The organism is Rhodococcus sp. ACS1 (assembly GCF_002300155.1).
Lineage (GTDB): Bacteria > Actinomycetota > Actinomycetes > Mycobacteriales > Mycobacteriaceae > Rhodococcus_F > Rhodococcus_F koreensis.
In genome coordinates, this window is sequence record NZ_NSDZ01000005.1 from 574,362 (window position 1) to 630,931 (window position 56,570).

A 56,570-nucleotide genomic window follows, 5' to 3' on the forward strand; every position below is an offset into this window, starting at 1 on the left:
GAGTCGGGGTGACGATCGAGAACTTCCGCGACGTCGCGCACTTCCCCTTCGTCCACAAGGTGTCGATGGGCCCGACACCGGAGATCGTCGAACCGCTGAACGTCAACCGGGACGGACTCGACGTGTGGATGGACCGGCCACTCGACGCCGGCTCCGGCGACTGGGCCAACGACGGCGACTGCATGATGCGGTACCGCTGCTCCGCACCGGGTCTCGCGTCCATCACGTACCACTACGAGAAGCTGGGCCGCCGCGTCGTCGCCGGGTTCCCGTCGCCGATCGATTACGAGCACGTCAAGATCTTCTGGGGCGTCGCCAACGAGGTCGGCTACCGCGGCGCGGACCTCGAGGAGTGCCTGCGCGTCGAGGAGATGGTGTACCTCGAAGACATCCCGATCGTCGAATTCATCGAACCCCGTGAAATCCCGTGGGATTCCGAGTTCCAGGAATTCTCCGTTCCCGCCGACCTGTTCACCCTCAACTACCGGCGCTCGTTCACCGAGCTGATGAACCGCGTCAAGGACGGCAGCCATGTCAACGAGTTCGTCTGATCCGCAGACCCTCCCGCTGCGTGTCGTCGCTGCCCGCTGGGAGGCGGAGTCGATCACGTCGTACGAGTTCACCCGTTCCGACGGCGGCGAGCTGCCGGCCTGGGAACCGGGCGCACACGTCGACGTGCACCTGCCGTCGGGGACGGTCCGGCAGTACTCGCTGTGCGGCGACCCCGCCGACTCGAGCCGCTACCGCATCGCCGTCCTCGAACTGCCCGCGGGCAGGGGTGGCTCGGTGGAGGTCCACCGCGAGCTGCGTCCGGGTCGCGTGGTCGAGATCGGCTGTCCCCGCTCAAATTTCGCGTTGACCGAGGCGGACCGGTACGTGTTCGTCGCCGGCGGCATCGGCATCACCCCGATGCTGCCGATGATCCGGGAAGTGCAACGCCGCGGCGGAACCTGGGAACTGGTGTACGGAGCGCGCACCGCCGAGCACTTCGCGTTCGTGAGCGAGCTGGACGCGTCCGCGGTGCGGTTGGTGCCGCAGGACACGGACGGTCACCTCGATCTGGCGTCCGTCGTGGCGTCCTCGTCGGGGGCGGCGGTCTACTGCTGCGGGCCCACACCGCTCATGGACGCGCTGGTGGAACGGATGTCGCAGGCGGGTCGCGCCGCCGATCTCCACCTCGAACGGTTCGCCGCGGCGGCCCCGGCGGTCGGGTCGAGTGGTGAGTTCGAGGTCGAACTCGCCCGCAGCGAGAAGGTGGTTCCGGTGCGTCCCGACCAGACCGTGCTCGAAGCGGTCCGCGACGCCGGCATCGACCATCCGTCGTCGTGCGAGATGGGCATCTGCGGGTCCTGCGAGGTGAAGGTCCTGAGCGGCGACGTCGACCACCGCGACGACCTCCTCACCGAAAGCGAACGCGCGCAATGCAACAGCATGATGATCTGCGTGTCCCGGGCGAGGGGTGATCGTCTGGTCCTGGACCTGTGATGCGGCTCCGCCACCCGTGAGTACTTATTAACCGCGGGCGGTTAATAAGTACTCACGGGCGCGAAGCGCACGACGACGCCGGGACGGAGCAGGGCAGGGGGAGTGCGCCCGGCATCCCAGATCGGTTCGTCCGTGGTTCCGATGAGCTGCCATCCGCCGGGCGAGGAGCGGGGGTAGATTCCCGTGAACTCCCCTCCGAGCGCCACCGTCCCGGCGGGGACGGAGGTCCGCGGCGTCGCGCGGCGCGGCACGTGCAAGTCGGGTGCACCGCCGGTGAGATAACCGAAACCGGGGGCGAAGCCGCAGAACGCCACCGTCCAAGGCGTTCCGGTGTGCGCCGCGACGACGCCGTCGACACCGAGCCCGGTCAGTTCGGCCACGTCCTCGAGGTCGGGGCCGTCGTAGCGCACGGCGATCCGGACCTCCTCCGGGGCGCCCTCGGCGACCGCCGCCGCCGGTTCCGTCGTCCGCACCCACTTGGCGACGCGGTCGCGGCTCGTCGCGCCGTGGTCGAACCGCACCAGGATGGTGCGCGCCGCCGGTATCACCTCCCGGACCCCGGGTGGCCGGGAGTCGTCCAGAGCACGGAAGTGCGCGAGCACGGTGACCTGGTCCTCGAACTCGGCGAGGATCGCGCTTTCTCCGACGTCGAGGATGCGCATCACACGAACGGCTCCACCGTGACGCCCTCGGCGTCGAGCAACGACCGGATGGCGGTGGCCATCTCGACGGCGGCGGGCGTATCGCCGTGTACGCAGACGGATTCGGCGGTGACCGCGAGGACGGTGCCGTCGACGGCTTCGAGGGTGTGATCGACGACGAGTCTGCGGACCCGCTCCGCCACGACCGCCGGATCGCGCAGGACCGCGCCGTCCGTCGTGCGGGGCACCAGCGTTCCGTCGGGCGTGTACGCGCGGTCCGCGAACGCCTCGATGACCGTCCGCAGCCCGGCCTTCTCGGCCTCCTCCAGGAACACCGAACCGGGCAGACCGAGAACCGGAAGCGTGTCGTCGTACGCGGTCACCGCCGCGACCACCGCGCGGGCCTGCTCACGGTGATGCACGATCGCGTTGTACAGCGCGCCGTGCGGTTTCACGTACGCCACCGCGGACCCGGAGACCTGGGCTAGACCGTCGAGTGCGCCGATCTGATAGACGACGTCGGCCGTCAGATCACGCGGGGCGACGTCGATGAACCGGCGCCCGAACCCGGCGAGGTCGTGATAGCCCACCTGCGCGCCTATCCGGACCGTCAACTCGGACGCCGCGGAACAACAGGCCCACAGCGTCGCGGGGTCGCCCGCATGAAAACCGCAGGCCACGTTGGCGCTGGTCACGAGCTTCAGCATCGCCACGTCGTCGCCGAGGGTCCAGGCACCGTAGCTCTCGCCGAGGTCGCTGTTCAGATCGATTGCCGGCACATATTCGATACTAGGGTTCCGAATGCCGTCTTGTAGATTCTCTCGCGGGGGCGGGCGGAACCGGTGAGGGTCCTGCTGCGTCAGAACAATTGACCGTGTGTGGCGGACCGCGCCATCGGAGGGGGAAACGTGACCGACCCGGCATACATCAAGGATCCCGAGAACTTCCACTCGGACCAGTGGGACCACGCGAGGATCGCGAGTGCCGTCGCCGGCATGGACGTCGAGCACGTGAGCGGCATCGCGCGAGCCTGGACCGAACTGGGGACGACGGCCCACGACGCGATCGTCGAGTTCAGCGACGCGATCAAGAAGGCGATCAGCGAGAGCTGGCAGGGGGCTGCCGCGTCGGCGGCCTATGGCGAGACCGAGCGGTACTCGACGTCCGCGCCGGAGGCACAGGATCAACTTCACGGAGTGGCGGCGGCGCTGACCCCGCTGGCGGAGACGGTCGCGTCGCTGCGGTCGCAGGTCCCCGAAACCATCGGCACCGGACTGTGGGACAAGCTGACCCCCTGGGACACGGACACCGAGGACGAGTACTACCGGCGCGAGGGCGAAGCGCGCGAGAAGATGGCCACGATCTACAACCCGGGGCTCGCGACTTCGGACGGCAACGTCCCGGCGTTCACGAGACCGGAGAGCCGGGTCGATGTTCCTTCGGGTCCGTCCGCGCCCGGCGTCGATTACTCGAGCGGCGCCCCCAGCTCGAGCGAGCGGTTCGGGGGACCGAGCGCCGGCCGGCCGAGTTCCGGCGACGCTCCGGATATCGACAGTCCCGCCAGCGACGCGTCCGCTGCGCCCGGCACCCCCGCAGCGGACGGCGCGCAGCAGAATGCGGAAACCGCGCCGTCGTCGGCCACCGCGCCCGCGGCGACGGCCCCGGCCTCGGTGTCGGGTGATCAGGCGCAGAGCCGATCGGTCCTGCCGCCGGGTGCCGACTCGTCCTCGGGCGCCGGTTCACGATCTGCGGGTGTGGGTGCGGGTGGGGGTGCCGGTGCGGGCGGATTCGGCGTCGGCGGGCTCGGCGGCGCCAGCGGCGTCGGTGCCGGAAGTCGGGCGGGTGCCGGTGCCCGGTCGGGCTCCACACCCGGGGTCGCGGGGGCCGCAGCCGGTGGTCGCACGGGCGCCGGGATTCGAGGTACCGGCCCGATGGGCGGCGGAATGATGGGCGGCGCCCCCGGGGCTGCCAAGGGCGGCGGCGAGGACAAGGAACACAAGACGCCCGACTACCTGATCACCCTCGACAACGGCAACGAGCTGATCGGCAAACTGCCCCTCGTCTCGCCGCCGGTGATCGGCGCATGAGCATGCGCAATTGGCGGCTGCGTCCCGAACTGTTCGAAGCCCTGTGGGCAGGCACCGGGCAGGACCGCATCCCGTACCCGTTCCGGATCGTGAGTGCACACCCCGGGCTCAACGCCTATGTGGCAGAGCAGAACCGGATTCGAGAAGCCTTCGCGGGAGCCGAGCACGACGACGTGAAGTCGGCGTTGGGCGTGCTCGCCGAGCCCGACGTGTATGTAGAGATCTCCGGTTCCACCGCCGACGAGACACAGATCCGCATCATCGGTGCCCAGCACCGGCAGTGGGTCGTGATCGCGTCACAACTCCCCGGCCGGGCACCGCGGATCGGCGGCGACGTGGTGATCGGCGCCGGGCAGGCCGGAAAATTGGGCGCGCAACTGATCGGCCTCATCCCGCAGAACGCCGCCGGCAGGCGCCGGTTCCAGCGACGGGACGACGAAGATGCCCACTTCTCCCAGGGAATCCTGCAGGAGGTCAACCGGGCGGCTCCCGTCCCCAGACTCGAATCCGCCGTGCAGAAGGGATACGCGGGCCGCGGCAAGATCCGAGTCTTCCGCGGCCCCCGCTACGGCGCCGGCCGCGACGTCGGCGTCATGCAGTGGATCGACATCGCCGGCGACGGCCGCTACGTGATCGGCCCGCACGATCCCGCCGCCGCGCACCCGGCAGGTCCCGACCAGCTCGTATCCTCGCTCGACACCCTGATCAGGGTCGGTACGACTCCTCGGGCAGGCTCGGTCGGTGCCCGCGGTTGGTAGATTGCCACGCGCCGGCGATTTGCACAGGTGGGGACACCGCAGGACACACGGAGGGGGCACGAACATGGCGGGGCCAGAAGCACCGGAAGCCGGTTGGAAGGCTTTCACCGAGAACATCGTCGGGGGAGGCAGGCTCGAACTCGACCCGGCTGGCTTGGAACAGTGCATCAAGCTGTGCCAGGACCATGCGGATCGCATGGGTGATCTCGCCCGCCGGGCAAATGAGGAACTACGCGCCACCACTCTCGGGATCGGAGAGAAGGACATTGCTTCTGCAGCCGAGCTTGCGCGCAAGTTCGATGAGAAGGCGATCAGCGGCAAGGACATCGAATTCGCCAACACTGCGCGCGGGCTCTTCACCGCTCATCAAACGTATGCGCGAGATATGAAATCGATGTTCGAGGCTGTGCTTGCCCGATATCAGGAGCAGGATGCGCAGATCGCAGGAAACCTGGGCGCCGCGGGAACCGAACTGTGAACGGCAAGCGAGCCGCAGCGACTGCAATGTCGGCACTGGCCTTGTTGGGATTCGCTACTTCCTGCGAGCAATCCTCAGACGGCGAAGCAACAGCCGACCCCGCTCCGACTATCGGTTTCCACCCGTGCGACGACCTGCCCATAGAGGCGATCAAGGAGGCGCGGATTGACGCTCGCCCCTCTAGTCGCGCGGATCATGAGTCGACATCGAATTTTGCGTGCATGTTCACGTCGCACGATCCTTATTACGGGATCACGATCGCTGCTCGCGGCGACACGATCGAGGACATTCGGCAAGATGACCGCTTCGAGGTCGTCAACGAAACCGAGATCGGCGGCCGTCACGCGATAGTGGGGCTTTTCCTCGGTGGATCGTGCAGTGTCGCGGTCGACATTGCGCCGGGAGTCCTCGACTTCGAAATTCTCTACAGCGAGGGAAGCCCGGAATTCACCACGGCGAATGCGGCGTGCGATCAGGCGACGAAGGTGGCGACGGCGCTGGCGCCGTATTTCCCCGACCACCTCTAGGCCCGCTTGCACTGAGCCGCCACCCTTCGGCGTGTGAGGGCCGATTCGGCCGCTGAGCGGCGAATAGTGGCGGCTCAGTGCGTGTGTGCGTGGGTGTGGGCGATGCGTCCGGCGTTCTTGCGTCGTGAGGAGCCGCTGAGTCGGCATGCGAGGTAGATGACGAACGAGATCGTGGTGACGAAGCTGGACACGGGCACGCCGGGTGCGAGGGACAGCAGGATGCCGCCGACGGCGGCGAGTTCGGCGAACACGATCGACAGGACGGTCGCCTTGAGGGGGCTGGCGGTGACGTAGGCGGCGGCTGCGGCGGGGGTGATGAGCAGTGCCATGACGAGTAGTGCGCCGACGATCTGGACGCCGAGGGCGGCGGTGATGCCGACGAGGACGGCGAACACGATCGACAGGGCGCGCACGGGGACTCCGCGGGCTTCGGCGACGTCGGGGTCGGTGCTCGAGAAGAGGAGGGGACGGTAGATCAGGCCGAGGACTCCGATGACGAGCACGGCGCAGAGCAGCAGCAACTGCAGGCCGCTGTCGCCGGGTGCGACGATCTGGCCGATCAGCAGCGAGAAACTGGTGCCGGTGCGCCCTTGGTACGACCAGATGAACAGCACCGACAGGCCGAGGCCGAACGCCATGATGACGCCGATGACCGAGTCGCGGTCGCGGGCCTTCGCGCCGAGCAGCCCGAAGAGGACGGCCGCGACCACCGAACCGGCGATGGCGCCTGCCCCGACGCTGACGCCGATGAGCAGGGCTGCCGACGCACCGGTCAGCGACAGCTCGCTCGTGCCGTGCACGGCGAACGACATCTGCCTGCTCACGATCAGCGGTCCGATGGCTCCCGCGAGGAGGCCGAGGATGGCGCCCGCGATCAATGCCTGCTGCACGAAGTCGTACTGCAGGAGGTCGACGGTGGCAGAGACGTCGAACATGCGTGACATGGCGTCGGTGAACTTGTTGCTCATGCGTGTCCCTCGTCGGTGTGGTGCACACCCTCGCCGGGGCGGAGGCCGCCCGCGCTGCCGAGGGCGTCGATGGCGTCGCCGGTGCCGATCACGACGAGGCGGCCGCGCACGTGCAGCACCTCGACGTCGGTGCGGTACAGCTCGGACAGCACCTCCGACGTCATGACCTCTTCCGGTTTGCCTATCCGGAACTGGCCGTCGACGAGGTAGAGCACGCGGTCGACGAGGGGGAGGATCGGGTTGATCTCGTGGGTGACGAACAGGACCGCGGTGTCGTGGGTGCGGCGCCGCCGGTCGATGAGTCCGGACACGAGGTTCTGGTTGGCCAGGTCGAGGCTGAGCAGCGGCTCGTCGCACAGCAGGATCTGCGGGTTGCCGACGAGGGCCTGCGCGATCCGCAGCCGCTGCTGCTCGCCGCCGGACATGGAACCGATCGGCGCGTCCGCGTAGTGCTGGGCGCCGACTTCGGCGATCGCCGCGTCGACGATGGCCCGGCGCCGGCCTCGCCGGAGGAGACCGGTTCCCCACTGGTGGCCGTCGACGCCGAGCCCGACGAGGTCGCGGCCGCGGAGCGGCAACCCGTCGTCGAGCGACTTCTGCTGGGGGATGTACCCGACGTGCGAATTGCCCTTTCGCGCCGGGGTTCCGGCGATGCGCGCGGTGCCGGAGCTGAGGGCGAGCTGACCGAGCAGCACCTTGAGCAGCGACGTCTTGCCCGACCCGTTGGGTCCGAGGACGGCGACGAATTCGCCGGGTTCCACGGTGAGGTCGAGGTCCTGCCAGAGTGTGCGTTCGCCGAAGGACAGTCGCGCCCCCGTCAGTTCCAGTGCGGGGACGCGACCGTTGCCGGCGTTCTTCGAAGTGGGTTCTGTCACAAGCCGATCAGTTCTATTGCAGAGCCGCGGCGAGCGACTCGGCGGTGTTGGTCTGCCACTGAATGTAGTCCAGGCCTTCGGGGAGGGTTTCGGTCACCTCGACGACGGGGATTCCCGCCGACTCGGCCGTGGCCCGCACGTCCTGGGTGACCCGGTCCTGCGTCTGCACGTTGTAGACGAGGGCCTGCACCTGCTTGCCGGTGAGCAGCTGTCGCGTGGCGGCGATGGCGGCGGGCGCGGGGTCGTTGCCGTTCTCGATGGCGCTCGTGAAGTCGGGCGGGGTGACGTCCTTCAGGCCCGCGGACTGCAGCAGGTAGTAGGCGATCGGTTCGGTCTGGGCGACGGGCGCGTCCTTGTGGGCGGCCGCGATGCCGTCGGTGATCGCGGAGATCTGCTCGAGCTGACCGTGGAAGGTGGCGGCGTTGGCCTTGTAGGCGTCGGCGTTGTCGGGGTCGAGTTGGCCGAGCTTGTCCGCGATGGACTGCGCGGCGGCGTCGACGGTGTCGACGTCGAACCAGACGTGTTCGTTCACGTCGCCGTGGTCGTGGCCCTCGTGCGAGTCACCGCCGCCCTCGCCCGCGTGCGCGCCGCCCTCGAGGAGGTCGAACGCGTTGACCGTGAGCTGGTCGCTGTTGCCGGTGCCGATGATGTCGTCGACGAAGTGGTCGTATCCGCCGCCGTTGTAGACGATCAGGGACGCGTCGGTGAGCTTGGCGGCGTCGGTCGGGCTCGCCTCGAACGAGTGCGGGTCGGACGACGGTTCGGTGATGATCGAGGTGACGTCCACCTTGTCGCCGGCGACGGCCTGCGCGACGCTGCCCCACACGTTCGTCGACGCGACGACGGTCAGTGTGCCGTCACCGGTCGTGTCGGAGCCGCACGCGGTGAGGGTGAGGGCCGCGGCGAACGACAGCCCGACGGCCGCCGTGACGGCACGAAAACCTGAGGAAGCGCGCACAGAAAACTCCTGACCGAATACGAACGCTAAACGCTATTGGAAACCGTTACCGTTGCACTTTAGCGGATAGGTCCTGGTAGTGCACTTTCGGTGCAGCCCCGACGCGCCCGAACGCGGGCCAGGTACTAACGTCCCCCTATGCCCAGGTCTCGACAGCCTCGTCGCCAAGCCACGCTGGCGTCGCTCGCGGCCGAGCTCAATATTTCGCGAACGACGGTGTCCAACGCCTACAACCGGCCCGATCAACTTTCCGCGGAACTCCGCGACCGGGTGCTGCAGGCGGCCAAGCGCCGCGGCTATCCCGGCCCCGACCCGGTGGCCCGATCCCTGCGCACCCGCAAGGCCGGGGCCGTGGGACTGCTGCTCACCGAGGCCCTCAGCTACTCCTTCCGCGACCCGGCCGCGATGAGCTTTCTGTCCGGACTGGCCGAGTCGTGCGAGGCCGCCGGGCAGGGGCTGCTCCTGATTCCGGCGGGTCCGGGTCGCGAGGAGGCGGACGCCGCCGCGGTCGTGCAGCAGGCGGGCGTCGACGGGTTCGTCGTGTACTCGGTGGCGGACGACGACCCGTACCTCGCGGCGGTGTGCGAGCGGCACCTGCCGATGGTCGTGTGCGATCAGCCGCGGGAAATCCCGGGTGCGTCGCTCATCGGCATCGACGACCGCGGCGCGATGCGCGGACTCGCCGACTACCTGATCGGCCTCGGCCACCGCGACATCGGCGTGCTGAGCATGAGGCTGGGGCGCGACCGCGCGGACGGGGTCGCCGACGCGGAGCGCCTGCGGTCGCCGAACTTCCACGTCCAGCGCGAACGCATCGAGGGCGTGCGCGACGCCATGTCCGACGCCGGCCTGGACCCCGCCACCCTCACCGTCATCGAGCGGTTCGAGCACACCGGGAAGTCGGGGCACGCCGGTGCCGCACAGGCGCTCGCCGTGAATCCCCGGATCACCGCGCTCGTGTGCACCACCGACGTCCTCGCTCTCGGCGCACTGGACTGGGCGCGCTGGCAGGGCATCGACGTGCCCGGACAGCTGTCGGTCACCGGATTCGACGGCGTCGACGACGCACTGCGCGAGGGCCTGACCACCGTGCGGCAACCTCAGGAGGAGAAGGGCCGCCGCGCGGGGGCCCTGCTCATGTCGCCGTCGCACTCCGGGGTCGCGACCGTCGAAATGCTCGAGACCGAACTGCTGCGCGGTTCGACGGCCGGGCCCGCCAGACGCTGACCCGGCCGCCGGCTCAGGCCAGGAGCTGAGCGCAGCGCAGCAGTCCCAGGTGGCTGTACGCCTGGGGGTGGTTGCCCAGCGACCGCTCGGCGACGGGGTCGTACTCCTCGCTGAGCAGTCCGGTCGGTCCGGCGGCGTCGACCAGTTGCGCGAACAACGCTTCCGCCTGCGACCGCTGACCGATCAGCAGGTACGCCTCCACCAGCCAGGCCGCGCAGAGGTGGAACCCGCCCTCGGTGCCGGGCAGTCCGTCGTCGTGGTGGTACCGGTACACGGTGGAACCGCTGCGCAGTTCCGCCTCGGTGGCCGTGACGGTGGCCGCGAACTTCTCGTCCGACGGGTCGATCAGCCCGGACAGTCCGATGTACAGGGTGGCGGCGTCGAGGTCGGTGCCGTCGTAGGCGGCGGTGTACGAGCGGACCTCGTCCTTCCAGCCTTTCTCGCGCACCTCGTCCGCGATCTTGTCGCGCAACGGCGTCCACCCGGGCTCGATGTCGCGGCCGAAGTGCTCGGCCAACGCCACCGCACGGTCGATGGTGACCCACCCCATCACCTTGGAATACACGTGGTGCCGGGGGTTGTCGCGGATCTCCCAGATGCCGTGGTCGGGTTCGAACCAGCGACGTTCGACGGCCTCGACCATGGCGCAGACCAGTTCCCAGTCGCGGTCGTTGAGCGCCACCTCGGCGCCCTGCTTCTCGCGGGCGTGGGACAGGTCGTGGATGAGCTCGACGATGGGTCCGAACACGTCGAGTTGGACCTGCTGGTTGGCCGCGTTGCCGATGCGGACCGGCCGCGAGCCGGCGTAGCCGGGCAGCGAGTCGATGACGGCCTCGGGCGGCAGACCGCCACCGTGCAGCGTGTAGAGAGGGTGCAGGCGTTCGGGGCCGGGCAGCGTCTCGAGGACGTCGTGCACCCAGTCGAGGTAGCCCTCGGCCTCGCTGAGCGAACCGAGGCTGACGAGCGCGGACGCGGTGAGCGCCGCGTCGCGGAGCCAGCAGTAGCGGTAGTCCCAGTTGCGGACGCCGCCGATCTCCTCGGGCAGCGACGTGGTGGCGGCCGCCATGATCGCGCCGGAGTCGACGTGGACCAGGCCGCGGAGGGTGAGCGCGGAGCGCTTCATCAGGTCGGGTTTGAGCGTGGGCAGGGTGAGGCTCTTCGCCCAGTCCGACCAGTACGATTCGGCCAGCGCGCGACGTTCCGCCTCCGGGGTTTCGGATGGTCCGAGTTCTTCGGTGCCGCAACGCAATTCCAGGACGACGTCGCCACCGGACGGATCGACGACGGCATGCGCGGTCTGCTGGTTGCCGTCGGAGGTGACGTTCCACTGCACGCCGGGGGAGCGCAGCACGATCGGCTCGTTGGTGCCGTGCACCCGCAGTCCCTCGCTGACCGCCTCGAGGATGACCTGGCCCTGACCGAATTCGGGCCGCGGTGCGAACGTCACGACGGCGGCGGCCTGCCCGCTGATCACCCGGGTCAGGTCGGTGCGGCCCAGACGGACGTCGTGCGGCAGGTAGTCGGTGACGGAGAGGCTGGCCCACCGGGTCTGCACGGTCATCGTGCTGTCGATGTACCGCTGGCTCAGCGGCAGGGCGCTGCGGTGCGGGCCGACGCTGAAGTGGCCGGCTTCCGGTCCACCGAGCAGGTGCGCGAACACGGACGCCGAGTCGGGTTCGGGATGACACAACCAGGTGAGGGTCGCGTCCGGCGTGACGAGGGCGACGGTCCGCGGGCTGGCGAGCATGGTGAGGCGCTCGATCGGCGGCGCGTGGGCCCCGGACAGCCAGGTGCGGCGCTCCTCGAGCAGGAACGCAAGGGCCGCGGCGACATCTTCGGTGCTCGACACCCGGAATTCGGCGAGGCTGTCGCCGGGGCCGACCTTCACGCCGAGGTCGGGGCCCTGGAGGCGTGCGAACGCCTTCTCGTCGGTGACGTCGTCGCCGACGAACACTGCCGCGGTCGCGCCGTCCTGGTGGCGGATCAGGTCGAGGGCATGGCCCTTGTCGGTGGCGACGACGGCCAGTTCGATGACGGACTTGCCCTCGGTGACCTGCACGCCCACCCGCTGCCCGGCGTCGGCGCGCACCGCGGCCAGTGCGCGGGCGCCTTCCTCGGCGTCGGCGTTGCGGACGTGCAGGGCGACGCTCGCCGGCTTCGCCTCCACCGACGTGCCGGCGTGCAGGGCGGAGATCCGCCGGAGTTCCTCGGTGATCTCTCCGAGAAGTTTCTTGGCGTCGGCGTCGATCGCATGGATGAACCCGATGTCGAATTCCGAGCCGTGGCTGCCGACGAGTTGAACCTCGGCGGGCAGCCGCGACAGCGCGGCGAGGTCTTTGAGTGCCCGGCCCGAGATCACGGCCGCCGTGGTTCCGGCGAGGCTGGCCAGGGCGCGGAGAGCACGCACCGATTCGGCGTGGGGAAACGCCTTTTCGGGGTCCGAGACGATGGGGGCCATCGTGCCGTCGTAATCGGACGCGACGAGCAGACGAGGGGTCCGCGCGACCCGGGAGAGGGCACGACGAAGTTCGATGGGCAGATCATGGGCGCTCACACGTTCAAATCTAGGGGATGTGACGGATGTGAGCGCGTTCTCGGCCGGGGCTGTGCCCCGATCGCGTCCTACTCGGGTCTGCGGCTCCCGTCACCGAGCAGCAGTTCGACGGTGAGTTCGAGCCGATTCGCGACATCGGTCGCCGACGAGCGGCGTGTGAGCCAGGCCACCAGGTTCGACAGCCACACGTCGGAGATGACGCGGGCGACGGCCAGTTGGTCCTCGGTGGGTTCGGTGTCCGTCATCGCGCGGGCGAACAGCCGGTCCATCAGCTTGCCCACCTGATCGACCTCGGCGGCGGCGGACGCGTCGGCGAACATGAACGCGCGCGTCATGGCCTCGGTCAGCAGCGGGTCGCGCTGCATGGCCCGGGTGATCTGGCTGAGGATCAGCTGCATCCGCTCGAGGGGGTTCCGGCCCGGCGGGTTCTTTCCGCGGGAGTCGATCCGCTCGAACTCGCGGGCGAGCGCCGACACCAGCAGGTGCACCTTGGACGGGAAGTAGCGGTACAGCGTTCCCACGGCGACGTCGGCGCGTTCGGCGACGGCCCGCATCTGCACGGCTTCGTATCCTCCCTTGGACGCCAGGGCCAGGGTCGCGTCGAGGATCCGCTTGCGCCGTTCCTTCTGCGCGTTGGAACTGAGATCGTCCTCGCCCAGCGTCGCCGCAGCGACCGTCGTGGACCGTGATCGAGAGCTGGTCGTCATTACCTGTTTTCCTTCGCGCCTTGACTCATGGCCAGGTGTCATATTAGAACACGTTCTAGACGAATGTGTCATTCAGGAGAGGCGGATACCCGTTGTGACTATCGCCACCACCGAGGAGCAGAGAGCTGCAGCGGGTGCGATCCAGGCTTGGGCGCGCTCGACGGACCCGCTGGTCACAGTACGGCAAGGACCAGCAGATTCGTGGCACACGTCGTGGCCGTCCTTCTCTTCGCTCGGAATTTTCTCGGTCGCCGTGCCCGAAGAGGTCGGTGGGTCGGGGGCGGAGATCGTCGATCTCGCCGCGATGCTCGAACAGGCCGCGACCGAACTCGCCCCGGGTCCTGTTCTCTCCACCGCTCTGGCCGCTCTCGTCGTCGGGCGCAGCTCCGGCGCCGCCGCGAAACGATGGTCCGAGGATCTCGCCGACGGCGCGATGCCGTGCGCGGTGGCTCTCGGCAACTCCCCGGTGAACGCGACCCTCGGGGCCGACGGCGGGTTGACGGTCACCGGCGACGCCGGCTTCGCGATCGGCGGCGACGCGGGCGTCGCCGTGCTGTTGCCGGCCGACACGGGCGAGCAGGTCGTGTGGTGCCTGGTCGACGGTGAATCCGACGGCCTGAACATCGCGGTCGCCGACACGATCGACAAGAGCCGTCCGCTCGCGCGGGTGCGGTGCGACGGGGTGGCGGTGGCGGCCGACCGCGTGGTCACGGGGGTGCGGGACGGGCTGGTGTCCGACCTCGCCGCGACCCTGGCCGCCGCGGAGGCGTCCGGCATCGCGGCCTGGTGTCTGCGAACGGCGGTGGAGTACGCCAAGATTCGCGAGCAGTTCGGAAAACCGATCGGATCGTTCCAGGCGATCAAGCACCTGTGCGCGGAGATGCTGTGCCGCGTCGAACAGTCCGGGGCCGCGGCGTGGGACGCGGCCATTGCGGCGGAGGACGCGTGGAATGCGGACGGTGGCGAGCTCCCGGTGGCGGCGGCGGTGGCGGCGACGATCACGCTCGACGCCGCCGTCGAGACCGCCAAGGACTGCATCCAGGTGCTCGGCGGAATCGGCTTCACGTGGGAGCACGACGCCCACTTCTACCTGCGCCGGGCGACGTCGCTGCGGCAGCTGCTGGGCGGCTCCGCCCGCTGGCGGTCGCGGGTCACGGAACTGACCCGGGCGGGCGCTCGCAGGCACCTGTCGATCGACCTGACGGGCCTTGGCGCCGAGCGGGCCCGGATCCGCGCCGACATCGCCGCACTGGTGGCGCGGCCGGAGCCGGAGCGACGCGTGGCCTTCGCCGAGTCGGGCTACCTGGCCCCGCACTGGCCCGCGCCCTACGGGCGAGGTGCGCGCGCCGCGGAGCAGATCCTGATCGAGGAGGAACTGGCGGCCGCCGGGATCGGCAGACCCGACCTCGTGATCGGCTGGTGGGCCGTGCCGACCATCCTCGAGCACGGCAGCGCCGCGCAGATCGAGCGTTTCGCCACCCCGACGCTGCGCGGCGAGATCATCTGGTGCCAGCTGTTCAGCGAACCCGGCGCCGGCTCCGACCTGGCGGCGCTGCGGACGTCGGCGGAGAAGGTGGACGGCGGGTGGCGGCTGAACGGCCAGAAGGTGTGGACGTCGAGGGCGCAGGAGGCGGACTGGGCGATCTGCCTGGCCCGCACCGATCGGGAGGCGCCCAAACACAAGGGCATCAGCTACTTCCTCGTCGACATGACGAGCCCCGGCATCACCGTCTCGCCGCTGCGCGAGATCACCGGCGACGCCCTGTTCAACGAGGTGTATCTCGAGGACGTGTTCGTGCCGGACGACCTGGTGGTCGGGAATCTCGGCGACGGCTGGAAGCTGGCCCGCACCACGCTGGCGAACGAGCGGGTCGCGATGGGCGGGGGCTCCTCGCTGGGCGCGGCGATGGAGGAACTGCTCGCACTCGCGGGTGACGGCGACCCGGTCACCGACGACACGCTCGGCCGGCTCATCGGCAACGCGCTCGTCGGCTCGCAACTGGAACTGCGCACCACCCTCCGGCAGCTGGACGGCCAGGACCCCGGGCCCGAATCGAGCGTCCGCAAGCTGGTGGGCGTCCGGCAGCGGCAGGCGGTCGCGGAATTCGCGATGGAACTCGGCGGCACGGACGGCTGGGTGGAGGGACCGCTCGCGCGCGAGTTCCTGAACACCCGCTGCCTCTCGATCGCGGGCGGAACGACGCAGATCCTGCTGACCGTGGCGGCCGAGCGCATCCTCGGGCTGCCGCGCGGCTGAGCCGGGCCGGGCTCGGCCTTTCGCGGGGTCCGGGATGGTGATACAACTAGAACACGTTCTAAATCGAAAGTGGGATTGTCAGCGTGGACTTCACTCGAGACGAAACCCAGGAGGCCGTGGCCCAGGTCGCGGCCGGACTGCTGGCCCGCGACCTCGACGGCGACGCCCTCTGGGCCGCCTTCGCCGACGCCGACCTGCTGACCCTCGCACTGCCGGAACGTCTCGGAGGCGAAGGGCTCTCGGTCACCGACGTCGGTGCGCTGCTCACCGAGGTCGGGCGGAAGGCGGCGCAGGTCCCGGCGCTGGCGACGCTCGGATTCGGGGTGCTGCCCATCGTCGCGCTGGGCGACGACGCGCAGCAGGACGCCCTGCTCACCGGTCTCGCCGACGGTCGCACGTTTACCGCGGCGCTCGCCGAACCCGGGGCGCAGTTCCCGGCACGGCCGTCGGTGACGGCGGTCGCGGACGGCGACGGCCACTCCGTCACCGGACGCGTGCTCGCGGTCCCGTACGCCGAGCGGGCGCACCGGATCCTGGTGCCGACGGACGCCGGGGTGGTGCTGGTGGATCCGGGCGCGGACGGCGTCGCGCTCACACCGACGCCCTCGGCGTCGGGCAGCCCCGAATTCGCGATCACGTTCGACCGGGCGCGGGGCGATCTGCTCGCGGCCGGCGACAACGCGGTGCAGACGCTGTACCGGATCGCGCTGGCCTCGATCGGGGCGGTGTCCGACGGACTGCTCTCCGGTGCAACGGTTCTGGCGGGCGAGCACCTGGCCACCCGGCACCAGTTCGGCAAGCCGCTCGCGACGTTCCAGGCCGTCTCGCAGCAGATCGCCGACGTCTACGTCACGTCCCGCACCCTGCACGTGTCGGCGCTCGCGGCGTCGTGGCGGGTGTCCGAGGGCCTGGACGCCCAGGACGATCTGGACGTGATGGCCTACTGGATCGCCGCCGAGGTGCCCGCCGCCATGCAGGTGCTGCACCACCTGCACGGCGGGATCGGCGTCGACGTGACGTACCCGCTGCACCGCTACTACTCGACCGCCAAAGACCTGGCCCGCCTCGTCGGCGGCGCCTCGTACCGACTCGACCTCGTGGGGGCCCGGTGTTCATCGATCTGACCGACGAGCAGCGTCAGCTGCAGGCGGAACTCCGGCGCTACTTCTCCGGGCTGATCTCCCCGGCCGAGGCCGAGGTGATGCGCACCGAGCGCCACGGCGCCACCTACCGCGAGGTCATCCGCCGGATGGGCAAGGACGGCTGGCTCGGGGTGGGCTGGCCGGTGGAGTTCGGCGGCCGCGGCTTCGGGGAGATCGAGCAGCAGATCTTCGTGAACGAGGCTGTGCGCGCCGATGTTCCGCTGCCGTCGGTGACGCTGCAGACGGTCGGGCCGACGCTGCAGACCTACGGCACCGAGGAGCAGAAGCGCAAGTTCCTGCCCGCGATCCTGGCGGGCGAGGTGCATTTCGCGATCGGCTACACCGAACCCGAGGCGGGAACTGATCTGGCGGCGCTGCGGACCACGGCCACCCGGGTGGGGGACGAGTACATCGTCAACGGCCAGAAGATCTTCACCACCGGCGGCCACGACGCCGACTACCTGTGGCTCGCCGTCCGCACCGGTTCGGCCGACTCGCGGCACCGTGGCATCTCCATCCTGATCATGGACACCAAGGACCCCGGCTACAGCTGGACACCGATCATCACGTGCGACGGCGCGCACCACGTCAACGCCACGTACTACTCCGACGTCCGGGTGCCCGCGAACATGCTGGTGGGCGAGGAGAATCAGGGTTGGCGCCTGATCACCACCCAGCTCAACCACGAACGGGTCATGCTCGGGCCCGCCGGCCGGGTCGGGGGACTCTACGACCGCATCCGCAACTGGGCGGTCGCGCACGACCTCCTGGGCGAACCGGACGTGCGGCGCGCGCTCGGCGAGATCCACGCGACGTACCGCCTCAACGAACTCCTCAACTGGCAGGTGGCGTCCAGTGAGTCGGACGCCGTCGACATCGCCGACGCGTCCGCGACGAAAGTGTTCGCCACCGAACGCATTCAGCGCATCGGCAGGCTCGCGGAGGAGATCGTCGGACGTTACGGCGACCCGTCCGAGCCGGCGACCGCCGACCTCGTGACGTGGCTCGACATGCAGGTGAAACGCAACCTCGTCATCACGTTCGGCGGCGGCGTCAACGAGGTGATGCGCGAACTGATCGCGACAGCCGGCCTGAAGCTTCCCCGAGTCCCGCGATAGGAGCGCCGCGCGATATGAGTTCCGAACAGATTCTCGCTGCCGCAGAGGAGGTCCGGTCGGCGGGCCCGAGTGCTCCCCGGCCCGGACGGGACCCGATCAACCTGCCGATGATCCGCAATTGGGTGGAGGCGATCGGCGACAAGAATCCGATCTACGTCGACGAGGCGGCCGCGCGGGCAGCGGGACACGACGGCATCGTCGCCCCGCCCGCGATGGCGCAGGTGTGGACGATGCAGGGCCTGAACGCCGTTCGGCAAACCGACGACCCGCTCGGGCGCATGACGACCATCCTCGACGAGGCCGGGTTCACGTCCGTCGTCGCCACCAACTGCGATCAGATCTATCACCGCTACCTGAAGGTCGGGGAGGAGGTCACCATCACCACGACCCTCGAGGACGTGGTGGGCCCGAAGAAGACGGGCCTCGGCGAGGGATGGTTCTTCAACACCCGCAGTGTGTGGCGCGACGCCGCAGGCGAACCGGTGGCCGAGATGCTGTTCCGGATCCTGAAGTTCATGCCGAAGACCGACCGGCCAGGGCCGTCGGGGAACGGGCAGGGTGCGTCCTACGACGACCTGGACCCGTCGAGGATGATGCGGCCCAGTGCCTCGCAGGACACCCAGTTCTTCTGGGACGGCGTGGCCGCGCACGAACTGCGGATCCAGCAGCGCGAGGACGGGACGCTGCAGCACCCGCCGGTGCCCGCGCTGTGGAAGGACAAGTCGGAGGCGACGGACTATGTCGTCGCGTCCGGCCGCGGCACGGTGTTCAGTTACGTCGTCCACCACGCGCCGAAGGTCCCGGGACGTTCGCTGCCGTTCGTGGTGGCGCTGGTCGAACTGGAGGAAGGCGTCCGCATGCTCGGCGAACTGCGCGGGGTCGAGCCCGCCGACGTGACGATCGGGATGCCGGTGGAGGCGATCTACCTCGACTTTCCCGGTGACGACGAGACGGGCGGCGCGCCGTGGACCCTGTACGCGTGGCAGCGCGGAGCGAAGGAGCAGTCATGACGTCCACTCTCGATGTCGTCGTGGGAACGACGCTTCCGGAACTGTCCGTCACCGGCGACCCGACGTTCGTCGTCTCGGCCGCACTCGCGACGCGCGACTTCCAGGACGTCCACCACGACCGCGACCTGGCGCAGCAGCGCGGATCGAAGGACATCTTCGTCAACATCCTCACCGACACCGGTCTGGTGCAGCGGTTCGTCACCGACTGGGCGGGACCGACCGCGGTGATCACGTCGATCGCGCTGCGCCTGGGGGTGCCGTGGTACGCCTATGACACGCTCACGCTGAGCGGCACGGTGGCGTCGGTGGACGACGGCGTCGTCACGCTCGATGTCGTCGGGAAGAACGGTCTCGGCAACCACATCACGTCGAAGGTGACCCTCGTCCTGGACGGACGCACGAACGGAGCGGGTGCATGAGCGGGTTGTCGGGCAAGGCTGTCATCGCCGGGATCGGCGCCACCGACTTCTCGAAGGATTCGGGCCGGAGCGAATTGCGGCTGGCGGCGGAGGCCGTGACGGCGGCGCTCGAAGACGCCGGGCTGACACCGGCGGACGTCGACGGGCTGACGTCCTTCACGATGGACACCAACACCGAAGCCGCCGTGGCCCGTTCGGTCGGTATCCCGGATCTGAAGTTCTTCAGCCGCATCCACTACGGCGGGGGCGCGGCGTGCGCGACCGTGCAGCAGGCCGCGATGGCCGTCGCCACCGGCGTCGCCGACGTGGTGGTGGCGTACCGGGCGTTCAACGAGCGGTCGGGGATGCGGTTTGGGCAGGTGAACTCCGGTCTGGTGCAGCAGGTGAACTCGTCCGGTACCGACAACGCGTTCTCCTACCCGCACGGCCTGTCGACGCCTGCGGCGTTCGTCGCGATGGTCGCGCAGCGGTACATGCACGAATACGGCGCCACGAGTGAGGACTTCGGACGGATCGCGGTCACCGACCGCAAGCACGCGGCCACCAATCCGAACGCCTTCTTCCACGGCAAGCCGATCACCCTCGAGGACCACCAGAATTCCCGCTTCATCGCCGAACCGCTGCACCTGCTCGACTGCTGCCAGGAGTCCGACGGCGGCATCGCGATCGTGGTCACGTCGCCGGAGCGGGCGAAGGATCTGAAACAGAAGCCGGCGGTGATCGCGGCGGCGGCGCAGGGGAGCGGCAGCGACCAGTACATCATGACCAGCTATTACCGGCCCGAGCTCGCGGGACTGCCCGAGATGGAACTGGTCGGCAGGCAACTGTGGGATCAGGCCGGACTCGGCCCGCAGGACATGGATCTGGCGATCCTGTACGACCACTTCACACCATACGTATTGATGCAGCTCGAAGAGCTCGGCTTCTGCGGTCGCGGCGAGGCCAGGGACTTCATCGCCGACGGCGCCATCGATCTCGACGGCAGCCTGCCGCTCAACACCCACGGAGGCCAGCTCGGGGAGGCCTACATCCACGGCATGAACGGCATCGCCGAGGGGGTGCGGCAGATCCGCGGCACGTCCGTCAACCAGGTCTCCGGTGCGCAGAACGTCCTCGTCACCGCAGGCACCGGAGTGCCTACGTCAGGGTTGGTGCTGACGGCCTGACACCGGCCCGGGACTGCCTGCGCGCGATGTGTTTCGCGACGTAGGCGGCGTCGCGGCCCACCCCGCCGGTGAGCATCGACGCGAATGCCTGCAGGAACGGCAGACCGACGAAATACAGTCCGGGATGGTCGGGTGAGACTCCGCGGGACTGCTCGGGCCACCCGTCCGCACCGGTGACGGGGATCTGGATCCAGGTCGTGTCCTTGCGGAACCCGGTGCACCAGATCACGTTGCGGACGTCGAGAGCGGTGCCGTCGTCCAGGATCGGTGTGCCGTCGCGCACGTCGGTGACCTTCGCCTGGAAGTGCTCCACACCAGCCGCGGCCAGGTCGGCGCGCTTGACCCGGAGCAGTGGGCCGCCACCCGAGCGGACGTGGGTGCGCATCTTCCGGCCGATGGGGGTGCGTTCGGTCAGAACGTGATTCGCCATGAACCACATGATCGGGATCGCGACGTGCGCGGCGCGCCCCTCGAGGTCGAACGGCACCTCACCGCGGACGGGACCGCAGATCGTGGTGCGATGCGAACGGGAGGCCTCCAGGGCGATGTCCGCGCCGGAGTGGCTGCACCCGACCACCAGCACCGGCCCGTCCTGCAGTTGGGAGGGATTGTGGTAGTCGCTGGAATGCAGTTGCCGGATCCGGGGGTCGAGGCGGTCGGCGAGGTCGGGGATGACCGGGGTCTGCCAGGTGCCGGACGCGACGACGACGTTGCCGGCCTCGAATCGGTCCGTTCCGGCGGTGACGACGTAGCGGTCGCCGAGACTGGACAGTCCGTCCACGGTGACGCCGGTCCGGACCGGCAGCGCGAACCGCTCCGCGTAGGCCTCGAAGTAGTCGGCGACCTCGTCCTTCCCCGGCCAGGACCAGGCGGGGGCGGGAATTCCCCAGCCGGGCAGCCCGTCGTACCGGGCCGGACTGTAGAGCCGGAGCGAGTCGAACCGTTCCCGCCACACGTCCCCGACGCGGTCGTGGGCGTCGAGGATCACGAAGTGCTGCCCGCGTTCGGCGAGGTGGTAGCCGGTGGCGAGGCCGGCCTGCCCGGCACCGATCACGATCGTGTCGAAACGTTCTGTGGACATCGGGTGCCTTCTTCCCTCGGCGTTCGGTGGTTGTGCTCAACGCTAGGAGCGAGGCCGACCCGGGCGCGTCGGGAGAAAGGCGCAGATACGTACGACCGTATGGGTACTTTCATGTAGCCGGGCCGACGAGGTGATGCTCGTAGGCATAGGCCGTGGCCGCCGACCGCGACGAGATTCCCAGCTTGACGAAGATGTTGCTCAGGTGCCGGGCGACCGTCTTCTCGCTGAGGAACAGTTCCGTCGCCACCGCCCGGTTACTCTTGCCCGCCGCGACGAGGCGGAGCACGCACACTTCACGCGGGGTCAGCGGAGTGGAGTCCGCGGAGCCGGGACGGAACTCCGCCCGCAGTCGCTCGAGGTCGGGGAGCGCGCCCAGTTGCCGGTACGTGGCGGACGCGAGGTCGTGCTCCATCTGCGCGGTGTCGTCGTCGCCGAGGTCGCGGCAGACCAGCGCGACCGACTCCCGGACCCGCACGCACTCGTAGGGCGCGCCGATCTCCTGCCAGCGCCGCCACGCGTCGCGCAGAACGGTCAGCGCGTCACTGCCCCGGCCCTCGGCGTGCAGCACCGATCCCGAAGCCTGCGCCGCCAGGGCACACAGATAGGGAATCGCGAACCCGGTTGCCGTCGAGTCGAGTTCGTCCGCGGCCGATCTCGCCGCCGGGACGTCGCCCGAGGCGAGCAAGATCTCGACGCACGCGGGCAGCAGCCGGGCGCGTTCCACGGCGCCGGTGGCTTCGTCCAGCGCGCAGCGGATCGACGCGGCCGCACTGCCGACCCGCCCCTGCGCCATCCGCAGCAGCGCGAGTCCGGGTTGCGGGCGCCTGCCCAAGCGGTTCGCCTCCAGGAACAACTTCTCGGCCTGGGCGACCTCGCCGCGCAGGCGGTGGAGGTCGGCCATCACGTAGGCGGCGGACCCGGCCGCGGGTTGCGAGGCGAGTCGTTCGTGCGCCCGCCGCGCCGAGTCCATCGCCGTCGGCCAGTCGCCCTGCAGTTGCAGGATCTCGGCACGATGGACGAGGCATTGGCCGCGGTAGGGGACGAGGCCGGGTTGCGAAGAGCACCATTCCTCCAGCGCCACAGTCCATTCCCGGGACCGGCGGAGGTCGCAGATGTTCTGGCACTGCTCGATCACGGCGCAGTACACGATCCCCGCGACCACCGGGGACACGTTGTCGGACGTCACCCCGACCATCGCCTCGTCGAAAGCGGACACCGCCTCCGCGACGTGCCCCAGCAGGACGAGCGAATGGCCGGTGCCCAGCACCCCGAGCGTCGTCAGATCCGGGTCGGCGAACCGGATGCCCACGTCCGTCACCGTGCGGAAGATGTCCTGGGCCGCGGTGCCGTCGCCGTCGTCGATCCGGCGTAGCCCCTGCGGCACCAGCAGGTAGCCACGCTCCGCGCAGTCCACGCCCGCGGTGTCCAGAAGTCGCTGGGCCTTGCCCAGCCAACCGCCGCCGCGGGCGTGCTCGCCCCGCATGAGCAGGCCGAACGAGAGCCAGAACGCGCACCGCGCCGAGCGCACCGGTCGACCCGTGCGGGTCCACTCGTGCACCGCCCGCTCCCACCATTCGGTGCTGGCGTCGTCCTCACCGAGCAGGTAGGCGGCGGTGGCGAGCAGTTCGAGGTCGTCACCCGGCAGCGGGTCCTGCCGATCGGCGCTCGACAGGCGGGTGTAGGTGTCGCGCCAGTCTCGCCGCTCGAAGGCCGCACGGCCCGTCCGGAGTTCCGACGCCGCATCCGACATCATGGTCTCCTGCCGAAGATCTGCACGCTGACCTGCCCGAATTTCAGACTACCGCCGCACAGGGCCTGCCCGGAACGTCGAATATTCCGCTGCACCTGTCGGTGCCTCGAGTCACACTGGGTCGACACGCCAACGGATGGGAACTTCTGATGGTCGATGCGATAACGGCAGAGGGTCTGGTCAAGAAGTACGGCAAGGTCACAGCGCTGGACGGGGTCGACCTCGCGGTCCCCGCGGGAACGGTGATGGCGCTGCTCGGCCCGAACGGCGCAGGCAAGACGACGGCGGTGCGGGTCTTCACCACCCTCCTCGTCCCCGACGCCGGCCGGGCAGAGGTCGCCGGTCTCGACGTCGTCCACGACGCGCGGGTGCTCCGGTCCCGGATCGGCGCGTCGGGTCAGTACGCGGCCGTCGACGAGTACCTCACCGGTTTCGAGAACCTCGAGATGGTCGGTCGGCTCTACCACCTCGGGGCCAAACGCAGTAAGGCGCGAGCCCGCGAACTGCTCGAACAGTTCGACCTGGTCGAGGCGGGAGATCGCCCCGTCAAGGGCTACTCGGGCGGCATGCGCCGGCGTCTCGACCTCGCCGGAGCGCTGGTGGCCGAGCCGGAGGTGCTGTTCCTGGACGAACCGACCACCGGGCTCGACCCCCGCGCCCGGCTGGCTCTGTGGGACGTCATCGACAATCTGGTCGCCCGGGGCACCACGCTGCTCCTGACCACCCAGTACATGGAGGAGGCCGAGCGCCTCGCCGACCAGATCGCGGTGATCGACCACGGTTCGGTCATCGCCCGCGGAACCGCCGACGAATTGAAGGATCGCGTGGGCGGTGAGCGCATCGAGTTGAGCGTCCGGGAGGGCATCGACCTCTCCGTCGTGCGCGACGAACTGGCCCCGCTCGCCGCAGGCGAGATCCTGCTGGAAGAGAACGTCCGCCGGGTGACGGTGCCGGTGACCGGCGGTGCGGACGCCCTCGTCGAAGCGCTGGGCCGACTCTCCAATCGAGGAGTGAAAGTGTTCGACGTCGGACTCCGCAGACCGACCCTGGACGACGTCTTCCTCACCCTGACCGGACACGAAGCCGAAGAGGAGCACGTCTCATGAGCGCACCACAGACGGCGTCCGTGCACACCGCGCTCGCGGACGGGCTCACGATCGCCAAACGCAACATGATCAAGATCAAGCGCGTCCCCGACCTCATCGTGTTCACCACGTTGTCGCCGATCATGTTCGTGCTGCTGTTCGCGTACGTCTTCGGCAGCGCGATCCAGGTTCCCGGAATGTCGTACCGCGAATTCCTGATCGCCGGGATCTTCACGCAGACAGTCATCTTCGGGGCCACATGGACGGGCCTTGGGATGGTCGAGGATCTGCAGAAGGGGATCATCGACCGATTCCGGTCGCTGCCGATGGCCCCGTCCGCCGTCCTCCTCGGCCGCACGTCCACCGACGTCCTGATCAACATCGTCAGCCTCGTCGTGATGTCGCTGACCGGTCTGATCATCGGGTGGCGCATCCACTCGAGTCTCGGCGAAGCAGTTCTCGGCTACCTGCTCCTGCTGTTGTTCGCCTACGCCCTGTCCTGGGTGATGGCGGTGGTCGGACTCTGGATCCGCACCCCGGAAGTGTTCAACAATGCCAGTTTCATCGTCATCTTCCCGCTCTCGTTCATCGCGAACACGTTCGTCGAGACCACCAACTTGCCCGGCCCGCTCAAGGTGATCGCCGAATGGAACCCGGTGTCCGCGGTGACACAGGCCGTGCGGGAACTGTTCGGAAACACCAACCCGGCCATGACCGTTCCCGACGCCTGGCCGTTGCAGCACCCGGTCATCGCCTCACTCCTGTGGTCGGCGGTCCTGCTGGTGATCTTCGTACCGTTCGCGATCCGGCGGTACAAGAAGGCGGTCAGCCGCTGAACGGTGCCGGCCGTGCTGTCGCCGGACGAACGGGACGCTCGTTGCGTCAGATCGAACGAGCGTCCCGTTCGTCCGAGGCGCTAGTGGAGTTCGCGCGGCGAATCGACGTCGCGTCCCGAGCCCAGATCGGAGCAGTCGACCGCCTCGGCGCCGTGTGCCGCGAGGTACTTCCGCGCGCCGGAGTCCCCGGTGAGGCCGTGCCGCAACGGGAGCCAGTGGTCCCGGCCGATCAGAACCGGGTGACCCGGGCGTCCGCTGTAGTGGGCCTGGCGCAGCGCCGACCGGGCGTCGCCGGGCGGCACCGACACGATCCGCCGGACGGCGTCGACACCGAGGTCGGGGAGGTCGACGAGGGTGATGACGACGGCGTCGACGTCGTCGAACGTCGCCGCGACCTCCAGCCCCCGACGCAGGGACGCGGACATTCCCGACTGCCAGTCGTCCGCGATCCCGACGGTGACGGGGACACCGCCGGGCAGGAGGTGCTCGGCCTCGTCGGCGCGGGCACCGAGCACCACGACGGTCGGCTCACATCCGGCCTCGGACAGCACCCGGACCCCGCGCGCGAGCCACGGTTCTCCGTCCGCGCCGACGACGAGCGCCTTCGGCATGCCCATGCGCGAACCGGCCCCGGCCGCGAGCAGCACGCCCCCGATCGTCATCGAACTCTCACCGTCCCACGCTGCATGCGTTCAAACATACGACGGTACGGCCGTAGACTGGCCGGTGGCCTCGGCAGGCCCAACAGACGGCACGCCCAACAGTCGGAACGGACGGACGCATGGTTGATCCGAACAGAGTCGGCGAACCTGCCCAGCAGGAGTTCGCGCAGCGATGGGGTGGCGCGGGCAGCATCGTCGACCTCGACGGTCCCGTTCACTGGGTCGAATACGGCGAGGAGACCGAGTTCCCTCCGGTGGTCATGGTCCACGGGCTCGGCGGCTCGCACCTGAACTGGGTGCGGATCGCACCGGTCCTCGCCGAGCGCACCCGCGTGCTCACCGTCGATCTCCCCGGGTTCGGGCTCAGCCCGTCCGGACGACGCCGCACAGGGGTCGGCGCCAACGCGAAGGTGCTGCACCGTTTCCTGCGCGATGTCGTCGGCCGTCCCGTGATTTTGATGGGCAACTCGATGGGCGGCATGATCTCGCTGTTCGAGGCGGCGGCGCACCCGGAGACGGTCTCGGCGCTGGTCCTGGTCGACCCCGCACTGCCTGTCGCGCAACGGATCCCGGATCCGCGGATCGCCGCACAGTTCGCGATGTACTTCACCCCGTTCGTGGGGGAGCGGTTCCTGCAGTACTCGAGCCGGAAGTTGACGGACCGGCAGTTGGTCGAGCGGATGATCGACCTGTGCTTCGCCGATCCGAGCCGGGCGTCGGAGGATTCCCTCGACGCCGCAGCGGCGCTCGCGGGCTACCGGCGCGGGCTGCCGTCCGAGGACGCGGCGTTCCTCCAGGCCAGCCGCTCACTGATGCGGGTCCTGGCCCGCCCGCGCCGGTACCTCGACACCATGCGGTCGATCGCGCAGCCGGTCCTCCTGCTCCACGGCGACCGCGACCGGCTGGTTCCGGTCGCGGCGGCCCGCAAGGTGGCGACCGCGAATCCGCGGTGGGACAGCGTGATTCTCGCGGATGTGGGGCACACTCCGCAGCTCGAGGTCCCCGACACGATGCTCGACCGTGTGCTGACGTGGGTCGACCGGCACGGTCTGATCGACGTCTAGGTTTCGGCCGCTCCGCCGGTCCCGGCGATCGACTGCGCGAGCGCACGGAACAGGTGCGTCAGTTCGGGCCGCGTCGCAGTTCCGCTGCGGACGACCCCGCACACCGGGATGCGCAGTCGATCGTGCGCCTCGCGCAGGAAGCTCAGCCCCCGCCGGGGCGTCGCGTCGGCGGTGTCGGCGTACAGCACCGTCCACGACCGCGGGGTGGTGAGGACGTCGAGGGTGGCCGTGTGGTCGCTGGGGATCGACGGTCCGAGCATCACCCGCTGCCCGACCTGCCGGAATGCGTCCTCGACGACGTTGTGGATCAGGATCTGACTGCTGCGGGGCGGCAGCAGCAGGGGGTAGGGCGCCAGTTCGCTGAGGTCGACGGTCGAGACCCCGGCGAGTGGGTGTTTGCTCGACGTCACGATCACCAGGTCTTCGAGCCCGAATTCGACGGTTTCGAGGCCCGGCCGGTCGACGCCGCCGCGGATGAGTGCGAGGTCGGCGTCACCCGACGCGACGGCGGTCATCCGGTCGGTGAAATCCTTGATGACGAATTCGATGTCGAGCTGCGGGAAGTCTTCGCGGACAGCCGATATCGCCTCGAGGCTCTGGGTCGCGAAGCTCATGCTCGCGCTGATCCGGAGCCGGTTGCGGGGATCGAGTCCCACCGACAGCGCGCGCGCCTCGAGGCCCATCATCTCGGCGGCGATGGGCATCAGTCGTTCGCCCGCCGCGGTGAGCCGGGTGGCGCGTGTCGAGCGTTCCAGCAGGGTGGTGCCCAACTCGGTTTCGAGTTTGGCGATCTGATGGCTGATCGCCGACTGGGAGATGAAGCAGCGTTGTGCCGCGCGCGAGAAACTGCCCTCCTCGCCGACCGCGAGGAAGTAGCGAAGCTGTCGGAACTCCATGACCTGAGGTTACGTCCTTCGGGGAAGACTTATGAGCAATCGAGATAACACTATTTCGATTTCCCCAGCTTACTGGCAATTAACAACGGTCGATCCCTAATGTGGAGCTCATACGCGGAGCTAAGTAGACGCATGAAGCAGTAGGAGGTTTTCGGTGGATCGCACACAGGTTGTCATCGTGGGATCGGGATTCGGCGCACTCGCGGCGGCGAAGAAGCTCGGCAAGGCCGGCACGCCGTTCGTGCTGATTTCCGAGACCACCGAGCATCTGTTCCAGCCCCTTCTGTACCAGGTCGCGACCGGTGTCATCTCGCCCGGCGAGATCGCCCCGTCCATCCGCGCGATCCTCGCCAAGTACCCCAGCGGCGACGTCCGCCTGGGCCGCGTCGTCGACGTCGACCCGGACAAGAAAGAGGTCGTCTACGAGGCCGGCAGCATCCGCCACACCATCGGTTACGACAGCCTCATCGCCGCGACGGGCGCCCGGCAGGCCTACTTCGGGCGCGACGAGTTCGCCGAGGTCACGTACGCGCTCAAGACCGTCGCCGACGCCGACCGGCTGCGCAGGCAGATCGTCCGCTGCTTCGAGGAGGCGCACACCACCTCCGACCCGGAGCGTCGTCGCGACCTGCTGCACTTCATCGTGATCGGTGCCGGCCCGACCGGTGTTGAACTGGCAGGTCAGATCAAGGAACTGGCGGGCCGCTACTTCGAGAAGTCGCTTCGCGACATCACGTCCGAAGAGGTCACCGTCACGCTCGTCGAGGGTGCGAACGAGACGCTGCCGGTCTTCGGCGGCAAGCTCAGCAAGTACACGCAGGACTCGCTGGAGAAGGCGGGTGTCGAGGTGGTTCTCGGCACGATGGTCACCGACATCGACGACCACGGCGCCACCCTGTCGTCGCCGAGCACCGGTTTCGAGAAGCGCCTCACGGCGGACACCATCATCTGGTCGGCGGGGATCCAGGCCAACGACTTCGCGGCAGTGCTCGCGGACCGGACCGGCTGCGAGACCGGCCGCGGCGGCCGGCTGCTGGTCGACGAGGACCTCACGGTGGGCCGCTACGACGACGTCTACGCGATCGGCGACATGGCGTCGCTGAACAACCTGCCCGCGCAGTCGCCGTTCGCGATGCAGGGTGGACGCCACGTCGCGGCCATCATCACCGGGAAACGCGCCCTCGGCACGCCGTTCACGTACCGCGACAAGGGCAGCATGGCGATCATCAACCGGTTCCGCGCGATCACCCGCGTCGGCAAGGTCGAGCTGACCGGTGTGCTCGCCTGGTTCCTGTGGCTCGCCGTGCACCTCGTCTACCTGGTCGGATTCCGCAACCGGTACGTCGCGGTGATGTCGTGGTGCGGTTCGTTCCTCGGACACCGCCGCCCGCACTTCCACTACGCCCAGGAGATCGAAACGATCGAGTTGAGCGACCAGCGGGAGGACGCCGCAGCCTAACGTGGTCCCATGACCGTCACCAGCGCTGGAGTACTCCTGTATCGCACAGACGATGCGGGGGTGCTCCAGTTGTGGATCGTGCACATGGGTGGCCCGTTCTGGGCGCGCAAGGACGACGCCGCGTGGTCGATCCCCAAGGGCGAATACGTCGAGGGCGAGGATCCGTACGCGGCCGCGCTGCGCGAGTACGAGGAAGAGATCGGCGCGCCGCCGCCCGCGGTCGAGTACGAGTTGCTCGGCGAATTCCGGCAGCCCTCACGCAAGGTGATCACCGTGTACGCGGCAGAGGTGAGCGAAGACGTCGCCTTCGTCGAGAGCAACACGTTCGAACTGGAATGGCCGCCGAGGTCCGGGAAGATTCAGCAGTTTCCCGAGGTCGACGACGCCCGCTGGTTCCCGTCGGATGTCGCCGAAAGGAAGCTGGTCAAGGGGCAGCGTCCCATCGTCGAGGCACTGCTGCGGCTTCGCCGCCCGTGAGTACTTATTAACGTCGGGCGGTTAACAAGTACTCACGGGCGGCGAAGCCGCACGCCACACGGCGGCGGGGGTCATCGGGAGCCGCCGAAGCCGGGCGCCGGTGGCGTCCGCGATCGCGTTGGCCAGGGCCGGGGCGACCGGGTTGTACGGGGACTCACTCATCGACTTGGCGCCGTGCGGGCCCAGCTCGTCGTAGGTGTCCGCGAAGTAGACCTCGGTGTCCGGCACGTCCACGAGCTGCGGGATGTGATAGTTCCGCAGCTGCGGGTTGAGGACGGTCCCGGCGCCGTCGAGCAGGATCTCCTCGTACAGCGCGCTGCCGATGGCCTGCGCCACGCCGCCCTCGACCTGCCCGCGGCACTGCTGCGGGTTGAGGACCGTGCCGGCATCCGCGGCCTGGATGGACTGCAGGATCCGGACCTCCCCGGTGACGGTGTCGACCGCGACCCGGAAGGCGTGCACGTTGAACACCACCGACCGCGGGGTGCCGTCGTGGTGGCCCTCGGCCCGGAGCGGTCCCTCGGGTACCAGCTTGTCCAGTTCGACGGTCCGCCCGGCGACCACGACCGCGTCGGGTGTGAGCGCGCAGTCGCTGTCCTCGGCGGCGCCGGCGACGCGACGGGCGACCTCGAACAACAGCTCCCGCAGCCGGGTTCCGGCGAGATGTACCGCCTTCCCGGCGACGACCGTGCCTGCCGAACCGAATGCTCCGGTGTCGTGCCCGGCGACGTCGGTGTCGGATTGGATCACGGTGATCCGGTCGGCGGTGGTGCCGAGCGCGGATGCGGCGAGCTGCGCGTGCACGGTGGTGGTGCCGTTCCCGAACTCGGCTGTGCCCACCCGCAGTTCGTACCGGCTGCCCTCGACGAGGGTGCAGGACACGTCCGCGAAGTGCCCCCGCGGCGGGATGGTCGCGATCATGGACGCCGCCATGCCCTCACCGACCCGCCACTGCGGCCCGTCCGGCGGAAGCGCGTCGTTGCCGCGGCGCAGGGCGGCCTCCGCCAGGTCGAGGCACTGGTCCAGTCCGTAACTGCCGTACGTGAGGTCGCCGTGTTCGACTTCGAAATCGACGAAGTCGTCGCCCGGGACGACCACGTTGCGACGACGCAACTCGAACGGGTCGATCCCCAGCTCCGCGGCCAGCTGGTCGAGCGCGGACTCCACCGCGAAGATGATCTGCCCCAGCCCGTAGCCGCGGAACGCCCCGGACGGCAGGTTGTTGGTGTAGACGGCCTGGGCGTCCACCCGCTTGTTCGGCGACCGGTACAGCGCAACGGATTCGCTGCAACCGTGGAACATCACGCCCACCGAATGATTGCCGTACGCACCGGCATCCGACAGCACGTCGACGGCGAGTGCCGTCAGCCTTCCGTCGCCGTCGGCACCGACCTTCACCGACACCCGCATGGGATGCCGGCACGGGGCGATCGTGAACTGGTCGGAACGGGTGAACTCGTACTGCACCGGTCGGCCGGTGCGCAACACGGCGAGGGCGACGAGGTCCTCCACCAGCATCTCCTGCTTCGCGCCGAAGCCGCCCCCGACGCGGGCCGTGAACACCCGGACCTGCGCGCGGTCGAGTGAGAACAGGTGAGCGAGTTCGTCGCGGACGAGGAAGGGCACCTGGGTGCTGCTGCGGAGAGTGAGGCGACCGTCGGAGTCGAGCCAGCCGATGGCCGAGTGGGTTTCGAGATGCGTGTGCTGCACGCGCTGGGTCTGCCACGTGCCCTCCACCACCGCACCCGTGTCCCGCGCCGCCGCCAGTCCGGCGGCGAGGTCGCCGGTCTCGCCGTGGACCTCGGCCACCAGATTCCGGGCCGGGTCCGCGATCCGGGACTCGGTGCCCTTGTCGCCGTGCAGCAGGGGTGCACCCGGGCGGCGCGCCAGGTCGGGATCGAAGACCGGTTCGAGGACTTCGTACTCCACCTCGATCAACTGCAGTGCGCGCCGGGCGATGTCGACGGAGTCCGCGACGACCGCGGCGACGCGCTGCCCGCGGAACCGGAGGATCGTGTCGAACACGTAGGTGTCGTCGGGGTCGTCGGTGCGGAACTCGTGACGCGCGGTGGAGAAGGCCACGCCCGGACTGTCGCGGTGGGTGAGCACCCCGTGGACGCCGGGCAGTCGCTCGGCGGCAGACGTGTCGAGACGGGTGATGCGGGCGTGCGGGTGCGGGCTGCCGAGGATCTGGATGTGCGTCAGCCCGTCGACGGCCAGGTCGAGCGTGTACGGTTCGGCGCCGCACACCACCCGGGTGGCCGCGGGTGCGGGAATCGAACGACCGAACGACTCACCGGCACTGTCCGATTCGGTGGTGCACACGCCGCCGACGGCGTCGCGGATGGAGCGATAACCGGTGCAGCGGCAGAGATTTCCCTTCAGCGCGCGCGGCAGGTCGGCGCGTTGCGCGGAGTCGAGCGCGGACGCGGTCACCACCATCCCGGGTGTGCAGAACCCGCACTGGAATCCCGCCGCGTCGACGAATTGCCGTTGCACGGGATGGAGTTGGTCGGGACTGCCGAGACCGGCGGCGGTGGTGACCTCGCGGTTCTCCGCGCGATGCGCCGGCACCACGCAGGAGTGCACCGGGGCGCCGTCGAGCAGCACGGAACAGGCGCCGCAATCCCCGGCGTCGCAGCCCTTCTTGACCGCGAACCGCTGCTGTTCCCGCAGGAAGGTGCGTAGGCACTGACCGGGCCGTGCGTCGGCGTCCACCGACTGACCGTCGACCGTCAACTTCATTCCAGCTCCCTCCGGATCTCCTCGGCGAGGACGCCCGTGACGTGACGACGCCAGTCCGCGGCGCCGTGCGCGTCCGTCAGGTAGTCGTCGGGGGAGATCCGTTCGGCCAGAGCGGCGCTCAACGCATCGGTGCCGGGAACGGCGGGGAAGCGCAGGACGAACGGGCGGACGGTCGACGCGGTGACGGTCAGCGTGAATCCGTCCGCGCCGACGCGTCCGGCGAGCAGGGCACCGGACCGTCCGAGCGGCGAGTACGCGATCTTCCGCAGCGCCGTGCGGCCCCGCAATGCGGCGGCGGGGAGGTGGATGCTGCGGATCAGTTCACCGGCCCCCAGCATCGTGCGGCCGGCCCCGGTGACGAACCGCTCTACCGGAACCCGGCGTTCACTGCCGTCGGCGGACCAGATCAGGAGTTCGGCGTCGAGCGCGCAGCACAGCGTGATCATCGCGCCGGCAGGCAGCGCCAGCGCGAGGTTGCCGCCGACGGTCGCGGTGTGCCAGATCTTCCACGACGCGGCGAGCGACTCGGCGCACGGCCGGAACAGGTTCTTCGCCGACCACTCGGCGGGAAGCGGTGCATTGCAGAGGTTCTCGATGGTGCACGTCGCGGCGAGTTCGAGTCCGTCGTCGTGGACGGTGATCGCAGGCCAGTCGAGGGTGGCCAGGTCGACCAGCCGGGTGACCGTCGGTTGCGGCTCCGAATACAGCCAGGTGCCGCCCGCCAGGTACGCCGTTCCGGGTTCGGGGGCGGGCAGGTCGTCCCGGCTGCGCGGCGCCGAGATCTCCGTCACGAACGACAGATCCATGGTCTCACCCCGCCTTGCGCACCAGGGCCCGGTGGGCCTGCTCGACCTCCGCGGCGACGTCGTCCTCGTTCACGGTGATCACTCTTCCACGCTCGACGACGGCGCGCCCGTTCACCAGAAGCAACTCCAGCGGCGCCGTGGCCCCGAGAACCAAAGCCGCCACCGGGTCGGTGATGCCGGAATGTGCGAGGGTGTCGACCCGCCACAGTGCGAGGTCGGCCAGTTTGCCGGGTTCGAGGGAGCCGAGTTCGTCGTCCCGGCCGAGCACCCGGGCCCCGCCGATGGTGGCGAGTTCGAGCGCGGTGCGCACCGTCATCTCGCGCGGGCCGCCGCGTGCCCGGGCGAACAGCACGGTGTGGCGGGCCTCCTCGAGCATGTTGCACGCCTCGTTGCTGGCGGCGCCGTCGACACCGAGTCCCAGCGGGACCCCGGCCGCGTGGAGGTCCCGGGCCCGGGCGATCCCGGCGCCGAGGCGGGCGTTGGACGTGGGGCAGTGGGCGACGCCCGTGCCGGTGCCGGCAAGGGTGGTGATCGCGACGTCGTCGAGGTGGACGGCGTGGGCGTACTAGACGTCGGGACCCACCCAGCCGAGTCGCTCCATGTACTGAACCGGGGTGCAGCCGAACCGGTCGAGGCAGAAGTCCTGCTCGTCAACGGTTTCCGCGAGGTGGGTGTGCAGTCGCACGCCGGCGGACCGGGCGAGGGCCGCGGCCTCGGTCAGCAGGTCGGCGGTGACGGAGAACGGGGAGCAGGGCGCCACCGCGACCCGCAGCATCGAGTCGGGCGCCGGGTCGTGCCAGCGGTCGATGACGTCCTGGGTGCCGGTGAGGACGTCGTCGAGACGCTCCACCACCGAGTCGGGTGGTAACCCGCCCCGGCTGTGGCCGAGGTCCATCGACCCCCGGCTGGGGTGGAACCGCAGCCCGACGGTCCGGGCGGCCTCGATCTCGGCGCCGAACACGTCGCCGCCGTCGCGGGGCACGACGTAATGGTGGTCGGTCGTGGTCGTGCACCCGTGTTTCGCCAGCCAGGCGAGACCGCCGGTGGCGGCGGTCCGGACGGCGTCGGCGTCGATGCCCGCCCAGATCGGGTAGAGGGTGGTCAGCCAGCCGAACAGGTTGTCGTCGGCGGCGAGCCCGCGGGTGATCCACTGGTACAGGTGGTGGTGGGTGTTCACCAGTCCGGGTGTCAGCAGGCACCCGCGTCCGTCGACGACCCGTGCGCCCTCGATCTCCGGCGCGGGACCGGCACCGACGTCGACGATGCGGTTGCCCCGGACGACGACGTAGCCGTCCGGATGCTCGGTACCCGACGTGTCGACCGTGGCGACGTACGCACCGGCGACGACGACCGTGCCGGGGCCCTCGGACATCAGCTGAGCCACCCCGCGTACGCGGACCACGCGGGCCCGGGGTTCGGGGCGTCGGAACGCTGCACCGTGGCCTGGATCAGGCCGTACGGGCGGTCGGCGGCGTGGAAGACCTCGTTGTCGTTCTCCACGCCGAAACGCGCGAGGTCGTGTGCGAAGTGGTGCTTGTTCGGGGCGGACAGCCGCACCTCCGCGAGCACGGGGTAGCGCTCCAGGATCGCCTTGCCGATCTCGTACAGCGTCTGCTGCAGGGCGAGCGAATGGACGGTCGCGAACGTCGCGACGATCTGCTCCTTGATGCCGGCGTAGACGCTGTTCCAGTCCACGTCGGTGGTGACGAACCGCCACTGCACGACCAGCGACGTCGCCATCACCCGGTCGTGGGTCTCCTCGAGGATCGTGTACTCGTCCTTCAGGAATCCGAAGAATTCGCTGCCCGTGGACTTGAGGATCACCAGATCCTTCAGCCCGCCGACCACCCACGTGCCGTCGGCGTCGACGGTGATCGCCGCGGTGCGCACCTCCTCGCCCTTGCGCACCCAGGTGTGGTCGTGTTCCGCCCCGTCGACCACCGCCCGCTGCCAGGCGTACTCCTCGATCTCGATGCGGGCACCCGCGACCGGGGCCACGTCGTCCACGAAGTGCCGTGCCAGCGTGAGCCCGTACTCCTCGATGGAGTCGAGTCCCTTCTCCTTCGCGTAGGAGTACGCCGTCTGCTTCTGGGTGTCGGTGGGCAGCACCGAACTCTGGTCGCCGGCGAGGTGCGCGGCCGAGAAGTCGCCGCGCAGGCACGTCGACACGCTCACGTCCCGGATCTCGTGCCGCGGGGTGTCGCGGTAGATCCGCACGATGCGGTTCTCGGCCTTGCCGTACTGGTGCTCGCCCAGGACGATGGCGCCGGTGAGGTCGGTCATTCTTCAGCTCCCGCGGTAGGTGGAATAGGCGAACGGGGACAACAGCAACGGGACGTGATACCCCTGCTGCGGGTCGTCGAGGACGAACGTGACGGTCACCTCCGGGTAGAACGTCTCCCGGCCGCGGGCGGCGAAGTAGTCGCCGGTGGCGAAGACCAGCGAATAGGTGGCGGCGGTCAGACCGTCCGGCGCGATCTCGGCGATGCGGCCGTCCGAATCGGTCGTCGCGCTCGCGAGGACGTCGCCGGCCGAGGACACCAGCTGGACGTGCACCCCCGTTGCGGGTGTGCCGTCGGTGGCGTCCAGTACGTGGGTGCTCAGGATCTTGGACATCAGGGGACCGTGTCTCCGATCTCGCCGAGAAGGCGTTCCAGGCGCAACCGGTTGATGGCGGCGAGTTCGGTCCGCAGGATCTTGCGTTCCGTCGCCGCGTCGTTGCCGAGACGCGCGTGCAGCACGTCGAGTAGTTCCTGCGCCGACCGACCCGACGCGCACACCAGGTAGACGTGCCCGAACCTCTGCTCGTACTCCTCGTTGCCCGCCCGCAGGCGCGCGCGGACGTCGTCGTCGGCGGACGCGACCGCCGACTGTTCGCGCGCCGACGAGGGGTTGTCCGCGCGGTCGCCGATCCGCGGATGACCGGCCAGGGCCGCGTCGACCTCGGACTCGCTCAGGTCGGCCAGCACGTTGTCGGCGGCGGTGTGCAGCGCGTCGGCGGACGGGAACGGCCGCCCGGCGGCCATCCGCTGCGCCCACACCGTCGACGCACAGCACTGCACCAGCAGGTCGGCGGCCCGCGCGTCGCTCAGCGCGTTGAACGCGATCAGGCCGGGCGGTTCGGTCATGACGGCTCCTCGCTCGTGCGCCTTTTCGGTATCTCTGGCTACCACTATGGCGCACAGGGCGCAGCCATTCGGGGTCAGCGACCGAAACCCTCGAGCAGTCCGGTGTATTTCTTGGGCAGGGGAGCCGCGAACTCGCCGCGCGCGCCGGTCCGCAATCCGAGCGTCACGAGGGACTGCACCATGAGGGTCGCCGCCGCCACGCCGTCGACCACCGGCACGCCGAGTTCCGCCGAGATGACCGCGCACAGGTCCGCCATGCCCGCGCAGCCCAGTACGATCGCGTCCGAACCGTCCCGGTCGAGGGCGGCGCGGCAGGCCTCGGTGATCACCTTCACCGCGTCCGGGTCGCGGTCGAGGTCGAGGACCGCGATTTCGCACGCGTGCACCCCGAGGCAGAAGCGTTGCATGCCATACCGTTCGGCGAGTTCCCACGCCCGCCCCCGGGTGCGTCCCAGTGTGGTGACGACGCTGAACCCGCGGCCGAGGAAGCTCGCGGTGTGCATGGCCGCCTCGGCGATGCCGAGCACGGGGCCGGAGGCCAGTTCCCGGGCCGCGTCGAGGCCCGGGTCGCCGAAGCAGGCGATCACGTACCCGTCCACGCCGGTCTCCTCGCCGCGCGCGATCTCCTCGAGAAGCCCAGGGACACTGAGTGCTTCGTCGTAATGACTCTCGATGGAGGCGGGGCCCATCTGCGGGCTCACAGCCTCGACGAGCGTCCCGGGCCCGGCGACGGTGCGGGCGCAGTCGCCGATCTTGTCGGTCATCGCCCGGGTGGTGTTGGGATTGACGATCTTGATGTGCACGTTCCTCGACCTACACCTCGGCCGGGGCCGTGCGGTGCGCACGACGCGCGCCGGTGGACAGTGCGAAATAGCAGAGGAATCCGATGCCCATGCCCAGGAACCACGAGTACTGGGCGGCGCCGGCCATGCCCCACACGTCCAGTCCGAACGGCTGGGCCTTGAGGATCACGGGAACCATCGCGACGATCGCGCCGACGACGGTGGAGATGATCGCGGCCGGGTTGTAACCCTTCTTGTACCAGTATGTTCCGTCGTGCGACATGGTGAACATGTCGTCGAGGATGATCCGCTGCCTGCGCACCAGGTAGTAGTCCGCGATGAGGATTCCGAACAGCGGCCCGATGAAGGCGCCGAGCGTCTCGAGCGTGTAGTGGATCACCTCCGGGTTGTTGTACAGGTTCCACGGGGTGATCAGGACGGATCCGACGGCGGCGATCATTCCGCCCGTGCGCCAGCTGATGCGCTGCGGGCTGACGTGCGAGAAGTCGAAGGCCGGGGACACGAAGTTGGCGACGATGTTGATACCGATGGTGGCGACGATGAAGGTGAGCAGCCCGAGGACGACGGCGAACAGGTTGTCCATCTGCGCGACCGTCTCGACCGGATCGGTGATCAGGCGGCCGTACACGGGCAGGGTCGCCGACGCGGTGACGACGGTGAGGATCGAGAAGAACAGGAAGTTCACCGGGAGGCCGAGGAAGTTGCCGCGCTTGACCGCGGCGAACGTCTTTCCGTACCGGGAGAAGTCGCCGAAGTTGAGCATCGGGCCCGAGAAGTACGACACGACAAGGGCGATCGCACCCAGCACCACGGGCACCGCCGACCAGCCGGTGTAGTTCACCTCGCCGAGGTTCAGGCTGATGTTCGACCAGCCGGCTTCGCTGATCAGGTAGATGGCGAGCATCAACATCACGACGTAGACGGCGGGGCCGCAGAAGTCGATGAACTTGCGGATGCTTTCCATGCCGCGCCAGAAGACCAGCGCCTGCAGCACCCACATCGTCATGAACCCGGCCCAGCCGAGCGCCGACAGGCCGAGGAATCCGTGCTCGTGCACGTCCGCCCAGGGCGCCAGGCCCGGCCAGATCTTCAGGCCGAGGATCACGAACGCGTGCGACGCCAGGTAGGTCTGGATTCCGTACCAGGCGACCGCGATGAGGCCGCGGATGACGGCCGGGACGTTCGCGCCCAGGACGCCGAAGGCGCTGCGGCACATGACCGGGTAGGGGACACCGGTGACCTGGCTGGGTTTGGCCACCAGGTTCGCGAACACGTTGACGATCGCGATGCCGACCACGAGGGCGACGAGGACCTGCCAGCTGGTCAGCCCGAGCGCGAAGAGGCTGCCCGCGGTGACGTACCCGCCGACGCTGTGCACGTCGGACATCCAGAACGCGAAGATGTTGTACGACGACCACGACTGGGTCTTCAGCGGCGCGAGGTCGTCGTTGGTCAGTCGCGGGTGGTAGCCGGGTTTGATCAGCCCGGCGCCGGCCAGGTGTGCACCGGGGACGGTTTCCCCTTCGGAGGAGGAGGGCGCTGTCTGAGTCATCGTTTTGCTCCCTGGTGCAGTCCGGAGACGACTGCTTCGACGTGAGGGTGCCTCGGTGAAAAGCACACCACCGAAGCGCTGGGAGCAAAAGTAGTTTTCGGATATTTCCTGACTGTGACGGCGAAGATATATTCTCGCGGGCGCCCGATCGGGCCGAGAATATATCTTGCCGCACGGCCTACCCGGGCGTGTCCCGGAAGATCCCGGTGTCCGTGGGCAGGGCGGCGATCACCGTGTCGAGTTGTTCGTTGTGCCGATCGGTGGCCGCCTTCAGCGCGGCGGCGTCCCGGGCGAGGAACGCCGCGAGCATGTCGCGGTGCCCGAGGTGCAGCCGCAGCCGCTCCGGGGTGTCGACCTGCGACATCGGCTGCACCGGCTCGGTGATGTTCCACGCCGCCTCGAACATGTGCAGCAGCCGCTGCATCCGGCACGGCGACGCCAGGGCGAGGTGGAAGTTGCGGCTCTCCCGGTGATACGCGGTCAGGTCGTCCTCGAGAACCGAGCGGTCGAGCGCCGCGTACGTCTCCCGGGCCCTCGTGTCGTCGGCGTCGTCGGCCAGGGTGATGGCCACCGAGTGCGCCGCCGACTCGAGGACGCCCCGCACCAGGTAGAGCTCCTCGAGTTCGTCGACGGTCAGCCGGGCAACCGTGTATCCGGCATTGGCCCGGTGATCGACGAGACCCTCGCCGATCAGCGTCTTCAGCGACTCCCGGATCGGGATGCGGCTGACACCGAAGTGCTCGGCCACCTCGTCCACCGGGATCGGGGTGCCCGGCGGGGCGCCGCCGCTGAGGATCACCCGGCGCAGTTCCTCCAGGATCACGGTCTGCGAGCTGCCGGGATCCCGGTTGGCCAGGTTCGTGACCAGCAAGGACGGTCTTCGCGGGGGCATCGGTCCGTCCTCAGGCGGGGTGGACGGCGCGCCAGTGGCGGGCGATCTCGATGCGCCGGGCGACCCACACGTCGTCGTGGGACTGCACGTGGTCGAGGAAACGCTCCAGCGCCGCGGTGCGGGCGGGCCTGCCGACGATGCGGCAGTGCAGACCCACGGACAGCATCTTCGGCGCCCCGGCCGTGCCCTCCGCGTACAGGACGTCGAAGGCGTCCCGCAGGTGCGCGAAGAACTGCTCGCCGCTCGGGAAACCGCCGGGCGACGCGAACCGCATGTCGTTGGTGTCGAGGGTGTACGGCACCACCAGGTGGTCGACGAGGCCCTTCCCGGGGGCGTCGACCTTCACCCAGTAGGGCAGGTCGTCGGCGTACGAGTCGGAGTCGTACTCGAAGCCGCCGTGCTCGACCACCAGCTTCCGGGTGAGCGGGGAGTCGCGGCCGGTGTACCAGCCCAGCGGGGCTTCGCCGGTGAGGTCCCGCAGGATCTCCACCGCCTCGGCCAGGTCCCTGCGTTCGGCGTCCTCGTCGGACAGCTGGTACGACTTCCACCACAGGCCGTGGCAGGCGATCTCGTGACCGAGTTCGCGAAAGGCGCTGACGGCCTCCGGGTTCCGCTGCATGGCCTTGGCCACCGCGAAGATCGTGAGCGGCAGTCCGCGCCGCTCGAACGCCCGGAGCACCCGCCAGAGCCCGGCGCGGGAACCGTATTCGTAGATCGATTCCATGCTCATGTGCCGGTTCGGGAACGGCTGCGCACCGACCATCTCCGACAGGAACGTCTCCGACGCGTCGTCGCCGTGGAGGACGTTGTTCTCGGCGCCCTCCTCGTAGTTGAGGACGAACTGGACAGCGATCTTCGCGCCGCCCGGCCACTGCGGATCGGGCGGGTGCTGCCCGTATCCGACCAGGTCACGGGGATAGCTGTCATCGAAACCGTGAGTCATGCCGTCAACCCTGCCCGTCCCGCGTCGGTCAGGGAACCCCACAACCGCAACCGCGCCATGCCGCCGTCCGGGAAGATGTCGAGCCGGGCCTCCGTGACGGGCCGGTCGCTGTCGATGACGAAGCGGTGCCTCGTGTCGGGCTGCAGGCGCGTCCGCGGAAGCAGATCCGTCCACTCGCCGTCGCCGTCCCGGCCGAGCAGGCTCGCCTCACCGGGGGCATTGCCGAGGAAGTAGGAGGTGTCGAGCTCGGCCAGCGACACCGTGCCCTGGGCGGCGAGCCGGATCTCGACCCAGTCGTTGCCGTCGTCGCGGCGGCGGGACGTCTCCCAGCCGTCGCCCATCACCCGGGCGAGACCGGGGAGCAGCATGTTCTGCGGCGACCCGTAGAACATGTTGGAACAGGACGTGACTCGGGCGCCGTTCTCGAGCGCCGCGAGATCGACGGGGCCCGCGTCGAGGAAACGGGGGTCGGGACGGCCCTCGCCGTGCACCCGGAGCCGGGCGACACCGCCGTCCGGGTGCATCGTGAGCTTCACGTGCGTCCACCGAGCGCCGGAGTCGACCGCGAACGGATTCTCGGTGTCACCCTGGACGGGGCTGCGCTCGACGATCGTGGTCCAGTCGGCGGCGACCAGTTCGTCGGCGGACGGGTAGCCGTCGACGGACGCGGCCTGCACGGAGATCTCCGGTGGGTAGTTGCCCTTGAACCAGGCGGTGTCGACCACGACGCCGCGCACCACACCGGGAACCCCGAGCCGGACGATCGCCTCGTCCGTGCCCGCCACCCGGCGGCGGCGGGTCTCCCAGCCGTCGTACACCTGACCCTTGTGCCCGAACGTCGCCGGCTGGTACACGGCGGCCGTCGGGCGGATGAGGTTCTCCCGCTCGGCGAACAGCTCGTCGTTGGCCCACACGACGGCGCCGCCGAGTGTGCGTACGGCCAGGTCCGGCAGACTCCGGAAGCTGGGCGGGGTCAAGGCGTTCGGGGTCACGGGCGCTGGTACCTCCTGATCGGGCGTGGGCCAAGTGTAGGACCTCGGAGGGGGTGGTGCGGGTGGTCCTCGTGGGCGGGGAGGCGGTCAGCTCTCCGGGACCACCGCCCGGGTGAGGAGGTCGCGGAGCGTGTCCACCGTGCATCCGGGGGCCTGCGCGCGGACCGCGTCCTCGTCGAACGCTCCGCACGCCAGCCCCCGCAGCACCACCGTCGCGAGGGCCTGCGCGGTGGCCGGTTCGTCCATCACCCCGCCGCCCTGGCGGTCGAGGTAGGCCTGCAGGCGGGTGGCCGCGGCGGGCAGGGCGTCGCGGTAGAAGTCGAACGTCGCGAGCCAGCGGGTGATCAGATGCCCGGGATGCATGTCCCACCCCTGGTAGTACCCGCGTTCGAGCGAACGGGTGACGAGCCGGTAGTGCCGGGCCAGCGCCGCGCGGATCTCCTCGTCGCTGCCCTGCGGGACCACCTGGGTGGATCCGTCGCACACCCACACCCCGGTTTGGGCCGCCGCCACCAGCATCACGGACTTGGCGTGGTCGGCCACCGGGTGCTCGAGCGACTGGAACCGGGAGGCGATTCCGCAGGCCGCGCTGTAGTCGTAAGTGCCGTAGTGTAATCCGGTGCAGCGTCCCTCGGCGAGCTGGATCGCCTTCGCGACGGTCACGGTGCCGTCCGGCCCGAGGACGGCCTGCGGGCTCTCGATCTGCAACTCGAAGCGCAGCGACCCGTCAGGAAGCCCGTACGCGCTCTCCAGTTCCTCGCACAACGCGACGACGGCGGTGACCTGCTGGGCTGCACGCAGTTTCGGCACGGTGAACACGAAGCCGTCGGGAACCCCACCCGCGCCTTCGAGGACGAGTTCGAGCGTGCGGATCCCGCGGCGGCGCTCGTGCGGCGCCAGGCCCTTCGCGCGGATCCCCAGGGACCGCGGTCCGGACAGGTCGGACGACAGCTGTCGCAGCGTGCGACCCGTCTCCAGTGCGGCCGCGTCCTCGACGTCGTCGCTCCGCCAGCCGTAGCCGTCCTCGAAGTCGATCCGCAGATCCTGGATCGGACTGCGCTCGAGCGTCGCGCGCACGTCGGGAAGTGCACCGGTCGTGCCGATTTCGGACAGTGCCTCGGTGTACCTGTCCAGCAGTTCGACAGCCTGCTCACCCCACACCCTCGGGGTGTCCGGGCCGGCGTCCGCCGCGCTCACGTAGACGGTGTGGATGGGCTGCGGTTGCTGCCGATCACCCGGAAACGCCGCCGCGAGGTCGCTGTCCACGGGCGCGAGGAGTGCGTCGACGCGGTCGAAACCGCTGTCGGGGAGACGGCTGAGGTACTGGGGGTTCACGTCACGATCTTCGCAGAAATGCGGGCTTCTCGTCGCCTCACTTGCCTCCTTCGGGCCGTCGCGCCGCACAGTCTCCCTCCTCACATCTGCTTGTCGCCCGAGACTCCCCGTTCGTAGTGTCTCCTTCCGTGAATGTAGAGGTTCTGCTGGACGACGCGCAGCGCCCGGCCGCGGCAGTCCTGGACGAGACCGCCGACGGCCTGGCGCAGGGGAGACCCGGGGTTCGCGGCGTGTACCTGTGGGGGCCCGTCGGACGTGGCAAAACCTGGCTGATGGATCGCTTCCACGCGGCTTCCGAGGTCCCGAAACGGCGCGTGCACTTTCACTCGTTCTTCCGCCGCCTCCACGCCGACGCGCACGCGCTGGGGTCCATCGACCTCGCGATCGACGCGGCGCTCGGCGACGTCCGGTTGCTGTGCTTCGACGAGTTCCACCTCCACGACGTCGGGGACGCGATGCTGGTGGCGCGGCTGCTGAAGGCGCTGTTCGCCCGCGGCATCACGCTGGTGGCGACGTCGAACTATCCGCCCGAAGGACTGCTGCCCAACCCACTGTTCCATCACCTGTTCGAGCCGACGATCACCGTGCTGGAACGGAATCTGACCGTCCTGAGGGTGGCCGGACCCGTCGACTACCGCACCGCGGGAGCGCCGGACGCCGGATTCGCCGCCGGCCGCTTCGTCAATGCGTCCGAAGTCGAGGTTCCGGCCCCGTCCGAGCGGGTCGCCCTGACCGTCGGCACGCGGACCGTGACGGCAGCGGCGGTACGCGACCGGGCGGTCTGGTTCGAGTTCGCGGCGCTGTGCGGCACCCCGACCGCGCCCGCCGACTACCTCGACCTGTCCGAGCGGTTCGGCTGCTGGGTGATGACCGGTGTGCCCCGGCTGCGGGAGGCCGCCACGGACACCGTGCGACGGTTCGCGAACGTCGTCGACGTGCTGTACGACCGCGGCACCGCGCTGACCGTGGTGGCGGACGCGCCATGGGAGGGCATGTTCAGCGGACTCGCGGGCACCCTCGACGTCGACCGCCTGGTGAGCCGGTTGTCGACGCTGCGCCGGTGACCGCCGAGGCAGACCCGTACGTGGATCTGCCTCGGCACATCGATCAGACGTACCGGCTGTACGCGGGGAGGTCCAGCTGGCCGTTGCCGGACAGTCCGATGACCACGACCTCCGGTTCGGTGACCGTGCGGGCGTGCGCGACGGCCGCGGCGACACCGTGCGTGGATTCCGGCGCGGGGATGATGCCTTCGGCGCGGGCGAAGAGCAGGCCCGCGGTGAGTGCGTCATCCTGCTCGATCGCGGTCGCCTCCATCAGTCCGAGGGCGACGGCGTGCGAGACCATCGGCGACATGCCGTGGTACCGCAGACCGCCCGCGTGGATTGCAGGCGGAACGAAGTCGTTGCCCAGCGTGTACATCTTCAACAGTGGAGTCAGACCCGCGACGTCTCCGAAGTCGTAGCGGTACTCGCCCTGTGTGAGCGACGGGCAGGCCGCCGGCTCACACGCGACGAGGCGGGTGGTGGTGCCCTCGCGCAAGTTGCGGCCGAGGAACGGGAACGTCAGGCCGGCAAGGTTGGAACCGCCGCCGGCGCAACCGAATACCGTGTGCGCGACCGGCTCGCCCGCCTCCTCCAGCTGGGCCATCGCTTCCTGGCCGATCACGGTCTGGTGGAGCATGACGTGGTTGAGGACGCTGCCCAGTGAGTAGTGTGCGCGCGGGTCTTTGGCGGCAACCTCGACGGCCTCGCTGATCGCCATGCCCAGCGAACCCGTCGTGTCGGGGTGCTCGGCGAGAATCGCCCGTCCCGCCTCGGTGAGGTCGGACGGCGACGGATGGCAGATGCCGCCGTACGCCTCCATCTGGAGTCGGCGGTACGGCTTCGCGTCGTAGGACGCGCGAACCTGCCACACCTCGACGTCGAGACCGAGCAGCGCACCGGCGAACGACAACGACGCGCCCCACTGGCCGGCGCCGGTCTCGGTGGTGAGCTTGGTGGTGCCCTCGAGGGCGTTGTAGTAGGCCTGCGCGACAGCCGTATTCGGCTTGTGCGAGCCGACCGGGCTCACACCCTCGTACTTGTAAAAGATCCGTGCCGGGGTGCCGAGCACCCGCTCGAGCCGATGCGCCCGCACCAGCGGCGACGGGCGCCACATGCCGTAGATCTCCCGAACCGTCTCGGGGATCTCGATGTAGCGGTCGGTCGCGACCTCCTGCTCGATCAGGCTCGCCGGAAACAGCGGCGCCAGGTCCTCCGGTCCCAGCGGCTCGCGGGTGCCCGGATGTAGATGCGGCGGAACGGGTTCCGGAAGATCCGCCGCCAGGTTGTACCAATGCGTGGGAACGGCCGAGGGGACCGCAACCCCCAGAGGCTCCAATGAACGAGCCAGTTCGGCTCCGGTTGCCGGGGACATGGTCAAGTAACTCTCCTTCGTCGATGGGTGCGTCCGGAACGTGCTGCGCTGCAATCGGTGCCCCGACGGATGAGCCTGCTGGATCACCGTGCGGGCGCCGGCCGGCACGGTGACGCGGGTGGCCGTCAGCGATAGGGCCACCAGATAGCCGCCGGCAGGTTCACAGACCAGATCGTACCCGTCGATTTGCCGCAGGGGCCGGAATGCTCATCCGGGCACCCGCGTATTCTCCCAGTGCGGCGTGCGCAGTTCCCGTTTGAGGATCTTGCCTGCCCCGGACATCGGTAGTGCGTCGACGAATTCGATGGAGCGGGGCACCTTGTAGCTCGCGATTCGTTCCCGGCAGTGCTCCCGCAATCCGTCCGGGCTCGCCTTTTCGCCGGGGTGAACCACCACGACGGCATGCACCCGCTCGCCCCAGCGGGTGTCGGGCACGCCGATCACCGCACATCCGGCCACCGCGGGGTGCTCGGCCAACGCGTTTTCCACCTCGACCGAGTAGACGTTCTCACCCCCGGTGATGATCATGTCCTTGAGACGGTCGACGACGAAGACGTATCCGCGGTCGTCCATGTATCCGCCGTCGCCAGTGTGCATCCAACCGTCCCGCACAGCGTCGGCGGTGGCCTCGGGTTTGTTCCAGTACCCGCGCATGACGTGGTCGCCGCGCGCGACGACTTCGCCGATCGTTCCCCGGGGCACCTCGTTGCCCTCGGGGTCGACGATGCGTACCTCAGCGTGGGCGACCGCGCGTCCCGTTGCGCGTGTCAAGGCCGGGTCGTCGTGGTCGGACGGTGCGAGCAGGGTGGTGATCGGCGAGAGTTCGGTCATGCCGTATGCCTGGGTGAATCGGGCGGTGGGAAAGAGTGCGCGGGCACCGTCGAGTAGTGCTTCGGAGATCGGTGAGGCGCCGTAGACGAAGTGCTCGACGCTGGTGAGGTCGATGTCGGCCCCGGACGGGTCGTCCACGAGCATCTGGATCATGGTCGGTACCAGTAATGCATCCGTGATGTGGTGTTCGGAGATGGCGTTCAGGGTGGCGGCGGAGGTGAACGTCGGGATGATGACGTGCGTGGAACCGGCGAGATTGCCGATCGTCCACATCGCGATGTCGGCCATGTGGAACATCGGGGCGGCGTGCAGTATCCGCCCGCCGTGTGTGACCACCTGGCCGGTCGCCAGGGATCCGAGCCCCGACGTGACGAGGTTGTCGTGGCTCACCATGACGCCCTTCGGGTGCCCGGTTGTTCCGCCCGTGTAGAACAGGCCCAGCAGTGCGTCGCCGCCGGTCCGCGTGTCCTCCACCGCCTCGCTGCCCGCGATCAGGTCCTCGTATCCGAATGCCGTGTCCGGGACTTCGCCCTCCCCGGCGAAGATGGCGATCTGCAAGTGTTCGACCTGATCTCGAAGCGCTGGAACGATTTTCGCGAAAGCCTCGTCGACCAGCAGGACACGTGTGCCCGAGTCGGTCAGGGAGTAGGCGATCTCGGCGGGGCTCCACCGGATGTTGACCGGGTTGACCACGCCCCCGATCCACGGCACCGCGAACAGATACTCGTGGTAGCGATCGGAGTTCAGACCGAGAAATGCGACGCGGTCGCCGGCCTGGACTCCGAGTGACCGCAACGCCCCGCCGAGTCGGGCGATCCGATCGACCGACTCGGCGACCGTGCGGACCCGGTCCCCGAAGATCGTGGCGATGCGGTCGGGCTCCTGCTGAAGCGCGCGGTGCAGTGATTGGGTGAGATACATCGTGGATTCCTTCGAGAAGTGGGCGTCAGGTGTCCGGGTCTCGGCCGCGGCCCCGGCCGTTCCGATCGATCAGCTGGTGGCCGGTGCACACCAGTCCAGCGCGAGCGCCGCATAGGTTCGCGCGGCTGTGTGCACCTCGTCGAGCAGGCAGTACTCGTCGTCCGCGTGCGAGACCCGGAGATCACCGGGGCCGTAGCTGATGGCCGGGACACCTGCGCGAGTGAGGAAGGAGCAGTCCTCCACGGCGCAGAATCCGGTGACCGTCGCCGGGCCGGCGTAGGGGGTGTCGCCCGCGGCGGCGACGTGGGCGGCCGAGACCGCCGCGGTGATGTCGACGGCGGCCTCGCCGGGATCGTTGGCGGGCCAGTTGAGCTTCCACTCGACTGTGGGCGGGTGGTCCCGCAGCCAGCCGTCGGTCTGCGCGATCGCTTCGATCTGGGCTTCGATCTCGCGTTTGACGTCCTCCGGGTCGTCCTGCGGTGGATACCAGACGCAGTACTCGGTGGTCATCGACTCCGACAAGAAGAACGGCACCTGGACACCGTGAGGTCCCCCGGCGACGACTCCCGGATGGATGGTGAAGTGTCCCGGAGCGAACAACGGATGGGTTTTCGTGAACGCCCACTCCTCCTCGAGACGCTGAATGGCCTGGTAGACGAGGAAACCTTTGTCGATGGCGTTCACGCCCACGCTGGACCCGCCGCCGCCCGCGCGGATGGTCTGCCCGCGCATCGAGGAGTGGGTGGTCTTGCCGCCGACCGTGACCGAGAACCACAGCAGACCGGGACTGACCGGAATGACGCCGAGCCGGGTCGGGCCACTCGGTTCCGCGACCACCGCGGCGTCCGCACGGTAGCCACGCTCCAGGGTGGACGAGATTCCGCACTCGTGGTCCATCACCTCCTCCCCGACCACGGCTTGGATGATCAGGTCACCCTGTAATCGAACTCCGGCGCGGGTAAGAGCTTTCACCGCGAAGGCCTGCGCCACCAACCCGGCTTTCATGTCGCTCGCACCGCGGCCCCAGATGCGGTCGTCGTCGATTCGGCCGGAGAACGGCGTTCCCGATTCCCACCGGTCGGAGTTGCCCGGCGGAACGACGTCGACGTGACCGTTGAAAATGAGGGACCGACCGGGGCCGCCGCTGCCGGAGATCGTGCCGACCGCATTCGTCCGCCCCGGCTCGACCGCCCATCTTTCGACGTCCGCACCGGCATCCTGGTAGATCTCGGCGAGCACCTCACTGACATGCCCCTCTTCACCGACGACGGCGTCATACACCTGACCGGGATATTTGGGATTGACGCTGGGAATCGCGATCACGTCGGACAGCACGGAGACCATGTCGTCGCGCAGAGCATCGACCGCATCGAAGACGGCGTTCAGCTGTGTTCTTCCTGTCGGTTGCCGGGACATTGCGATCTCCCTCATTCCGCGATCGGTGTGCGCGCCGGAGCAGGTGGCAGCACGATCGCCACCCCACTCGCGATGAAGGCAAGAATCCCGATCAGTACGAGTGCTGCCCCGAGGCGGAGATCGGCGAAGCCCCCCAGGGCACAGGCGAAGGCGCCGGCCTCCGCACTCGTCGGTTCGGCACAGATTGCGTTCATCGCGTGAAACCTCTCTGGTTGGGTGTGCTTCGGCGTCTCAGCGTGCCGACGACGAACCCCGAGGGGAATCCGTCATCGTGCGGATCGCATGCGGAGTTCGGAGTTCGGCGCACATGTATCCGGCGGTCCGAGCGCGCGAATCCGTAGCCGGATACGTACAACGACCGATGGCAGACCGGCGGCGGCGTCCGAGGATGTGAAGTGCCAGCCTGAACCGATCCCACGGGAGTGCATCGCCATGACGACGATCTCCGAGCCATTCGTCCAACGGACCCTGCGAACCTTCTTCGGACGGATCCCGAGCGGGGTTCTCGCGCTCGGTGCCATGGTGGACGGTGAACCCGTCGGCATGGCGGTGAGTTCATTCACCAACGTCTCGCTCGACCCGCCGCTGATGGTCGTGTCCATCCGCAACGAATCTGCCACCTGGCCGCTGATCGCCCGGGCGGAGGCGATCGGCGCGAGCATCCTGGCCGAGTCTCAGGGCGCGTGCGGGGTGCAACTGTCCGCGAAGGAGGCGGACCGGCGCTTCGACTCGGTCGGTTACCGCGTGACCGCCTCGGGGGCGGTCGTCATCGACGATGCGTCCGCATGGTTCGAGGCCACGGTGTCGGAGGCCATCCCCGCCGGCGACCACTTCCTCGTACTGCTGGCGCTGCGCCGTATCTCGAACGGTGTCGACCGGTCGCCCCTGTTGTTCTTTCGCAGCACATTCGCGGCGGTGCGCCATGCCTAGTCAGGTGTCCGCTGCGCGTCGAATCGCAGTGTTCGTCGTGGGCCGCCACACCGATCCGGTGTTCACCTCGACCGGTGCGGTCTGCGACCGCTATCCGCACCTCCTGGACGCGGACAACCTGCGTGAGGCGGCGCTGGAAACCGGCAGGCTCGAGCCCGACGAGGCGGGGAGAACCCCGCTGCCGCTTCTGCGCATCGACACGACGGCTTCGGTACCGACCGGCCCGTACCGTCCCCTCGACGGCCGGGCGGTTCCCTTCCCGAATTCGCCGCGGCTGCTGGCCGGCCTGATCGCGGACGCGAGACGGGTGGGTGTGGCGTCCGGCGCGCTGATCGCGGTGGACGGCCCGCCGGCTCTGCGTCACCGACTGCGGGGCGCCGTCGTCGAGTACCTCCGCCACGCGGGCTTCGACGTCGTGCTCTACCTGCCCGGCTGGGTCCTCGACGAGGGGCTCCTCGCGCGGACGAGCTGAACTGACCGGCGCCGATATCGAATCCAGTCGATCGTTCCCGAGCAGGAATAAACTCGAATGACCGGGATCGCCGACCGATGCACACCTTCGCCGAGCAGGGGACGGATATGGCCAATGGATGACGTCGACCCGCTGGCCACTCAGCGCGGATCGGCGGTCGATATCGCCGCCGAACTCGCTGCCGACGGTTTCTGCAATGCGCGGGAGATCGCACGTGGCGGCTTCGGAGTCGTCTACCGCTGTGAGCAGACGCCACTCGAACGCACAGTTGCAGTAAAGATTCTGACCGCGGATCTCGACGAAGAAAGTTTCGAACGGTTCATCGAGGAACAGCACGCGATGGGTCGACTGTCCGGACACCCGAATATCGTCACGATCCTCCACGCGGGAGCAACCGAAAGCGGCCGGCCCTACCTCGTGATGCCCTATCACCAGCAGGAATCGCTGGAGACACACATCCGCAGGCACGGCCCGATCGGATGGACCGACGCGCTCCGGCTGGGCGTGAAGATTGCGGGTGCGCTCACCGCCGCACACCGCATCGACATTCTGCATCGCGACGTCAAGCCGGGGAATATCCTGCTGACCGAGTACGGCGAACCTGAGCTGACCGACTTCGGGATCGCACGGATCACCGGCGGATTCCGGACCGCCGCCGGCGTCGTTCTCGGGTCACCGGCATTCGCCGCGCCTGAAGTGCTCCGCGGGCAGCCGGCCAGTGCCGCATCCGATGTCTACGGTCTCGGAGCGACGCTCTTCAGCGCGGTAACCGGCCATGCCGCGTTCGAACGACGCAGCGGAGAGGACCTCGTCGCGCAGTTCCTGCGTATTACGAATGAACCGATTCCGCCCCTGCGCGAGTACGACATACCCCCCGACGTCGCCGCCGTGATCGAGCGTGCCATGGCGCAGAAACCGGAGGATCGTCCCGCGTCGGCGACGGAGTTCGGTGACGAACTGCGGAATATTCAACGGCGCCACGGACTGCCGGTCGACGAGATGGCGACGCCCAGCATGCTCGGCGTCACACCACGGCCCGCCGCGGCGCCGTCCCGCGACACCCGTAAGAAAGACGCCGGGAAATCACCGCTGCGCCGACACAACATCTCCGCCGACGTGACGAGCTTCGTCGGCCGGAATCACGAACTTCGCGAGATTCGAGAACTGTTGCGGCGGGCACGATTGCTGACGTTGACCGGTATCGGGGGCGTGGGCAAGTCACGGCTCGTGAAATCCGCGGCCCTCGGATTGCAGCGGGCGTTCCGCGACGGGGTGTGGCTGACCGACTTCAACTACGTCCAGGACGGCAGATTCGTCCAACAGGCGATCCAGGACTCGATACCGGGGCCCGGCACGGTATTGTCCCTGGCCGAGCAACTCGGCGACAAGAACACCCTGCTGATATTCGACAACTGCGACACCCTCACTACCGAGATCGGGGACATCTCGGCGAGCGTGCTGGCACAGTGCCCCAACGTGAAGATCCTCGCGACATCGCGAACCTCCCTGGACATCAGCGCCGAATTCGTATTGACGGTCCCGCCGTTCGCCCATTCCGGTAACTCGGACGCCGAGAACGACGCCGTCGTGCTGTTCCGGGAACGCGCGCAGGCGGTAGGCGGGTGTGGGCAGGGAACCCTCGATGAAAGCTCCGTCGTCGAGCTGTGCAACAGACTGGACGGCCTGCCCCTGGCCATCGAGCTGGCCGCACTGCGGACACGGACGATGTCGATCGAGGACATCGGCACCCGGCTGGTCGATCGATTCGGGCTTCTCCGTGGCGGTCCCCGCGACGTGCACCCGCGCCATCGCAGTCTGTGGACGCTACTCGAGTGGACCTGGGATCAGTGCAGTACCGCCGAGAGATCCCTGTGGGCCCAGTTCTCCGTCTTCGTCGGTTCGGCCTCGCTGGACGCGGTGCACAGCGTCTGCACACTGAGCGGTGACGGTGACATCGCCGATGCCGTCGACGGTCTCGTGCAGCAGTCCATTCTGTCGCGGAGGCAGGCGGGGCACCTTCTCCGATTTCAGATGCTCGACACCATCCGTGAATTCGGCCAGTTGATGCTCGAGCGGGAGGCGGCGTCCCTCGGACTCGCTGCGCCACAAGCGGATCTGCGTGACCGACACATGCGGTTCTATTCGGCGTTGGCGAAGAGTTCGGAACACGACTGGTTCGGCCCGGAGCAACACCGCGCCAGTTCGACTGTGTCCGAAGAGATTGCGAACATGCGTGCCGCCTTCGAGTGGGCGCTCGAAACCAGCGAACACTGTGGGACAGGCGCCGCGATGGTCGCCGATCTGTGGTTCTACTGGCTCGGTTGCGGGCATTTGAAGGAGGGCCGGCTGTGGTCGGAGCATGCGTGGGACCGCGTGCACCGCCTCGGCATACCGCACGAGGCCAGGTCACTGTGGACGCTGGGATGGAATCTGCTGATCACCGGGGAAATCGATCGTGCGGAACAGCACCTGCGGGAGTGCCTCGCGCAGGCCCGGCAGCAGGACGACGCACGAGCGGCCTCCTTCGGCAGAGCGATGCTGGGTGCGGTGTACTTCTTCCGAGACGATTTCGACGGGGGTGTCGAGCTGTACCGGACCGCGATTTCGGAAGCGCGGCAACGCGGCGACGGACTCGCCACCGCCATGTTCTCGTATCAGCTGGGGGAGGCGTACTGCCTGTACCGAGAGTTCGATCTCGCGGAGGAGTGCTGCCGGGACTGCATCGCGGTCTGCGAGAAGAACGGTGACCACTGGTGCATCTCGTACGCCCGATGGGTTCAGGCCCTCGCCGCCTACCTGCAGGGATCGTACGAACACGCCGCGTCGATCGCGAAACACGCGCTGGCGGCAATGGCGACCATCGACGACCAACTCGGGATGGCGCTGATCGGCGAACTGCTCGCCTGGCTGGCCGCGGAGGACGGCAGATACCTCGAGGCGGCACGAATTCTCGGTGCGACGCAGGCGTACTGGTCTGCAAGCGGTTCCTCCGTGATGGGATTGCACCGGTTGATGCAGCACCGCGACGCCTGTGCCGCGAAAGTCCGGGCTCATCTCGCCGAGCGCGACGTCGCAGACGCCACCGCGAGCGGTGCCGCACTCGGGATCGAATGGATCGCTACACTGCCCGGTGCGGACGTCGCCGACTCCGCGGCGGCCCATCGCGGCGGCCGGGTTCCGGAGGTGGATGCGAGATCTGCGGTCCTGCAGCACTTGACGAACCGGGAGCGGGAGATCGCCGGCCTCGTGGCGCGCGGGATGACGAACAAGGAAATTGCGGCCCAGTTGATCATCGGAAAGCGCACCGTGGATACCCACGTCGCGCATGTCCTCGCGAAATGCGGTCTGCGCCGGCGGTCGGAGATTGCCTCTCTGGTGACCGCGAATCCGGAAATGCCGTGATCCACTGTCACCGGTGAGGCAATCTCCCACCTGACCACTCACTTCCAGTGGATGTGGGCGCGCACCCGGCCGCTGCCGGAGTCGGTCCACCCTTTTCCCGCGGCATAATCGACCATCGCTGCGAGAGCGGTGTTCCACTCGTCGGTTCCGCGCCCACGGCCGCGGAGAAAGTCGACGTCGATCCAGAGATGATCGCCGTCCACGGCGCCCGCTCCCGTCGACACGGCGACTGCGGTCACCGCTTCCCGCGTCAGCCCGACCGCGTCGACCGCCAACTCCGTGAAGTTGTCCCTGTCGTCGAGTCGGATCACTCCGTCTCGACGTGCATCATCGGTGGTGACGACGACGATCATGACCCCTCGCTCAGATTCGTCACGTGCAGCGCCGGTCGACGCTCGGCCCATGGTCGCGCCTGCTCCAGTTGCGCCGCGAGACCGAGCAGGAGGTCTTCCCGGTACACGTCGGCGCCGAATTGCACGCCGACAGGCAAGCCGTCGCTCGTGGTGCCGAGCGGGAGGCTGATCGCCGGCGCACCCGTGACGTTGTACAAGGCGCACATCGGATGCGGTGTGATGACGTGACGCACCCACTCCTGCGCGGAGAACGATGCGTCGTTCGCGTCGAACGTCCCGAGATCGACCGGCGGCGTGATCGCGGTCGGTGTGACCAGGATGTCCCAGTCCGCCATGAACGCCGCCACCTGCCTGCTCACCCGGTTGTTCGTCGCGAACGCGCGGGCGAGGTCGACCGGTGTCAACGCGCGGCCGGCCTCGGCGCACGCGATCGTCGTCGCCTCGAAGTGGTCCGGGCTCAACCCGACACCGATCGCCTCGCCGAGCGGTATTACGTCCGCTGCGCTTCCCGCGCAGAACGTGGTGGTCAGCGCGTCGAGGAACTCCTCCCACTTCAACGCGGGCGTGACGACGTCCACCTCGTGGCCGAGGTCGGACAGCAACTCGATCGTCGACATCAACACGCGCCGGACATCCCCGTGTACCGGGCGGTCGCTCCACGAATCGAGGCATACCGCGATGCGTAGCGGCGATTGTGGTCCTCGCATCTCGTCGCGGTACGGCCGGGCCGGACCGGGCGCGCCGTACTTTTCCCCGGGAAGGTTCCCGTGCACGGCATCGAGCAACGCCGCCGCATCCCGCACCGACCGGGTGAGGGCGAACTCCACCACGTTGCCGTAGAAGGCCTCCTGCATGCCGGGACCGATCGGGATCCGCCCACGACTCGGTTTGAGGCCGACGGTGCCGGTGTGACAGGCCGGAATGCGGATCGACCCGGCACCGTCGTTGGCGTGCGCGATCGGGACCGCTCCCGCCGCCACCAGCGCTGCGGATCCGCCACTGGATCCGCCGGGGCTCTTGGTCGGATCCCACGGGTTGTGGACCGCACCACCGAACAGGGGCTCGGTGGTGGGGCACAACGCGAACTCGGGAATCTTCGTGCTTCCGACGGCGGCGAGTCCGGCGCGACGGAACCGGGCCATCAGTTCGGAGTCGTGATCGAGCACGATCCCCGCCGCGAGCGCCCGGCTGCCCAGGTGGAGCGGTACCCCGGCGGCGTGGCAGCAGAGGTCCTTGAGCACGAAGGGAACTCCGGCGAACACGCCCTCGGTGCTGGCGTCCAGCGGCGAATCCCACGGCCCTTCCACGGTGGCATGCAGCCGCTCGTTCGCGAGTTCGACTGCCTTGATCCCCGCCTCGTGAATCTCCGCCGGCTTGACCTCACCCGAACGCACCAGGCCCGCCAGCCCGGTGGCGTCGTAGGACGCGTATTCCTCGATCGTCACCATCAGTACGACACCTCCGCCGGCGCATCTGCTTCGACGTGAGTCCAGATGTCGCGGTGCATCAACCACGATCCGTCGTCCTGCCGGACGTGGACGACGAGGTAGTTGCTGTGCACCTCGGATCCGGCGGCGAACTCGCCGATCGCGCGGCCTTCCTCGACAGCGACGGTGTCGCCGATGGTCAGTTGGACGTTCTCGACGGCCTGCGTGACGAGCCCCGCCCTCAGCCAGTTGCCGAACTCCTCGGCGATTGCGTCGCGCCCGTGTACAGATCGCCCGTCGGGCGTCAGCAACCTGCCGTCGCTGGTGTACAGCGACGCGAACAACGCCGGGTCGCGATCCTCGATGGCACGGACCACGCTGCAATGGAGGTCGGCCAATTGCTCACGATCGAACGTCGACATGCTCACCCCGCCAGTTCTTCGGCGGTGTCGATCTCGTAGCTCGGACGCTGCCGCGGGTCGCCGGGAAGCAGACCGACCGGCCCCGTGCGGACCACACCCGCGGGATTGTCGAAGTACGGAATCACGTACCTGCCGAAGTTCTCGATCGACTGCATCCGCTCGTCGTGGGTGCCTCCGTCGATGCGCAGCACGATCTCGTCCGCCCCCATGTCGGCGGTGCGCTGAACCTGCTCGACGCAGTGCTGCGGATCGCCGACCAGAACGGTCGGGCCGCAGGTACGCAGCCAGTCCGCGTCGTCGGCGTGCTTGCGCAGCAACCCGATCCGGGAGAATTCGCCGTACTGCTCCGGTGACCGTTCGGCGAGTTGCACGTAGACGTCGTTGATGATCATCTGCGCAAACTTCAGCAGATCGGCCTCCGCGTGTGCGAGTGCCTCGTCGTTTGTCTTGGCGCATCGCGCCGACATGACGCTGCTGGCCGCCGACTTGATCGCGTAGCGGCCGACGGGCGAGACCTCGTCCTCGGACACCGCGTTGTAGGCGTCGAGGTTCGCTTGCAGGACCTCCCAGCCCAGGTAGGCGTCGGAGGTGATCATGCCAAGGCCCTTGCGCCGGGCGTCGGCGGCAGACTCCACACTCTGGACGATCTTGTACAGCGGCGGGTGCGGCTCCTGCAGAGACTTGGGGCTCAACCGGCGCTCCGGGATCGTGCCCCAGTGCGGGCCGTCGTGGCTGAATGTGTCATCGCTCAACGCCCGGACGATGAGGTCGAGTGCCTCCTCGGACCGGTCGCGGGTTTCCTCCAGGGAGACGCCGAACGCGTCCAACTGCAGCAACGTATTTCCCCGGGCGGTGGTCAGCTCGACGCGGCCGTCCGACAGCAGGTCGGTGGTCGCGGTCTGCTCCGCGACGAGGATCGGATGAATCACGGAGGTCAGCCGGCTCATGTACCGCAGACGAATCCGGTTCGTGCGCATCGCGACAGCGGTGAACAGACATTCCGGCGCGGATGTGACGCACATGTCGTTGAAGAAGTGGTGCTCGGAGGTGCCCCAGCCGTAGAAGCCCATCTCCTCGGCGAAGACGGCTTCGTCC

Annotated in this window: 52 protein-coding genes and 1 pseudogene (2 of these 53 cut by a window edge); 22 read left to right on the forward strand and 31 right to left on the reverse strand. The window is 68.7% G+C overall.

All coding sequences use genetic code 11. The annotated features are described in order from the left end of the window. Window positions 1-551: the 3' portion of an aromatic ring-hydroxylating dioxygenase subunit alpha gene (locus CJ179_RS23390; protein WP_072939592.1), read on the forward strand. 475 nt of this gene lie to the left of the window's left edge; the window shows 551 of its 1,026 coding nt (coding positions 476-1,026); its start codon lies beyond the left edge, outside the window; it ends in the stop codon at window positions 549-551. Continuing rightward, on the forward strand, window positions 532-1,485 hold the full coding sequence (locus CJ179_RS23395; protein ID WP_095863027.1) for a PDR/VanB family oxidoreductase: 954 nt from the start codon (window positions 532-534) through the stop codon (window positions 1,483-1,485). The genes CJ179_RS23390 and CJ179_RS23395 overlap by 20 nt, the downstream gene beginning before the upstream one ends. A 41-nt stretch (window positions 1,486-1,526) precedes the next feature. On the opposite strand, the gene CJ179_RS23400 is transcribed toward CJ179_RS23395, so the two are convergent. Then, entirely contained in the window at window positions 1,527-2,147 is a 621-nt protein-coding gene (locus CJ179_RS23400; RefSeq protein WP_095863028.1) for an allophanate hydrolase subunit 1, read from the reverse strand. Next, window positions 2,147-2,905 (reverse strand): LamB/YcsF family protein, encoded by a 759-nt coding sequence (locus CJ179_RS23405; protein WP_072939489.1) that lies wholly within the window; start codon window positions 2,903-2,905, stop codon window positions 2,147-2,149. The genes CJ179_RS23400 and CJ179_RS23405 overlap by 1 nt, the downstream gene beginning before the upstream one ends. A gap of 129 nt (window positions 2,906-3,034) precedes the next feature. On the opposite strand from CJ179_RS23405, the gene CJ179_RS23410 reads away from it, so the two are divergent. From CJ179_RS23410 to CJ179_RS23425, 4 genes are all read left to right on the forward strand, one after another. Then, the gene (locus tag CJ179_RS23410; RefSeq protein WP_095863587.1) at window positions 3,035-4,213 is read left to right on the forward strand and encodes a hypothetical protein; all 1,179 of its coding nucleotides are present in this window, start codon (window positions 3,035-3,037) and stop codon (window positions 4,211-4,213) included. Continuing rightward, a complete protein-coding gene (locus CJ179_RS23415) occupies window positions 4,210-4,971 on the forward strand; it encodes an ESX secretion-associated protein EspG (protein ID WP_095863029.1) in 762 nt (253 codons plus the stop codon). Before CJ179_RS23410 ends, CJ179_RS23415 begins: the two co-directional genes overlap by 4 nt. 64 nt (window positions 4,972-5,035) lie before the next feature. Further along, entirely contained in the window at window positions 5,036-5,449 is a 414-nt protein-coding gene (locus tag CJ179_RS23420; RefSeq protein WP_095863030.1) for a hypothetical protein, read from the forward strand. Then, window positions 5,446-5,976 carry a DUF3558 domain-containing protein gene (locus CJ179_RS23425; RefSeq protein WP_241031453.1) on the forward strand — a complete coding sequence of 177 codons (531 nt, stop codon included), beginning with the start codon at window positions 5,446-5,448 and terminating at the stop codon, window positions 5,974-5,976. Before CJ179_RS23420 ends, CJ179_RS23425 begins: the two co-directional genes overlap by 4 nt. Window positions 5,977-6,050: 74 nt before the next feature. Here CJ179_RS23425 and CJ179_RS23430 read toward each other — a convergent pair whose 3' ends face one another. From CJ179_RS23430 to CJ179_RS23440, 3 genes are read right to left on the reverse strand one after another with little or no spacing between them, the layout of a single operon-like run. Beyond that, a complete protein-coding gene (locus tag CJ179_RS23430) occupies window positions 6,051-6,944 on the reverse strand; it encodes a metal ABC transporter permease (RefSeq protein ID WP_095863032.1) in 894 nt (297 codons plus the stop codon). Next, complete coding sequence (locus CJ179_RS23435; RefSeq protein ID WP_072939478.1) at window positions 6,941-7,819, reverse strand: metal ABC transporter ATP-binding protein; 879 nt, start codon at window positions 7,817-7,819, stop codon at window positions 6,941-6,943. Before CJ179_RS23435 ends, CJ179_RS23430 begins: the two co-directional genes overlap by 4 nt. A 13-nt stretch (window positions 7,820-7,832) precedes the next feature. Continuing rightward, the gene (locus CJ179_RS23440; RefSeq protein ID WP_095863033.1) at window positions 7,833-8,777 is read right to left on the reverse strand and encodes a metal ABC transporter solute-binding protein, Zn/Mn family; all 945 of its coding nucleotides are present in this window, start codon (window positions 8,775-8,777) and stop codon (window positions 7,833-7,835) included. Window positions 8,778-8,915: 138 nt separating this feature from the next. Here CJ179_RS23440 and CJ179_RS23445 point away from each other — a divergent pair, with 138 nt between their 5' ends. Beyond that, on the forward strand, window positions 8,916-10,004 hold the full coding sequence (locus CJ179_RS23445; RefSeq protein WP_072939473.1) for a substrate-binding domain-containing protein: 1,089 nt from the start codon (window positions 8,916-8,918) through the stop codon (window positions 10,002-10,004). A 13-nt stretch (window positions 10,005-10,017) separates the two neighbouring features. Here the strand turns inward: CJ179_RS23445 and otsB are convergent, their stop codons facing one another. Continuing rightward, the gene (gene otsB / locus CJ179_RS23450; protein ID WP_095863034.1) at window positions 10,018-12,558 is read right to left on the reverse strand and encodes a trehalose-phosphatase; all 2,541 of its coding nucleotides are present in this window, start codon (window positions 12,556-12,558) and stop codon (window positions 10,018-10,020) included. Between the two features lie 68 nt (window positions 12,559-12,626). After that, the gene (kstR, locus tag CJ179_RS23455; protein WP_005566090.1) at window positions 12,627-13,265 is read right to left on the reverse strand and encodes a cholesterol catabolism transcriptional regulator KstR; all 639 of its coding nucleotides are present in this window, start codon (window positions 13,263-13,265) and stop codon (window positions 12,627-12,629) included. Window positions 13,266-13,359: 94 nt separating this feature from the next. Between kstR and CJ179_RS23460 the strand changes: the two genes are divergently transcribed. The 6 genes from CJ179_RS23460 (at window position 13,360) to CJ179_RS23485 (ending at window position 20,377) form a co-directional block, all read left to right on the forward strand. Further along, window positions 13,360-15,522 (forward strand): acyl-CoA dehydrogenase, encoded by a 2,163-nt coding sequence (locus CJ179_RS23460; RefSeq protein ID WP_095863035.1) that lies wholly within the window; start codon window positions 13,360-13,362, stop codon window positions 15,520-15,522. An 83-nt stretch (window positions 15,523-15,605) separates the two neighbouring features. Beyond that, window positions 15,606-16,646, forward strand: a complete 1,041-nt coding sequence (locus CJ179_RS23465) for an acyl-CoA dehydrogenase family protein (protein WP_095863036.1) — start codon at window positions 15,606-15,608, stop codon at window positions 16,644-16,646. Further along, the gene (locus CJ179_RS23470) at window positions 16,631-17,782 is read left to right on the forward strand and encodes an acyl-CoA dehydrogenase family protein (protein WP_095863037.1); all 1,152 of its coding nucleotides are present in this window, start codon (window positions 16,631-16,633) and stop codon (window positions 17,780-17,782) included. The genes CJ179_RS23465 and CJ179_RS23470 overlap by 16 nt, the downstream gene beginning before the upstream one ends. Window positions 17,783-17,796: 14 nt before the next feature. Then, window positions 17,797-18,792, forward strand: a complete 996-nt coding sequence (locus CJ179_RS23475) for a bifunctional MaoC family dehydratase N-terminal/OB-fold nucleic acid binding domain-containing protein (protein ID WP_095863038.1) — start codon at window positions 17,797-17,799, stop codon at window positions 18,790-18,792. Beyond that, window positions 18,789-19,211: a MaoC family dehydratase gene (locus CJ179_RS23480; RefSeq protein ID WP_072939460.1), complete on the forward strand. Its 423-nt coding sequence runs from the start codon at window positions 18,789-18,791 to the stop codon at window positions 19,209-19,211. The genes CJ179_RS23475 and CJ179_RS23480 overlap by 4 nt, the downstream gene beginning before the upstream one ends. Then, a complete protein-coding gene (locus CJ179_RS23485; RefSeq protein WP_072939458.1) occupies window positions 19,208-20,377 on the forward strand; it encodes a lipid-transfer protein in 1,170 nt (389 codons plus the stop codon). The genes CJ179_RS23480 and CJ179_RS23485 overlap by 4 nt, the downstream gene beginning before the upstream one ends. On the opposite strand, the gene CJ179_RS23490 is transcribed toward CJ179_RS23485, so the two are convergent. Continuing rightward, window positions 20,349-21,458, reverse strand: a complete 1,110-nt coding sequence (locus CJ179_RS23490) for an NAD(P)/FAD-dependent oxidoreductase (RefSeq protein WP_095863039.1) — start codon at window positions 21,456-21,458, stop codon at window positions 20,349-20,351. The genes CJ179_RS23485 and CJ179_RS23490 overlap by 29 nt on opposite strands. Before the next feature lie 109 nt (window positions 21,459-21,567). Continuing rightward, complete coding sequence (locus CJ179_RS23495; protein ID WP_095863588.1) at window positions 21,568-23,208, reverse strand: helix-turn-helix transcriptional regulator; 1,641 nt, start codon at window positions 23,206-23,208, stop codon at window positions 21,568-21,570. A 149-nt stretch (window positions 23,209-23,357) separates the two neighbouring features. Here CJ179_RS23495 and CJ179_RS23500 point away from each other — a divergent pair, with 149 nt between their 5' ends. Further along, entirely contained in the window at window positions 23,358-24,314 is a 957-nt protein-coding gene (locus CJ179_RS23500) for an ATP-binding cassette domain-containing protein (protein ID WP_072939455.1), read from the forward strand. Continuing rightward, window positions 24,311-25,129, forward strand: a complete 819-nt coding sequence (locus tag CJ179_RS23505; protein ID WP_072939452.1) for an ABC transporter permease — start codon at window positions 24,311-24,313, stop codon at window positions 25,127-25,129. The genes CJ179_RS23500 and CJ179_RS23505 overlap by 4 nt, the downstream gene beginning before the upstream one ends. Window positions 25,130-25,209: 80 nt before the next feature. Here the strand turns inward: CJ179_RS23505 and CJ179_RS23510 are convergent, their stop codons facing one another. Next, window positions 25,210-25,791, reverse strand: coding sequence for an NTP transferase domain-containing protein (locus tag CJ179_RS23510; RefSeq protein ID WP_095863040.1), 582 nt, complete (start codon window positions 25,789-25,791; stop codon window positions 25,210-25,212). A 119-nt stretch (window positions 25,792-25,910) separates the two neighbouring features. Here CJ179_RS23510 and CJ179_RS23515 point away from each other — a divergent pair, with 119 nt between their 5' ends. Next, the gene (locus CJ179_RS23515) at window positions 25,911-26,855 is read left to right on the forward strand and encodes an alpha/beta fold hydrolase (protein ID WP_072939447.1); all 945 of its coding nucleotides are present in this window, start codon (window positions 25,911-25,913) and stop codon (window positions 26,853-26,855) included. Here CJ179_RS23515 and CJ179_RS23520 read toward each other — a convergent pair. Next, window positions 26,852-27,751, reverse strand: a complete 900-nt coding sequence (locus CJ179_RS23520) for a LysR family transcriptional regulator (RefSeq protein WP_072939445.1) — start codon at window positions 27,749-27,751, stop codon at window positions 26,852-26,854. The two genes, CJ179_RS23515 and CJ179_RS23520, sit on opposite strands and share 4 nt — an antisense overlap. 154 nt (window positions 27,752-27,905) lie before the next feature. On the opposite strand from CJ179_RS23520, the gene CJ179_RS23525 reads away from it, so the two are divergent. Both CJ179_RS23525 and CJ179_RS23530 read left to right on the forward strand, forming a co-directional pair. Further along, on the forward strand, window positions 27,906-29,210 hold the full coding sequence (locus CJ179_RS23525; protein ID WP_072939443.1) for an NAD(P)/FAD-dependent oxidoreductase: 1,305 nt from the start codon (window positions 27,906-27,908) through the stop codon (window positions 29,208-29,210). Between the two features lie 9 nt (window positions 29,211-29,219). Next, window positions 29,220-29,687, forward strand: coding sequence for an NUDIX domain-containing protein (locus CJ179_RS23530; protein WP_095863041.1), 468 nt, complete (start codon window positions 29,220-29,222; stop codon window positions 29,685-29,687). Window positions 29,688-29,708: 21 nt separating this feature from the next. Here the strand turns inward: CJ179_RS23530 and CJ179_RS23535 are convergent, their stop codons facing one another. The 12 genes and pseudogenes from CJ179_RS23535 to CJ179_RS23590 form a co-directional block, all read right to left on the reverse strand. After that, window positions 29,709-32,432, reverse strand: a complete 2,724-nt coding sequence (locus CJ179_RS23535) for a molybdopterin cofactor-binding domain-containing protein (protein ID WP_095863042.1) — start codon at window positions 32,430-32,432, stop codon at window positions 29,709-29,711. Beyond that, complete coding sequence (locus CJ179_RS23540) at window positions 32,429-33,238, reverse strand: xanthine dehydrogenase family protein subunit M (RefSeq protein ID WP_095863043.1); 810 nt, start codon at window positions 33,236-33,238, stop codon at window positions 32,429-32,431. The genes CJ179_RS23535 and CJ179_RS23540 overlap by 4 nt, the downstream gene beginning before the upstream one ends. A gap of 4 nt (window positions 33,239-33,242) precedes the next feature. After that, window positions 33,243-34,610: pseudogene (locus CJ179_RS23545) on the reverse strand (8-oxoguanine deaminase). Beyond that, window positions 34,610-35,521 (reverse strand): factor-independent urate hydroxylase, encoded by a 912-nt coding sequence (gene pucL / locus CJ179_RS23550; RefSeq protein ID WP_095863044.1) that lies wholly within the window; start codon window positions 35,519-35,521, stop codon window positions 34,610-34,612. Before pucL ends, CJ179_RS23545 begins: the two are co-directional and overlap by 1 nt. Before the next feature lie 3 nt (window positions 35,522-35,524). Beyond that, window positions 35,525-35,854 (reverse strand): hydroxyisourate hydrolase, encoded by a 330-nt coding sequence (gene uraH / locus CJ179_RS23555; RefSeq protein ID WP_095863045.1) that lies wholly within the window; start codon window positions 35,852-35,854, stop codon window positions 35,525-35,527. Continuing rightward, a complete protein-coding gene (gene uraD / locus CJ179_RS23560) occupies window positions 35,854-36,366 on the reverse strand; it encodes a 2-oxo-4-hydroxy-4-carboxy-5-ureidoimidazoline decarboxylase (RefSeq protein ID WP_095863046.1) in 513 nt (170 codons plus the stop codon). The genes uraH and uraD overlap by 1 nt, the downstream gene beginning before the upstream one ends. A 74-nt stretch (window positions 36,367-36,440) precedes the next feature. Continuing rightward, window positions 36,441-37,169, reverse strand: a complete 729-nt coding sequence (locus CJ179_RS23565) for an aspartate/glutamate racemase family protein (RefSeq protein WP_095863047.1) — start codon at window positions 37,167-37,169, stop codon at window positions 36,441-36,443. A 10-nt stretch (window positions 37,170-37,179) separates the two neighbouring features. Then, complete coding sequence (locus CJ179_RS23570) at window positions 37,180-38,721, reverse strand: NCS1 family nucleobase:cation symporter-1 (RefSeq protein ID WP_095863048.1); 1,542 nt, start codon at window positions 38,719-38,721, stop codon at window positions 37,180-37,182. 178 nt (window positions 38,722-38,899) lie between these two features. After that, window positions 38,900-39,613 carry a GntR family transcriptional regulator gene (locus tag CJ179_RS23575; protein WP_095863049.1) on the reverse strand — a complete coding sequence of 238 codons (714 nt, stop codon included), beginning with the start codon at window positions 39,611-39,613 and terminating at the stop codon, window positions 38,900-38,902. Between the two features lie 10 nt (window positions 39,614-39,623). After that, window positions 39,624-40,556, reverse strand: a complete 933-nt coding sequence (gene puuE / locus CJ179_RS23580; RefSeq protein WP_095863050.1) for an allantoinase PuuE — start codon at window positions 40,554-40,556, stop codon at window positions 39,624-39,626. Then, on the reverse strand, window positions 40,553-41,548 hold the full coding sequence (gene alc / locus CJ179_RS23585; protein WP_095863051.1) for an allantoicase: 996 nt from the start codon (window positions 41,546-41,548) through the stop codon (window positions 40,553-40,555). Before alc ends, puuE begins: the two co-directional genes overlap by 4 nt. An 87-nt stretch (window positions 41,549-41,635) precedes the next feature. After that, window positions 41,636-42,883 (reverse strand): aldolase/citrate lyase family protein, encoded by a 1,248-nt coding sequence (locus CJ179_RS23590; RefSeq protein ID WP_095863052.1) that lies wholly within the window; start codon window positions 42,881-42,883, stop codon window positions 41,636-41,638. 146 nt (window positions 42,884-43,029) lie between these two features. Between CJ179_RS23590 and zapE the strand changes: the two genes are divergently transcribed. After that, complete coding sequence (gene zapE / locus CJ179_RS23595; RefSeq protein WP_095863590.1) at window positions 43,030-43,947, forward strand: cell division protein ZapE; 918 nt, start codon at window positions 43,030-43,032, stop codon at window positions 43,945-43,947. A gap of 43 nt (window positions 43,948-43,990) precedes the next feature. Here zapE and CJ179_RS23600 read toward each other — a convergent pair whose 3' ends face one another. The 4 genes from CJ179_RS23600 to CJ179_RS23615 form a co-directional block, all read right to left on the reverse strand. Continuing rightward, window positions 43,991-45,307, reverse strand: a complete 1,317-nt coding sequence (locus CJ179_RS23600) for a TrpB-like pyridoxal phosphate-dependent enzyme (RefSeq protein WP_095863589.1) — start codon at window positions 45,305-45,307, stop codon at window positions 43,991-43,993. Between the two features lie 201 nt (window positions 45,308-45,508). Further along, window positions 45,509-47,053 (reverse strand): long-chain-fatty-acid--CoA ligase, encoded by a 1,545-nt coding sequence (locus tag CJ179_RS23605; RefSeq protein WP_072939406.1) that lies wholly within the window; start codon window positions 47,051-47,053, stop codon window positions 45,509-45,511. A 69-nt stretch (window positions 47,054-47,122) separates the two neighbouring features. Further along, window positions 47,123-48,469 carry an ArgE/DapE family deacylase gene (locus CJ179_RS23610; RefSeq protein ID WP_072939576.1) on the reverse strand — a complete coding sequence of 449 codons (1,347 nt, stop codon included), beginning with the start codon at window positions 48,467-48,469 and terminating at the stop codon, window positions 47,123-47,125. A gap of 11 nt (window positions 48,470-48,480) precedes the next feature. After that, the gene (locus CJ179_RS23615; RefSeq protein ID WP_072939404.1) at window positions 48,481-48,663 is read right to left on the reverse strand and encodes a hypothetical protein; all 183 of its coding nucleotides are present in this window, start codon (window positions 48,661-48,663) and stop codon (window positions 48,481-48,483) included. 238 nt (window positions 48,664-48,901) lie between these two features. On the opposite strand from CJ179_RS23615, the gene CJ179_RS23620 reads away from it, so the two are divergent. From CJ179_RS23620 to CJ179_RS23630, 3 genes are all read left to right on the forward strand, one after another. After that, window positions 48,902-49,399 carry a flavin reductase family protein gene (locus tag CJ179_RS23620; RefSeq protein ID WP_218834837.1) on the forward strand — a complete coding sequence of 166 codons (498 nt, stop codon included), beginning with the start codon at window positions 48,902-48,904 and terminating at the stop codon, window positions 49,397-49,399. After that, window positions 49,392-49,871, forward strand: a complete 480-nt coding sequence (locus CJ179_RS23625; RefSeq protein ID WP_143051415.1) for a hypothetical protein — start codon at window positions 49,392-49,394, stop codon at window positions 49,869-49,871. Before CJ179_RS23620 ends, CJ179_RS23625 begins: the two co-directional genes overlap by 8 nt. Window positions 49,872-49,985: 114 nt before the next feature. Continuing rightward, on the forward strand, window positions 49,986-53,273 hold the full coding sequence (locus tag CJ179_RS23630; protein WP_072939396.1) for a protein kinase: 3,288 nt from the start codon (window positions 49,986-49,988) through the stop codon (window positions 53,271-53,273). A 38-nt stretch (window positions 53,274-53,311) separates the two neighbouring features. Here CJ179_RS23630 and CJ179_RS23635 read toward each other — a convergent pair whose 3' ends face one another. The 4 genes in view from CJ179_RS23635 to CJ179_RS23650 are tightly spaced (at most 2 nt apart) and all read right to left on the reverse strand, a layout consistent with a single transcriptional unit that may run on beyond the window. After that, window positions 53,312-53,626 carry a hypothetical protein gene (locus CJ179_RS23635; protein ID WP_072939394.1) on the reverse strand — a complete coding sequence of 105 codons (315 nt, stop codon included), beginning with the start codon at window positions 53,624-53,626 and terminating at the stop codon, window positions 53,312-53,314. Continuing rightward, entirely contained in the window at window positions 53,623-55,074 is a 1,452-nt protein-coding gene (locus CJ179_RS23640) for an amidase (RefSeq protein WP_095863053.1), read from the reverse strand. Before CJ179_RS23640 ends, CJ179_RS23635 begins: the two co-directional genes overlap by 4 nt. Continuing rightward, window positions 55,074-55,475 (reverse strand): SgcJ/EcaC family oxidoreductase, encoded by a 402-nt coding sequence (locus CJ179_RS23645; RefSeq protein ID WP_072939391.1) that lies wholly within the window; start codon window positions 55,473-55,475, stop codon window positions 55,074-55,076. Before CJ179_RS23645 ends, CJ179_RS23640 begins: the two co-directional genes overlap by 1 nt. A 2-nt stretch (window positions 55,476-55,477) precedes the next feature. Continuing rightward, on the reverse strand, window positions 55,478-56,570 hold the 3' portion of the coding sequence (locus CJ179_RS23650; RefSeq protein WP_179377633.1) for an LLM class flavin-dependent oxidoreductase. Its footprint extends 74 nt past the window's final position; the window shows 1,093 of its 1,167 coding nt (coding positions 75-1,167); the start codon falls outside the window, past its right edge; the stop codon is at window positions 55,478-55,480.

Coding starts and splice junctions, on each gene's coding strand:
- CJ179_RS23395 (WP_095863027.1), top strand. CDS start 532: ATGTCAACGAGTTCGTCTGATCCGCAGACCCTCCCGCTGCGTGTCGTC.
- CJ179_RS23400 (WP_095863028.1), bottom strand. CDS start 2,147: ATGCGCATCCTCGACGTCGGAGAAAGCGCGATCCTCGCCGAGTTCGAG.
- CJ179_RS23415 (WP_095863029.1), top strand. CDS start 4,210: ATGAGCATGCGCAATTGGCGGCTGCGTCCCGAACTGTTCGAAGCCCTG.
- CJ179_RS23420 (WP_095863030.1), top strand. CDS start 5,036: ATGGCGGGGCCAGAAGCACCGGAAGCCGGTTGGAAGGCTTTCACCGAG.
- CJ179_RS23430 (WP_095863032.1), bottom strand. CDS start 6,944: ATGAGCAACAAGTTCACCGACGCCATGTCACGCATGTTCGACGTCTCT.
- CJ179_RS23445 (WP_072939473.1), top strand. CDS start 8,916: ATGCCCAGGTCTCGACAGCCTCGTCGCCAAGCCACGCTGGCGTCGCTC.
- kstR (WP_005566090.1), bottom strand. CDS start 13,265: ATGACGACCAGCTCTCGATCACGGTCCACGACGGTCGCTGCGGCGACG.
- CJ179_RS23475 (WP_095863038.1), top strand. CDS start 17,797: ATGAGTTCCGAACAGATTCTCGCTGCCGCAGAGGAGGTCCGGTCGGCG.
- CJ179_RS23480 (WP_072939460.1), top strand. CDS start 18,789: ATGACGTCCACTCTCGATGTCGTCGTGGGAACGACGCTTCCGGAACTG.
- CJ179_RS23485 (WP_072939458.1), top strand. CDS start 19,208: ATGAGCGGGTTGTCGGGCAAGGCTGTCATCGCCGGGATCGGCGCCACC.
- CJ179_RS23490 (WP_095863039.1), bottom strand. CDS start 21,458: ATGTCCACAGAACGTTTCGACACGATCGTGATCGGTGCCGGGCAGGCC.
- CJ179_RS23495 (WP_095863588.1), bottom strand. CDS start 23,208: ATGTCGGATGCGGCGTCGGAACTCCGGACGGGCCGTGCGGCCTTCGAG.
- CJ179_RS23500 (WP_072939455.1), top strand. CDS start 23,358: ATGGTCGATGCGATAACGGCAGAGGGTCTGGTCAAGAAGTACGGCAAG.
- CJ179_RS23505 (WP_072939452.1), top strand. CDS start 24,311: ATGAGCGCACCACAGACGGCGTCCGTGCACACCGCGCTCGCGGACGGG.
- CJ179_RS23510 (WP_095863040.1), bottom strand. CDS start 25,791: ATGACGATCGGGGGCGTGCTGCTCGCGGCCGGGGCCGGTTCGCGCATG.
- CJ179_RS23515 (WP_072939447.1), top strand. CDS start 25,911: ATGGTTGATCCGAACAGAGTCGGCGAACCTGCCCAGCAGGAGTTCGCG.
- CJ179_RS23520 (WP_072939445.1), bottom strand. CDS start 27,751: ATGGAGTTCCGACAGCTTCGCTACTTCCTCGCGGTCGGCGAGGAGGGC.
- CJ179_RS23530 (WP_095863041.1), top strand. CDS start 29,220: ATGACCGTCACCAGCGCTGGAGTACTCCTGTATCGCACAGACGATGCG.
- CJ179_RS23535 (WP_095863042.1), bottom strand. CDS start 32,432: ATGAAGTTGACGGTCGACGGTCAGTCGGTGGACGCCGACGCACGGCCC.
- CJ179_RS23540 (WP_095863043.1), bottom strand. CDS start 33,238: ATGGATCTGTCGTTCGTGACGGAGATCTCGGCGCCGCGCAGCCGGGAC.
- pucL (WP_095863044.1), bottom strand. CDS start 35,521: ATGACCGACCTCACCGGCGCCATCGTCCTGGGCGAGCACCAGTACGGC.
- uraH (WP_095863045.1), bottom strand. CDS start 35,854: ATGTCCAAGATCCTGAGCACCCACGTACTGGACGCCACCGACGGCACA.
- uraD (WP_095863046.1), bottom strand. CDS start 36,366: ATGACCGAACCGCCCGGCCTGATCGCGTTCAACGCGCTGAGCGACGCG.
- CJ179_RS23570 (WP_095863048.1), bottom strand. CDS start 38,721: ATGACTCAGACAGCGCCCTCCTCCTCCGAAGGGGAAACCGTCCCCGGT.
- CJ179_RS23575 (WP_095863049.1), bottom strand. CDS start 39,613: ATGCCCCCGCGAAGACCGTCCTTGCTGGTCACGAACCTGGCCAACCGG.
- puuE (WP_095863050.1), bottom strand. CDS start 40,556: ATGACTCACGGTTTCGATGACAGCTATCCCCGTGACCTGGTCGGATAC.
- CJ179_RS23605 (WP_072939406.1), bottom strand. CDS start 47,053: ATGTATCTCACCCAATCACTGCACCGCGCGCTTCAGCAGGAGCCCGAC.
- CJ179_RS23610 (WP_072939576.1), bottom strand. CDS start 48,469: ATGTCCCGGCAACCGACAGGAAGAACACAGCTGAACGCCGTCTTCGAT.
- CJ179_RS23615 (WP_072939404.1), bottom strand. CDS start 48,663: ATGAACGCAATCTGTGCCGAACCGACGAGTGCGGAGGCCGGCGCCTTC.
- CJ179_RS23620 (WP_218834837.1), top strand. CDS start 48,902: ATGACGACGATCTCCGAGCCATTCGTCCAACGGACCCTGCGAACCTTC.
- CJ179_RS23625 (WP_143051415.1), top strand. CDS start 49,392: ATGCCTAGTCAGGTGTCCGCTGCGCGTCGAATCGCAGTGTTCGTCGTG.
- CJ179_RS23630 (WP_072939396.1), top strand. CDS start 49,986: ATGGATGACGTCGACCCGCTGGCCACTCAGCGCGGATCGGCGGTCGAT.
- CJ179_RS23635 (WP_072939394.1), bottom strand. CDS start 53,626: ATGATCGTCGTCGTCACCACCGATGATGCACGTCGAGACGGAGTGATC.
- CJ179_RS23640 (WP_095863053.1), bottom strand. CDS start 55,074: ATGGTGACGATCGAGGAATACGCGTCCTACGACGCCACCGGGCTGGCG.
- CJ179_RS23645 (WP_072939391.1), bottom strand. CDS start 55,475: ATGTCGACGTTCGATCGTGAGCAATTGGCCGACCTCCATTGCAGCGTG.